Source organism: Rhodococcus sp. I2R (assembly GCF_020889545.1).
GTDB lineage: Bacteria > Actinomycetota > Actinomycetes > Mycobacteriales > Mycobacteriaceae > Rhodococcoides.
Genome location: NZ_JAHUTG010000001.1, coordinates 114,170 through 171,349, shown reverse-complemented (window position 1 = coordinate 171,349; position 57,180 = coordinate 114,170). Strand labels below are relative to the sequence as shown.

The window sequence follows — 57,180 nt, the reverse complement described above, 5'->3', positions numbered from 1 at the left end:
GCGGGCACCGCAACGCCGCCGGGTTCACCGCGCACGGAACGATGTCCGACGTCGTCGCCACCCTGATCGATGCCCTCTCCTGACTCCAGCGCCCTCGCCGAAGCCTCCCCGCGCCGCATCCTCGGATTGGCGATTCCAGCCCTGGGAGTTCTTGCAGCAGAGCCGCTGTACTTACTCTTGGACGCCGCTGTGGTGGGCCGGCTCGGGGCGTTGCCGCTCGCTGGTCTCGCCGTGGGGGGATTGGTCCTGGCCCAGGTCAGCACTCAGCTGACATTCCTGTCCTACGGTACGACGGCCCGCGCGGCTCGCCTGCACGGTGCCGGACGCGACGACGACGCCGTGGGGGAGGGCGTATCGGCGACATGGCTGGCGTTCGGGCTCGGCGCGCTGATCATCGCAGTGATGCAGCTGCTATGCGTTCCGATTCTCGCGTTGATCGGCGGTGGTGGCGATATCACTGCCGAAGCTGTGCGCTGGTTCCGGGTTGCGGTACTCGGCGTGCCGTTCATTTTGGTGTCGATGGCAGGCAACGGATGGATGCGAGGCCTACAGGACACGGTTCGCCCGCTCCGCTACGTCGTGTTCGGGTTGGGGCTCTCGGCGGTGCTGTGCCCACTCCTGGTGCACGGACTCCTCGGATTCCCCTACCTGGGATTGGTCGGGTCGGCGGTCGCCAACGTCATCGGCCAGACCGTTGCGGGAGCTCTCTTCGTCGTTGCACTCGTGCGATCAGGCGTGCCGCTGCGCCCATCATGGCCGGTGATGCGCGCGCAGTTGTCGCTGGGCAGAGATCTGGTGCTACGCAGCCTGGCGTTCCAAGCCTGCTTCCTCTCCGCGGCGGCGGTGGCGTCGCGATTCGGCGCGGCGTCGGTCGCGGCCAATCAGGTTGTACTGCACTTGTGGAACTTGGTGTCGCTGACTCTCGATTCGTTGGCCATCGCTGCCCAGACCTTGGTCGGTGCCGCCCTCGGTCGCGCCGATGTGCCCGGCGCCACGCGCTTGGGCTGGCGACTGACGGCGTGGTCGACGGTGTTCGCGCTGGTGCTGGCGTTGCTTCTCGCGGCCGGCGGGCCCATTCTGCCGGGCCTGTTCACGACCGACTCGTCCGTGGTGGAACAGATGCAGTCGATTTGGTGGATCTTCGTGGCGATCATTCCACTGGCTGGGGTCGTGTTCGCACTCGATGGTGTGCTGCTCGGTGCCGGGGATGCGGCGTTCCTACGAACGGCCACGCTCGCATGTGCGCTCGTCGGTTTCCTGCCGTCGATCTGGCTCGCATTGGCCTTCGACTGGGGACTTCGCGGAATCTGGTTCGGCCTCGGGATTTTCGTCGCACTGCGCATGGCGGCGGTGATCGGTCGTTTCGTCTCGGGTCGGTGGGCTATCGCCGGCGCCGACATTCAACGCACAGCCGGATGAATCGCCATTTCCTGACTCTTGACGACGAAGTAGACGGCGCGGCCCGGCTCGAGATCGAGCTCGGCGACCGCTGCGGGAGTGACGTCGGCGGCTGTCCCGGGGCTGCCGTCCGGATAGTCGGCTCCCCGTAGCCGCACGTACGCGCCCTGGGCGTCCATCGTGGTGATGGTGACGGGAAAGATGTTGCGCGGGCTGGCGCGCGGAGGTTCGAGGTGGACGGCGACGGCGGACGGGGCGAACACCGCCACCGCATCTCCCGTCATTGCCTCCGCCTGTGCACCGTCCATGTGGCCGAACACGCGAAGTCCCCACGCTGTGGTCAGCGAACCCGGAGCGTCGACTCGACCGGTCAGCAGGTTCACCCCTGCGATCTGCGCGGCGAAGGCACTGCGCGGTGAGGTGAGCACATCGGCCGTCGGTCCGCGCTCGACAATACGTCCCGACTCGACCACTACGACGGTGTCGGCCATGGCCAGCGCGTCGAGCAGGTCGTGTGTGACCACCACCGCTGTTCGTCGCTGCTCGCGCAGCACGGTGCGAAGCAGGCGCCGTAGCCCTGGGGCGGTCTCGACGTCGAGTGCCGCCATCGGCTCGTCGAGGAGCAAGACCCTGGGTTCGGCGGCGAGTGCACGTGCAATTGCGACGCGCTGTGCCTGCCCACCCGACAGTTGCGCGGGTCTGCGGCCGGCGAGGTCGAGTGCACCGACCGCACTGAGCCAGGACTGGGCCAGTGCTCGCGCATCGCGCCTGCGGACGCCACGGCTGCGGGGAGCGAACGCCACGTTCTCTGCGACGCTGAGATGCGGAAACAGCAGAGCGCTCTGAGACAGGCTCGCGACACCGCGAGCATGGGGAGGCACGTGTATTCCCCGAGCGGTATCGGTGACGACGTCCGCCCCGAGGGTGATTTTTCCGGTGTCGGGCGTTGCGAGCCCTGCGATGAGGTCGAGCAACGTGGATTTACCGGCACCGTTGGGGCCGAGTAGGGCAACGACCTCCCCTTCGGCGACGTCGAACTCGATTTCGACATCCCGCTGCGCGATCCGGGCAGTCACGGACACGGAGCTCACAGGAGACCTTTCATCACAAGACACTGTCCGTCCGGCGTCCACGTGCGGCGAGAACGACGAGGGCGGCCACGACGATCAGCAGTAGGGACAGCGCCACTGCAGCATCGGCATCGGCTTCCCGTTGAAGATAGATCTCGAGTGGCAAGGTCCGTGTGACGCCTTGGAGCGATCCGGCGAAGGTGAGGGTGGCACCGAATTCGCCGAGTGCACGCGCGAATGCGAGTACAGCGCCGGAGACCAGGCCGGGCAGCACGAGGGGCAGGGTCACGCGCCGCAGGACTGTCGTCGGTCGAGCGCCGAGCGTCGCCGCCACCCTTTCGTAGGCGTGACCCGAACTTCGCAGTGCACCTTCGAGGCTGAGGACGAGGAAGGGCAGCGAAACGAAGGTTTGAGCCAACACCACCGCGGTCGTCGAGAATGCGATGGACAGGCCCCAACCCTCCAGATACTCGCCGACGAGGCCCAGGCGCCCGAACGTGTACAGCAACGCGATCCCCCCGACGACGGGCGGCAGAACCAGCGGCAGCAGCACGAGCGCCCGGAGGATCGAGAGCCCCGGGAAATCGGTGCGAGCGAGCACGAGCGCCATGGGGATACCGATGACGACACACAGCGCGGTGCTGGCGGCGGCTGTTCGCAAGCTCAGGGCGAGCGCGGTTCTCGATGCGTCCGAGGTGACGAGTGGAACGAAGTTGGGCCAGTCGATTCGAAGCAGAATGGCAAGCAGCGGTGTCAGGATGAACAGAGCACCGATTGCGGCCGGAAGAAAGACCCACCCCGGGAGCCCGAGCCGAACCGTGGTCGAGCGGGTGGCGGTCACGGCGCCGCGAACCCGGCCTCGGCGAGAATCCGCTGCCCCGCGGCGCCGGTGACGGATGCGACGAACGCAACTGCCGCATCGGCATTCTTGTTGCTGCCGAGGACTGCGATCGGGTACGTGTTGATTGCTCGAGCCGATTCGGGGAAGGTCACCGAAGTCACTCGGTCTCCGGCCGCTGCGGCGTCGGTGACGTACACCAGGCCGGCGTCCGCCTGCCCCGACATCACTTTCCCGAGTACGTCGGTCACCGCCGATTCCTCGCTCACTGCGGGAATGGTGATGCCGGTGACCTGCTCGACCTTGTCGGTGGCAGCGCCGCACGGGACCCGAGGGGCACACACGACAGTCAGAATGTCCGGGTTCGCCAGATCGGCGAACGACGTCACGTTCGCGGGATTGCCCGGCGCTGTGACGATCGTGAGCACGTTCGTGGCAAAGGGCGTCGGTTCCCCGTCCACGAGCTGCGCATCGACCGCCCTCTCCATGGTGTTCATGTCTGCGGTTGCGAACACGTCGGCCGGTGCACCCTGGTCGAGCTGGGTGAACAGGTCCGAGGAACCGGCGAAGTTGAGGGCGACGTTCGTGCCCGGGTACTGGGCTTCGAAGGACTCGGCGAGTTCGGTGAACGTCGCGGTCAGCGATGCCGCCGCGAAGACCGTGATGTCGCCGGTATTCGGGGAGCCGGGTGCGCAACCCGTGAGCAGTGCGGCACACGCCGTGGCGGCGGCCAGCGGCCCTATCGACCGGTTCGTGCGAGGGTTTCCTGTGCTTCGACGATGACCATGGATGAGGCGATGACCATGGATAAGGCGATGACCATGGATAAGGCGATGACCATGGATAGCCGGCCTCACCTGTTCCGTCTCGCCACTACTACACGGGCCAGGAACTGCGCGGCGAGCAGCGCGACCGCGCACACCACAGCCGTGATCGCGAATCCGGCTACGAAATTGTCCGATGCAATCCCGGCAAGGAATGCGGCCATCACCGTGATGACCATCCCTGCCCGTAGGCCGCTCTTCTCGGACCCCGAAAGTTTTTCCATAGCTCGATTCTCGCACTGTGGCGTGTTCGAACACCCATGCCCGCCACCCGTGACGTGCACAGGGCGGAATCACAGAGGAGAATGGGGCGTTGGTTCACCATCGAACCGCGAGAACGTCATCGAACTGAAAGGATCGCCCCCTGTGGCAGCCACGCTCTGGGCAGTCAGTGACATCCACGTCGGCCACCGAGGCAACCGGCCGATCACCGAGGATATTCACCCCGAATCGCCCGAGGACTGGCTGATCGTCGCTGGGGATGTCTCGGAGAAGACCGACGACATCAAGTGGGCGCTCGAACTCCTGCGCAGCCGGTTCGCGAAGGTCATCTGGGTGCCGGGAAACCACGAGCTGTGGACGACGGCGAAAGACCCCGTGCAGATCCACGGCGTCGCACGCTACGAGTACCTGGTGAACTTGTGTCGAGAGATCGACGTGGTGACACCCGAGGACCCCTACCTGGTGTGGGAGGGCGAGGGCGGGCCCGCGACGATCGTGCCGCTGTTCCTGCTGTACGACTACTCCTTTCTGCCGCGCGGGGCGATCGACAAAGACCATGGCCTCGCGATCGCCCGAGAGAAGAACGTCGTGGCCACCGACGAGTTCCTGCTGTCGCCGCAGCCCTACGCCACGCGCGACGCGTGGTGCCGCGCACGTATCGAGAGCACCCGCGCGCGTCTCGACGCCCTCGATACCTCCGTTCCCACAGTGCTGATCAATCACTTCCCGATGGTTCGTCAGCCGACCGACGTGCTGTTCTATCCGGAGTTCGCGCTGTGGTGCGGATCGACCCTCACTGCCGACTGGCACGTGAAGTACAACGCACTGTGCTCGGTGTACGGCCACCTGCACATTCCGCGAACCACCTACTACGACGGAGTGCGGTTCGAGGAAGTCTCCGTCGGCTACCCGCGTGAGTGGCAACGGCGAGGTTTGCCGGACAACGTGCTGCGTCGGATTCTCCCGGTGCCCGCGTACCCGGAGGGAACGCTGAACAAGTGGGGCGGTCACTTCACCGTCACGCCCGAAATGGAAGCCGAAGTCGAGAAGATGAGGTCCAAGCAGTGATCGAGTCGATCCTCCCGAACGGAGTCGTCGCCGCGGAGTTGTTCGAGGATCCGCCCGGGTTGACCCCGCATCCGCTCGAGGCGCCCCTGGTGGCCAAGGCAGTCGACAAGCGCAAGCGCGAGTTCACCTCCGCGCGACACTGCGCTCGTCTCGCGATGGGCAAGTTGGGCGTCGACCCCGCGCCGATCATGCGCGGCAAGTCCGGTGCTCCGCAGTGGCCGAAGGGCGTTGTCGGGTCGCTGACACACTGCGACGGGTACCGCGGGGCCGTTCTCGGCTACTCCATGCAGGTGCGTTCGGTCGGGATCGATGCCGAGCCGCATGGACCGTTGCCCGAGGGTGTGCTGGACGCGGTGAGCATCGAAGCGGAACGGAAATGGCTCGCCACTGCCGACAGCGCCGACATGCACTGGGATCGGCTGCTGTTCTGTGCCAAGGAGGCGACCTACAAAGCCTGGGAACCACTCACCGGACGGTGGCTGGGTTTCGAGGATGCGCATATCACTTTCGAGCGCACCGGGGTGAAGGGCGAGCTTTCCGGCACCTTCACCTCGACGCTTCTCGTCCCCGGCGACACCCTCTCCGGACCGCCGTTGACCTCCTTCGACGGTCGATGGTTGGTCGACGGAGGCCTGATCGTGACGGCGATAGCGGTGTCCTGACCGCGGTACTGGCACAATGATCTCTCGTGTCTGCGCGCGGTAAGTTGTCCTCCGGTCTCGTCGGAGCCGGGTTGTTGATAGTCGACAAGGATGCGGGAGTGACCAGCCACGACGTGGTGGCGTCGTGCCGCAAGCTGCTGAACACACGCAAGGTGGGGCATGCGGGGACGCTCGATCCGATGGCCACGGGCGTGCTCGTCCTCGGCATCGAACGCGCTACCAAGATGCTCGGACTGCTCGCCCTGACCACCAAGGCGTACTCGGCGACCATCCGTCTCGGCAGAAGCACCACCACCGACGACGCCGAGGGCGAGACGATCGCTGACGCGTCCGCGTCCTCGATTACCGACGCAGACATCTCCGCGCAGGTCATCTCGCTCACCGGTGACATCGAGCAGATCCCGTCGAGCGTCAGCGCGATCAAGGTCGACGGACAGCGGGCGCACAAGCTGGTTCGCGCCGGCGAGGAGTTCACCATTCCGGCGAGGCGGGTCCACGTCTCCCGCTTCGAGGTTCTCGCCAGACGGGACGTGCTGGGGGAGGACGGGACGGCCTTCGTCGATCTGGACGTCGAGGTCGAATGCTCCTCGGGGACCTATGTTCGAGCCTTGGCGCGTGACCTCGGCGCCGCACTCGGGGTCGGTGGCCATCTGACGAAACTGCGCCGCACCCGCGTTGGCCCCTTCACCCTCGAGCATGCCCGGACTCTCCGCGAGCTCGCGGACGAGCCCGCGGTCAGTCTCGACATCGACGAGGCCGCACGCACTGCGTTCGAGCACAGGCAGGTCGATGCGGACGAGGCGGAGGCGATAAGCCAGGGGCGTTGGCTCGACCCGATCGGAATCTCCGGCGTGTACGCGGCGATCGATCCGAGCGGTCACGCGATCGCGCTGCTGCAGGAGAAGGGTAAGCGGGCGAGTTCGGTGATGGTAGTGCGTCCAGCCACGTTGCGAGGTCTCAGCAGCTAGCAGAATCAATCGGTCCGGGCTACTGCAAGGTCAGGCCGGAACCATCCAGATCGCTTCGGCCGCGCGCTGACCGAGATCGATGGTGTTCGACTCCTCGTGCCCCAGTTCGATCGCGACGGTGCCGGCGTAGTCGCGGCGTTCGACAACGGTGATCACCAGGTCGAGCGTGATCCCGACGGTGTCGAAGTAGCGCAGGATGGCCGGGTCGGAGTCCGAGATGCGTGCGACGCGCCCGTTTTGGCCGTTCGCGTAGTCGCTCAGTCTCGTGGCTTCGGGCGAGGAGATGTCACCGTCCACAGACGGAATCGGGTCGCCATGGGGGTCGCGCTGCGGGAAACCCAACTTGGCGTCGATTCGCGACATCATCAGGTCGGAGACAGCATGCTCGAGGATTTCGGCCTCGTCGTGAACTTCGTCCCATCCGTATCCGAGTTCGCGAACGAGATATGTCTCGATCAGTCGGTGACGGCGAACCATGGCGACGGCGGCGTGACGACCACGCTCGGTGAGCGAGATCGCTCCATAGCGGGCGTGATCGACCATCCCCTGGTCGGCCAGCTTTCTGATGGCCTCGGACACCGTGGAGGCGGAAACACCGATGCGCTCGGAGAGCATTTTCGTGCTCACTGTGTCCTCGCTCCATTCGCTGGCGGTCCAGATGACTTTCAGATAGTCCTGGGCCACAGCCGACAGCTGTACCTCCCCGTTTTGTTCCACCACGGAGTCGAGCTTAGGCAATCCAATCGGAAATGACATCTCGCCCGGCCGTCGGTCATGCAACGATGTCGGCGGGTCGTCGCAGCCGGCGCGTCACTATTCCCTGGCTCGGACTGAACAGGTACGCGAGGGTGAATACTGTTCCCTGGGCGAGAACGACGGTTCCGCCGGACGAGACGTCCAGGTAGAAACTCACGTAGATCCCGACAATTGCGCAGCCTATGCCGATGGCGGGAGCCAGCAGCAGCATCTGACCGAAGCGTTGCGTGAGCAAGTATGCCGTCGCGCCCGGTGTGATCAGCATGGCGACGACGAGGATCACGCCCACTGCCTGCAGGGCCACGACAGTCGTGAGCGCGAGCAGGGTCAGCATCAGACCGGACAGCACGCTCGGCGAGATCCCGACCGCACGCGCCTGCGTTCGATCGAACGCGAACAGCGTGAAATCGCGTCGCTTGACGATCATCACCGCCAATGCCAGCCCGCCGAGAACGATGACCTGCCACATGTCTCCTTCGGATACACCGAGAAGATTGCCGAAGAGGATGTGGTTCAGGTCGATCTGGCTCGGGAATTTCGAGATCAAGACGACGCCGAACGCGAACAGCGTCGTGAAGACGACCCCGATTGCGGCGTCCTCTTTGACCGCGGTCGTGTTGCGCACGATGCCGATCGCTCCGACGGCGATGAGCGCAAAGATCAACGCCCCGATTGCGAACGGCGCGCCGAGTAGGTAGGACAGCGCGACGCCTGGCAGAACTGCATGCGAGACGGCATCACCCATGAGAGACCAACCGATCAGAACGAGCCAGCAGCTCAGAACCGCACACACCACGGATGCGACCACGGTGACGAGCAGCGCTCTTCTGATGAAGGTGTATTGAAGCGGATCGAGCAGCAGGTCGAGCGGGTACATCTCAGTGTCCCTCCGAGTCGATCGATTGCAGCGGGTCGATGCCGAAGGCCAGTGCCAAATTCTCGGGCCGCAGCACCTCCCTCGGGGTTCCGTGCATCAGCACCCGCTGGTGCAGCAGGATCGCCTCGTCGCACAGATCCGGCAGAGCGCGAAGGTCGTGTGTGGAGATCAACACCGAAGCTCCCGCTGAGGTCAGTTCGCGCAAGAGTCGGGTGATCGTGGCCTCAGTACGTTTGTCGACGCCCGCGAACGGTTCGTCGAGCAGCAGCAGCGATGCCTCCTGGGCGATGGCCCGAGCAACGAACGCGCGTTTGCGTTGGCCCCCCGACAGTTGGCCGATCTGCCGGTCGGCCAACTCGGTCAACTCGACGCGCGCCAATGCTGCTGCAACGGCATCCCTGTCGCGGGCGCGCGGGGTGCGCATCCAGTTCTGCGTACCGTAGCGACCCATCATCACCACCTCACGAACGCTGATGGGGAACGTCCAGTCCACGGTTTCGCTCTGGGGCACATAGCTCACCGCTGCATCCTTGCGCGCCTTCTCCGGCGGTCCGCCGAAAATGCGGATGGATCCGGTGTCGGGCCGGACGACGCCCATGATCGACTTGAACAGTGTCGACTTGCCGGATCCGTTCATGCCGACCAGCCCGCACACTCGCCCCGGTTCGAGCGTCAGGGAAGTATCGACCAGTGCGGTGACCTCGCGGTAGCGAACACCCAAGTGCTCCACCTGGAGTGCCGGTGCGATGCGGTTCATTCTGACTCCCCGAGTAGTGCGTCGGTGATGGTTCGGGCGTCGTAGGTGAGCAGGTCCAGGTAGGTCGGAACCGGACCGCCGTCGTCGCTGAGGGAATCGACGAAGAGGGTTCCGCCGAATTGGGCGCCGGTGTCCTCGGCGACCTGAAGCTGAGCCTTGTTCGACACTGTCGACTCGCAGAAAATGGCGGGTACGTCGTTCTCTCGGACGAAATCGATTGTGGCGACCACCTGCTTCGGCGTACCTTCCTGCTCCGCGTTGACCGGCCAGAGGTAGGCCTCCTGCAGATCGAAGTCTCGGGCGAGATAACTGAACGCTCCCTCGCAGGTGACCAGGGCTCGCTGGTTGGCGGGGAGCACGGCCAGATCGGCGCGAAGTTCGTCGGCGACAGCGCTGAGCGCGCCGTTGTAGGCGGCGGCGTTCGCGCGGTAGTCGGACGCGTTGGCGGGGTCGAGGCGGACGAATGCGTCCGCGATGTTGTCTACGTACGTTTGCGCTACTTTCGGCGACATCCAGGCGTGCGGGTTTGCTTTGCCCGCGTATGCGTCGCCGCGGATGTAGACCGGATCGACTCCGTCGCTGAGGACGGCGTGTGGTGCTGGCACGCGCTCGACGAATTTTTCGAACCAGGCTTCGAGACCGAGTCCGTTGTCCAGGATCAGGTCGGCTCGGTCTGCGGTGCGAAGATCGCCGGGGGTTGGTTCGTACCCGTGGATTTCCGCACCCGCCTTGGTGATGGACTCGACGCGTAAGTGTTCCCCCGCCACGTTGCGTGCCATGTCCGCAAGAACCGTGAAGGTGGTCAGCACCAGCGGTCGCGGGTCATCCTCGCCCTCCGCCTCGAGGCCTACCGCTTCGCCATCACCGACTGCGCGAGCACAGGCGCTCAGTGCGAGTGCGCACAACAGCACTGCTGCGACGCTACGAAAATAAAAGTTAGGCACCCCGAAATCTTGGCAGACTGTTCGCCGGTTTGTCCACAGGTGTTTGCCGTGACACATCGATCCGGAAGTGACCTCGTCGGCGGTGGGCCGTAGGCTTTGCCTCGTGCAGAGATGGCGAGGTCTCGACGACGTACCTGCCGACTGGGGCCGTTGTGTTCTCACGATCGGCGTTTTCGACGGCGTGCACCGCGGGCACGCCCGACTCATAAGTCGGGCGGTGAACTCGGCGGCCGAGCGGGGCGTTGCGAGCGTGCTGATGACGTTCGATCCGCATCCGATGGAGGTCGTCCGGCCAGGTTCGCACCCGGCACAGTTGACCACCCTCACGCGGCGAGCCGAGCTTGCCGAGGAACTGGGTATCGACGTCTTCTGCGTGATGCCCTTCACCCCGGAACTCATGAGGCTGACGCCCGAACGCTATGTCCACGAGATCTTGATAGAGCGCCTGCACGTCGCGGAAGTCGTCGTGGGGGAGAACTTCACGTTCGGCAAGAAGGCGCAAGGCAACGTCGATCTGCTGCGCAAGATCGGCCACCGATCCGGTTTCGCGGTCGACGGGTTCAATCTGCTCGCCGAGCATGCAGTGACCTTCTCCTCGACCTACATCCGCTCGTGCGTCGATGCGGGCGACGTCTCGGCGGCCTGTGCCGCACTCGGCCGACCGCATCGTGTCGAGGGCGTCGTGGTTCACGGGGACGGCAGAGGTCGACAACTCGGCTACCCGACTGCGAACGTGGCGCCGCCGATGTACTCGGCCATACCTGCGGACGGCGTGTACGCAGCATGGTTCACCGTGCTCGGCCCCGGGCCTGTGATGGGCACTGTGACGCCGGGCGAGCGACATCGCGCGGCGGTATCGGTAGGGACGAATCCAACGTTCTCGGGTCGCACGCGCACGGTGGAGGCATTCGTGCTCGACGGCGACGGCGACCTCTACGGCCAGCATGTAGCGGTCGATTTCGTCGAACGCCTTCGTGGCATGGAGAAGTTCGACTCCATCGAGACCCTGGTCGAACAGATGGGCCGAGATGCCGATGAGGTACGCGCAACACTGACCTGAGCCCATAGCTGATAGGCTGGCTCCTCGGTGCACGCTGCGGTCCGTGGTGGCTGCACCCGGTCCTGCCGCCCTGTCGTGTATCACGATCGACTTGGGTGGAGGATTTCCTTTCGCGCGGACGTCAGTGATCAGGAGTAGTACCAGTGGCATTGACCACCGAAGAGAAGAAGGTCGTACTCGGCGAGTACGGCTTGCACCCGACCGACACCGGCTCGCCCGAGGCTCAGGTCGCGATGCTCAGCAAGCGCATCTCCGATCTCACCGAGCACCTGAAGAAGCACAAGCACGACCACCACTCCCGCCGCGGCCTTCTGCTGCTGGTCGGACGTCGTCGTCGCCTTCTCAAGTACGTAGCGAAGTCCGATGTCACCCGGTACCGTTCGCTCATCGAGCGTCTGGGACTGCGTCGCTAGATCCGGTGCCGACGCGCCCATGTCATGGGCGGTCATCGAAATAGTGCAGTAGCCAACGAGGCAGTGCTTACACTGTTCCTCGTTGGCTATCTGTGTTGGAAAAACAGGCAAGTCAGCAGTACATGTGGACACATGGGTGTTCACACATCGCCGTACACGCCGACTGAAGTGGAGTCGGCCTTCGGTAGTGGCCCTTCGGACACAGCAGGACCTGCTCGATCGCATACAGCAGGACTGCTCGTCGGTCCGTCGGGCTTCGATCGATGGCCGCCCCTGCTCGAGCAGCTGCAGCCCGAGGTTCACCGCATCGGTGATCCGGGGCCGGCGGCTCGTCGGCACGAACGCGGCAAAGACGAGAGGACGAGAAGAAGAGAATGACGGAAACAACCACGGTAGAAGCCGAAGAGGGCGTCTACGAAGCAACCGCCGTAATCGACAACGGCACCTACGGCAAGCGCAGCATCCGTTTCGAGACCGGCCGCCTCGCGCAGCAGGCATCCGGTGCTGTCGCGGCTTACCTCGACGAAGACACCATGCTCCTCTCGGCCACCTCGGCCGGTAAAGGCCCGCGCGAAGGACTCGACTTCTTCCCGCTGACGGTCGATGTGGAAGAGCGCATGTACGCCGCCGGACGTATCCCGGGATCGTTCTTCCGCCGCGAAGGTCGACCGTCCACGGACGCGGTTCTCACCTGCCGACTGATCGACCGGCCACTGCGCCCCACGTTCGTCGACGGGCTCCGCAACGAGATCCAGGTCGTCATCACGGTTCTGAGCCTCAACCCGGCAGATCTCTACGACGTCGTGGCCATCAACGCAGCGTCGGCGTCCACACAGATCGCCGGCCTGCCGTTCTCCGGCCCGATCGGTGGCGTGCGTGTGGCGCTCATCGACAAGCAGTGGGTTGCCTTCCCGACCAACGAGCAGCTCGAGAAGGCCGTGTTCAACATGGTCGTCGCCGGCCGCATCGTGTCGGGCTCCGGCGCAGACGCCGATGTCGCGATCATGATGGTCGAGGCCGAGGCCACCGAGAACGTCATCGAACTGATCGAGGGCGGTGCCCAGGCTCCCAACGAAGCGATCGTCGCGGAGGGCCTCGAGGCGTCGAAGCCGTTCATCGCTGCGCTGTGCACCGCGCAGCAGGAACTCGCCACCAAGGCTGCCAAGCCCACCGGCAACTTCCAGCTCTTCCCGCCGTACCAGTCGGACGTGTTCGACGCCGTCTCCGGCGCAGCACAGATCCCGCTCAACGAGGCGCTGACCATCGCAAGCAAGGCCGAGCGTGAGGCCAAGCTGGACGAGGTCAAGGCTCAGGTTCTCGAACAGGTCGCCGACCAGTTCGTCGGACGTGAGAAAGAGATCGGTGCGGCATTCCGCGCGCTGACGAAGAAGTCCGTGCGCCAGCGCATTCTGACCGACCACTTCCGGATCGACGGCCGCGGTGTCACCGACATCCGTTCGCTGTCGGCAGAGGTCGCGATCATTCCCCGTACCCACGGGAGCGCACTGTTCGAGCGCGGTGAGACCCAGATTCTCGGTGTCACCACGCTGGACATGGTCAAGATGGCTCAGCAGATCGATTCGCTCGGACCCGAGACCTCAAAGCGCTACATGCACCACTACAACTTCCCTCCCTACTCGACCGGTGAGACCGGCCGAGTCGGAACTCCGAAGCGACGCGAAATCGGCCACGGTGCGCTCGCCGAGCGTGCGCTGCTGCCGGTGCTCCCGAGCCAGGCAGAATTCCCCTACGCAATTCGCCAGGTCTCCGAAGCGCTGAGCTCCAACGGCTCGACCTCCATGGGTTCGGTGTGCGCATCGACACTGTCCATGCTCAACGCCGGTGTGCCGCTTCGCGCTCCAGTTGCCGGCATTGCGATGGGCCTCGTCTCCGACGAGGTCGACGGGGAAACCCGATACGTCGCGCTGACCGACATTCTCGGTGCAGAGGACGCGTTCGGTGACATGGACTTCAAGGTTGCCGGAACGAAAGACTTCGTGACGGCACTGCAGCTCGACACCAAGCTCGACGGCATCCCGTCCAAGGTGTTGGCAGGTGCCCTGTCGCAGGCGAAGGACGCGCGTACCACCATCCTCGAGGTCATGGCCGAAGCCATCGACACACCCGACGAGATGAGCCCCTTCGCGCCGCGCGTCACGGCAATCAAGGTTCCGATAGACAAGATCGGCGAGGTCATCGGGCCCAAGGGCAAGATGATCAACTCCATCACCGAGCAGACCGGCGCCAACATCTCGATCGAGGATGACGGCACCGTCTACGTCGGTGCTGCGGACGGCCCGTCCGCGCAGGCTGCGATCGACATGATCAACGCCATCGCCAACCCGCAGTTGCCGAAGGTCGGCGAGCGTTTCCTCGGAACCGTCGTCAAGACAACGGCTTTCGGTGCGTTCGTCTCGCTTCTGCCCGGTCGTGACGGTTTGGTGCACATCTCCAAGCTCGGTGGAGGTAAGCGCATCAACAAGGTCGAGGACGTCGTGAGCGTCGGATCCAAACTCCGCGTCGAGATCGCCGACATCGACAACCGCGGCAAGATCAGTCTCGTCCCTGTCGAGGACGACAACGCGGCACCCGCATCCGGTGCCGCCGACGTGACCGCCGAGGCACCCGCCGAGGTCAGCGCTGAGTAAGAAGACCGCAGGCAGAACGGTACGTCCCTACGGGGCGTACCGTTCTGCCGTTTCGGATCCCACCGGGGTGATGGGCGTTCAGCGCACCACTCTGCCCGGTGGTCTACGTGTGGTGACCGAATTCGTTCCCGGTGTTCGTTCGGCCTCGGTCGGAGTGTGGGTGGGCGTCGGGTCTCGCGACGAGGGGCCGAGCGTTGCCGGCGCAGCACACTTTCTCGAGCATCTGCTGTTCAAATCGACACCGACGCGGACCGCCCTGGAAATCGCACAGGTCATGGACGGCGTCGGGGGTGAACTCAATGCCTTCACCTCGAAGGAGAACACCTGCTTCTACGCCCACGTGTTGGACGAGGACCTGGCGATGGCAGTCGATCTCGTGAGCGATGTCGTACTTCGGGGCCGTTGCCGCGTCGCCGATGTGGACATCGAGCGCCAGGTGGTGCTCGAGGAGATTTCGATGCGTGACGACGATCCGGAAGATCTGCTCGGTGATCTGTTCATCGAGGCGATGTTCCCGGAGCATCCCTTGGGCCGGCCGATCATCGGGACGGTCGACTCGGTCGAATCGATGACGCGCAGTCAGCTGCGCTCGTTTCACGGCCGCCGCTACACGCCCGACCGCATGGTGGTCGCAGTGGCGGGAAACATCGACCACCGGCAGACCGTTGCACTGGTCGAGCGTGCCTTCGGAGGCCACCTCGGCAGAGATGTCGAACCGGTCCCACGTCGGGGAGGGTCGGCACGGGTTCGCGCTCGCCCGGAACTGAAATTCGTCAAGCGTGACAGTGAGCAGGCGCACCTCTCGCTCGGAGTACGTGCGTTCGGTCGGCACGAAGGCCACCGGTGGGCGCTGTCGATTCTCAACGCGGCTGTCGGAGGCGGGTTGTCTTCCCGGCTCTTTCAAGAGATCCGCGAAGAGCGCGGGCTCGCGTACTCGGTGTACTCCTCGGTCGACACCTTTGCCGACTCCGGCGCATTCTCCGTCTACGCGGGATGCCAGCCGGAGAATCTTGCGGAGGTGACGACGGTGGTCCGTGAGGTGCTGGCGCAGGTCGCATCCGAGGGCATCACCGATGACGAGTGTGCACGGGCCAAAGGGTCGCTTCGAGGCGGACTTGTTCTGGGGCTGGAGGATTCCGGTTCCCGGATGAATCGGATCGGTCGCAGTGAGCTCAACTACGGCAACCACCGCGACATCGCCGACACCCTCGCTCGTATCGACGAGGTGACGAACGACGAGGTCAGAGACGTCGCACAGGTGTTGTTGGCGCGACCGTTCGGCGCTGCAGTGGTGGGGCCATACAAGAGTGCACGTCAGCTCCCGTCGTCGGTGAAGTCCATCATCGGCTGATCGGCTCCGGGCATGCGGCGCCCGCTCGGTGTACGAAGGCGGGGGTCTGCGGCTACCGTGGTGTGGAGAAAGTCCATGATCGGGAAGCAGGCGGCTCATGTGGTATTGGATTTTCAAATATGTGCTGATCGGGCCGATTCTCTGGCTCATGGGTAGACCGCGAATCGAGGGCGCAGAGAACGTCCCGTCGTCGGGGCCGATCATTGTCGCGGGCAACCACCTGACCGTCGTAGACTCTTTCTTCCTGGTGCTCGTGATGCGGCGTCGGGTCAAATTCGTTGCCAAGAGCGAGTATTTCTCCGGCCACGGACTCAAGGGACGCCTGATCAGCTGGTTCTACACGAGCGCCGGTCAGGTGCCCGTCGATCGTTCGGGCTCTGGTGCCGGCGAGCCTGCGCTGAATGCGGCCCGAAAGATACTCGCCGAGGGCGGCATCTGGGCCATCTACCCGGAAGGCACCCGCTCGCCCGACGGGCGCCTGTACAAGGGCAAGACCGGCATGGCGCGCGTTGCGCTGGAATCGGGGGCGCCGGTGGTTCCGGTCGTCATGTTCGGAACCAAGAAATTCAATCCGGTCGGCAGCAAGATGTGGCGCCCAACGAAGATCGTCGTCAAGTTCGGTACACCGATGGACTTCTCGCGCTACCGAGAGTTCTCGGGGCACCGTGCCGTCGTTCGTTCGGTCACCGACGAGGTCATGTACTCGCTCATGTCCATGTCCGGGCAGGAGTACGTCGACGTCTACGCAGCATCGATGAAGGCAGGACCGATGAAAGCAGGACCAGTGAAGCAGGGTCGGTGAAAGCAGCCTGACGAGAGCGTCAGCGCTTGCGGCTCAGCAGGAGCTTCCACGGCACAGCTGCCGACTCCAGTTGGACGGACAAGCTCATCTTCGACTCGCCGTCGTTGCGCTCCTCGAAGCGGATCGGCACCTCGGCGAGCAACAGACCGCGACGGACCGTTCGGTGATTCATCTCGACCTGAAACGCGTAGCCGTTGCTTTGCACGGACGCAACGTCGATTGCGCGCAGCGTGCTGGCGTGCCATGCCTTGAAACCAGCGGTGGCGTCTTTGACGCCGAGCCGCAGGATGGCGTTGACGTAGAAGTTCGCCCATGCGGACAGTGCCTTGCGATGCCAGGGCCAATCGCTCGCTACCGCTCCACCCGGAACGTAGCGCGATCCGAGCACGACCGCTGCGTCGGTCGTGGTGAGGGTGTCGATCATGGTCGGGATGACGTCGGTGGGGTGTGAGAGGTCGGCATCCATCTGGATGACGATGTCGGCACCGTCGTCGAGCGCGCGGGTCATGCCGGCGACATAGGCTCGACCGAGGCCGTTCTTTTCCGTTCGGTGCAGAACCGTGACCGGCAGCGGACCGTTTTCGGTCATCTCGTCGGCGATCTTCCCGGTGCCATCGGGGGAGTTGTCGTCGACGACGAGAACGTGAAGGTTCTCGATTCGCAGGTCGGCCAGTAGCCCGATCAGTTTGGGAAGGTTCTCGCGCTCGTTGTACGTGGGAACGACAACGGTCGTCTTCGGAGCGCCGCTGGGATAAGTCACGCTCGTATGATCCGTGATGAGCTGGCGAGAACCAAATATCGGACATCGTCGGCGGTGCGAGATCCTGCGCTCTCGGTGCTTTCATAGGGGGACGGGCCCTCCGGTGGGCCGAGTGCGTGCCGGACAAGCAAGGTGGCCAACGCGGCCATCACTGCAACGACGACGATCACGGCAATTACGACGAGCAGTCGTTTGGGGCCTCCGAAGAGGTCGCTCGAACTCATCGCACCATCATGGGCCATGAGCCGGTGTCGAACGCAGGGGGCCCGGCTCATACCGCCGATCGGGACTCGTCGTCCTCGACGTCCGTGACGACGGCATCTCCGCCGCGCCGCTTCGCCTCGTACATCGCGGCATCCGCACTGGCGAGCAGCTCGTCCAGCACGGCATCGATAGGTCCGATGGGAGTGCACCGGTAGTGGATGCCGATACTGGTCGTGGTGTGGCCCTTGTAATCGCATTGTGGAACTGTTCGTCGTAGGCGCTCGGCGGCCGTGGACGCAACGCTCAACGGCCCGGCAGCTACCACCACGAACTCCTCGCCTCCGGTACGGGCAGTCACCGCGGGTACAGGAAAAGTGTTTGTCAGCAACTCGGCTGTGCGGCGTAGAACGTCGTCACCATAAGCGTGGCCGTGGCTGTCGTTTACCGACTTGAAGTTGTCGAGGTCGGCGACGATCACTGCGATGCCGTCCGAATCCTCGGTCATCGCCCCGATGGCGGATTCCAGCCCGCGGCGGTTGCGGAGGCCGGTGAGCGGGTCGAAGTGCGCAACAGCCGCGTCCCGGCGCAGCAGAATGATGAAGGCTTGGGTCAGAATCGGCGAGGACACCAGAACCAGGACGACCACGATGAGGTACCCCGTCACCACCGTCGGGGATATGCCGGGTTCGGCGAGTGCGAGTACGTAGAGAACGGCGCACGTGGCAAGTGACCACACCTGGTGCGCGAGGAATACCTTCGCGTCGTGAAAGGCGGCCACGTAGGTGCCGATCACGCTCAGAAGTGCCGTACACAGGAGCGCGACCGAGGGCGCGTCGAGGGCGAACAGAGTGCTGGTCACGCCGATCTCGGCGTATGTCACGAACACCAGTGACCAAGCGAAACCGGGCCACGGCCCGCGTATCCACGCGAACCCGACAACTGCGGTGCTGAGAGCGAACCCCGTGACAATCACACGGCCAGCTGCGTTGTCCACCATCAGTGGTGAGATGAGCGCCAGCACGCAGACCAGTCCGTACGTCCAGCAGTACAGACCTATGGCAACCCTGGTGACCCGCAGCAGGGGGTGCGTTTGAATGTAGTGCACTGCCCACGCAAAGTCGGCCGGCTGTGACCACCATTGGCGTAGCGACTTCATCGAAAAAAACCTCGGAATCCCTCTTGCAGGGCCGGTTCTGCTGTGGTCGAGGCCCCAACAAGTAGACCACGAGACCGCACGGGCGGGAGTGATTTTCGTGCCTCTGCCACGGTGGCCGTGAACGGCGGAACCCCGATCGGGCGCGTCACCTCAGGAAGACCGCGGCACTGTCAGCGAGATCCAGCAGTGGCTGCGGGAAGAATCCGAACACGATGGTCACCGCGACGCCGAGACCTATCGCCACCTTCGTGGACAGGCCAGCCGAGACGACCACGTCGGAGACACGGTCGGCCTCGCCGGAACTCTCGGACGGGGCGTCCGCAAAGAACATGAGCACGATGACGCGCACGTAGAAGATCGCTGCGATTGCGCTGGCGAGTACACCAACGATGACGAGCGGCGTCGCACCGTCCCCGGCGGCTGCGGTGAAGACGACAAACTTGCCCATGAAACCGCTGGTCAACGGGATTCCTGCAAACGAGAGCAACAGCAGCGCCATCGACACACCGACGATCGGTGAAGTGCGTCCGATGCCGGCCCACCGCGATATCCGGGCCACCTCGCCGTTGTCGTCGCGCACAACGGTGACCAGAGCGAACGCGGACACCGTGGCCAAGCCGTAGACGAACAGGTAGAACAGGCTGGCAGAGAGTCCGTCGCCGTCGATCGCGATCAGACCCGTGAGCAAGAATCCCGCGTGCGTGATCGACGAGTACGCGAGCATGCGCTTCATATCGGTCTGCGTCACAGCCAGCACAGCACCGACGAGCATCGTGGCGATGGCGACCGCCCACAGTGCGGGAAGCCAGTCCTCGCGTAGATCGGGAAGCGCGACGTAGAACAATCGCAGCATCGCACCGAATGCCGCAATCTTGGTCGCGGCAGCCATGAAAGCCGTGATCGGTGTCGGTGCCCCCTGATAGACGTCGGGAATCCACGAATGGAAGGGGACTGCGCCGACCTTGAACAGCAGTCCGACACCCACCAGCGCGGTTCCGAGAACTGCAATGGCAGCGTTTCCTGCCCCGATCGACACAGCGTCGCCGATGGCTCCGAACTCGAGGGTGCCCGCATAGCCGTACAGCAGAGCTGCGCCGAACAAGAAGAACGCCGACGAGAACGCGCCCAGAAGAAAGTACTTCATCGCCGCTTCCTGAGAGAGGAGGCGGCGCCGTCGCGCCAAACCGCACAACAGGTACAGCGGGAGCGAGAAGACTTCGAGGGCAACGAACATTGTCAACAGGTCGTTCGATGCCGGAAACAGCAGCAAGCCGCCCAGCGCGAACATCGTCAGCGGGAACACCTCGGTCTGCGTCGCGCCAGATTCTGTGGCCTGCCTTTCCGAGAGGCTTCCGGGCACCGTCGAGGCTTGCGCGGCAAAAGAATCTGCGTGGACGCGGGAATCGGCGTGTATGCGCCCGAATGTGCGTTCTCCGACGAGCAGCAAGGAGGGTAGTGCGACGAGCAGCAACGTCCCCTGAAGAAACAGAGTGGGCCGGTCCACGGCGACTGCGCCCATGACTGCGCGGGTGCCGACCGAATCGGACTCCGCCAATATCGATGCCAGTACGACGACGGAGGCGAGTGCGGCTGCCGTGCCGCCGAGGGCAAGCGTCATCTGAATGCGGTAGCGCATCGCCCTGGGTGCGAAAGCCTCGGCGATCACGCCGAGTACACCCACTGCAAAGACGATCAGCATCGGAGACAGCTGTCCGTACTCGATGCTCGGTGCGTCCAAGATGGGTTGGTTCATCACTGCCCTCCGGTGTCGGTGTCGACGGCGGTGATCGTGGTCTGCACCGCGGGTGTGACGATGTCCAGCAGCGGGGCAGGGTAGACGCCGAGGATGATCAGAAGCGCTACCAGGGGCGCCATGACCACCAGTTCACGGGGAGCCAGATCCTTCATTCCCTCGTTCTCGACGCGGTGCGGCCCGGTCATGACCCGTTGATAGAGCCACAGTATGTAGATCGCGGAAAGAACGAGTGCGGTCGCGGCCACCAGCGCTGCCACGTGGTACTGAGCGAACGTTCCTATCAAGACCAGAAATTCGCTGACGAACGGAGCCAGGCCGGGCAGGGAAAGCGTCGCGAGCCCGGCGATCAGGAAGACCCCGGCCATGACGGGCGCAACCTTTTGCACACCCCCGTAGTGCGAGATCACCCGCGTTCCTCGCCGCGAGACCAGGAAGCCCGCGACCAGGAATAGGGCGGCCGTCGATATGCCGTGATTGACCATGTAGAGCGTCGCTCCGGCCTGCCCCTGGCTGTTCATGACGAAGATCCCGAGGATAATGAAGCCGAAGTGCGAGATGGAAGTGTAGGCGATCAAGCGCATCACATCGGTCTGCGCGATCGCTAGCACCGCGCCGTAGACGATCCCGATCACGGCGAGAGTGATGATCACGGGCGCAAAGTACCGCGAGGATTCCGGGAACAGTTGCAGACAGTATCGGAGCATGGCGAAGGTTCCGACCTTGTCCACGACAGCCATCATCAGAACGGCTGTCGCGGGGGTCGATTCGACGGCGGCGTCGGGCAGCCAGGTGTGAAACGGCCACAGCGGCGCCTTGACCGCGAAAGCGAACATGAACCCGAGGAACAATGCGTTCAGTACGCCCTGGCCGACCCCGAGTTCTCCGGCCTCAGCGGCTGCGGCGATCGCGCGAAAGCCGAATGTGCCGCTGTCGAAGGCGTCCGACTGGGCGGTGACGACGTAGAGCCCGATCACCGCGGCCAGCATCACGAGACCACCGACGAGGTTGTACAACAAGAACTTCACGGCCGCGGCGGCGCGCCCCGGCCCGCCGAAGCCGCCGATGAGGAAGTACATCGGAATCAACATCGCTTCGAACAACACGTAGAACAGCAGAATGTCCAGCGTGCAGAACGACATCAACACCATCGCCTCGACCAACAGCATCGACGCAACGTAGACGCGGGCGGACTTGTCTCGGCCCGCATCGTTCCAACCGGCGACCATGAGCAGCGGCAGAAGCGCAGTGGTAAGCAGCACCAGTACCAGGGCAATGCCGTCGACACCCAACTCGTATCGCGCCCCGAAAGACTCTATCCACGAATGCGATTCCACGAACTGGAATTCCTCGCCCGCTGGATCGAACGAGACGGTGAGGACAACGGCGATGCCCAGCGTCGCCGCGGACACGACCACAGCGAGCACCTTTGCCACCTGCGGCTGTGCTCGCGGTATGGCGAGAACGGCCACCGCACCGACAGCGGGGAGCAGCCACAGCAGAGTCAACCAGGGAAATGTCGTCACCGAGGAAGAGTTCACCAGAGCATCACCGCCACCATCGTCGCGATCAGAAGCGCAGAACCGGCAAGCATCGTGAGCGCGTACGAGCGCACGTACCCCGTCTGACTGTGTCGTACTTGCGTGGACGCCTTCGCCACGGCCGAGGCCACTGCCCGAGTCGAGCCGGACACCACCGAATCGTCGAAACGTCGCAACAGTTCGGCCGTTCGTATGCCCGGTCGCATCAAGATGGCTTCGTTCACCGCGTCCCCGTAGAGATCATGGCGCGCAGCGACGGTCAACGCGGAGACCGTCTCGGGCGCGGTAGCCGGCACCGAATGGCGGGCGTATCTGTCGTATGCGAGAGCGACGCCTGCCGCGACGACAGCGATGGCCAGCGCCGTGACGACCCACGCGGGAAGCGCGTGTGCCTCCTCTGCCTCACCGAACACCGGCTCGAGCCAGTTCTTCAATGACCCACCGATGGTGAACAATGCTCCGGCTCCGACCGATCCGATGGCGAGCACAACCATGGGGGCGGTCATGATCGACGGTGACTCATGCGGGTGAGCTTCGGAATCCCAACGGGGAGAACCGAAGAAAGTCATGATCATCACACGAGTCATGTAGAAGGCCGTCAGGCCCGCACCGAACAGGGTGAGAACGCCGAGCACAATCCCCACGCCACCTCCCGCTCCGAATGCGACCTCGATGATTTTGTCCTTGGCGAAAAAGCCCGAGAAGGGTGGCACGCCGATGATGGCCAGATACCCGAGCCCGAAAGTCGCGAACGTGACGGGCATTGCGGTGCGCAGTGCACCGAACTTGCGCATGTCGACCTCGTCGTTCATCCCATGCATCACCGAGCCTGCGCCCAGGAACATGCCGGCCTTGAAGAACCCGTGCGCGAGCAAGAGCATGATCGCGTAGGTGTAACCGGCTGGGCCGAGACCCGCTGCCAGCACCATGTATCCGATCTGACTCATCGTCGACGCTGCGAGCGCCTTCTTGATGTCGTCCTTGGCGCAACCGATCACGGCGCCGAACAGGAGAGTGACGGCGCCGACAATCACCACTGCGGTCTGGGCAGCGGGGGCGGACTCGAACACGGGCCCGGCTCGGACGATCAAGTAAACGCCCGCGGTGACCATCGTCGCGGCGTGGATGAGAGCCGAGACCGGGGTGGGTCCCTCCATGGCGTCACCGAGCCAGGACTGCAGGGGCACCTGGGCGGACTTGCCGCAGGCCGCCAGGAGCAAGGCCAGGCCGAGTGCGGTGACCGTCCCGCTGCTCGCGGTCTCGGCACCGGCGAACACGTCGTCGAACGACACGCTGCCGAACGTCGCGAACATGATCATCAGTGCAATCATCAACCCGATATCGCCGACGCGGTTGACCACGAATGCCTTCTTCGCGGCCGTTGCTGCCGCCGGCCTGTGCTGCCAGAACCCGATCAGCAGATACGACGCAAGTCCGACGCCTTCCCAACCCACGTACAGTCCGAGAAAGTTGTCCGCAGTCACCAGCAGCAACATTGCGGCGAGGAACAGGTTGAGGTAGGCGAAGAACTTTCTGCGTTCGGGGTCTTCGGACATGTATCCGATGGCATAGATGTGGATGAGGGTGCCGACGCCGGTGATCAGGAGCACGAAGCAGATCGACAGCTGGTCGAGGCGGAATCCGAAGTCCACCTGCAATTCCGCTACCGGTATCCAGGTGAAGAGTGTCTCGGAGATGGCGCGTTGCTCGGCCTCGCGGCCCAGCATGTCGACGAACAGTACGAGCGCGAATACACACGACAGTGCCGACATCGCGGTGCCGAACAGATGTCCCCAGCCATTGCTGCGTCGTCCGGCCAGGAGCAGGACGAGCGCGCCCAACAGCGGCAGTGCCGGTAGAACCCAGATCGCTGTCATATCAGTACTTCAGCAGGTTCACGTCGTCGACCGAGGCAGATCTACGGGTGCGGAAGATGGTCATGATGATCGCGAGTCCGACGACCACCTCGGCGGCCGCAACGACCATGGTGAAGAAGGCGAAGACCTGTCCCTCCAGATTCCCGTGCATGCGGGCAAACGTCACGAAAGCCAGATTCGCCGCGTTGAGCATCAACTCGATGCACATGAACACCACGATTGCATTGCGGCGCAGTAGAACTCCAGCGGCACCGATCGAGAAAAGCAGTACCGACAGGTAGATGTAGTTCTCCGGATTCACTGTTTCCCCCCGTCACGGTCGTTCCGCAGGCTCCACTCCTGGCCCCCGTCACGGTCGTTCCGGTGTCCACGGTGCATCGGATTGATCGACAGTTCCGACGGCGACCCGTCGGGGAGTCGCGCGGGCCAGTCGACTGCGTTGTGACGCGCGTACACCCCGGGACTCGGCAGTGGTGTCACCTGCGTACCGTCTCGGAATCGCTGTTGCGACAACTCCTGCTGGCCCTTTCGCTCCTCGAAACGCTCTCGATGCGCAAGGACCATGGCCCCGATCGTGGCGATGATGAGTAGGACTCCGGTGAGTTCGAAGGCCCATAGGTACCGGACGAAGATGAGCTCGGCGAGACCTTCCACGTTGCCGCCCGCGTTCGCTTCCTCCAGACCGATGAACTCGGGCCGACCTGACTCGACGGATGCGTTGCCGATGGCCCCGATCACGACGAGTCCGAACCCGACGCCTGCGGCCACGGCGGCGGGGCGTTGGCCTTTGATCGTCTCGGTGAGCGAGTCCGCCGAGTCCACACCCACGAGCATGAGAACGAACAGGAACAGCATCATTACTGCGCCGGTGTAGACGACGACTTGCACGACGCCGAGGAAGACAGCTCCCTGGGCGATGTAGAAGACGGCGAGGATGATCATGGTGACGGCCAGGAAGAGTGCCGAGTACACGGCCTTTCTGGCGGCAACCATCGCGATCGAGCCCACCACTGCGAGACCACCGAGCAACCAGAACTGCACCGCTTCTGCCGTGGAGGTGTTCACGTGATCGACCCCCGGTAGTAGTCGGCCGCCGTGGCGCCATCGGGCATGGCGTGCGGGGCCGGTTGCGCCCCGGGTGGGGTGGGGGCGAGCAGCTGGTCCTTTTCGTAGATCAGGTCGGCCCGATTGTCGTCGGCGATCTCGTACTCGTTGGTCATCGTGAGCGCTCGGGTAGGACAGGCTTCGATGCACAGCCCGCAACCGATGCAGCGCAGATAGTTGATCTGGTAGACCTGCCCGTATCGCTCACCGGGGGAGTAGCGCTCCTCCTCGGTGTTGTCAGCGCCCTCGACGTAGATCGCATCTGCCGGGCACGCCCACGCGCACAGTTCGCAGCCGATGCACTTTTCCAGACCGTCGGCGTAGCGGTTGAGTTGATGTCGCCCGTGGTAGCGCGTCGCGGTCGGCGCCTTCTCCTCGGGATACAGCTCGGTGAGCGGCTTCTTGAACATGGTGCCGAACGTGACACCGAAGCCTGCTATGGGTCCCAAGAATTCAGGCATCGCTGCGCTCCTTCGCGTCATCTGTCGGGGGCGTTTGTTCGGGCCCGGTCTGTCCAGGCAGCGGTGGTACCGGGAAACCGCCCGCCATGGCATCGAACGGCGTGGCATCGAACGGCGTGGCATCGAACGGCGTGGCATCGAACGGCGTGGCATCGAATGGCATCTGACCGGCTGGTATCTGCGCTACGGACCTGCTGCGGAGGCGGCGTCGAACGAACCACGCCGCGAGAAGCGCAACGATGGCCCCTGCCACCACCAGTGCAACGGCGATCGAGGGGTATCCCTCGATCTGGAACGCTCGCACGGTGGCGACCAGCATGATCCACACCAGTGAGATCGGGATGAGAACTTTCCAGCCCAGATTCATGAATTGGTCGTAGCGCAGGCGAGGAAGCGTCGCGCGCAGCCAGATGAAGACGAACAGGAACACCCAGACCTTGAGGGTGAACCACAGCACCGGCCACCACCCCGAATTCGCGCCCTCCCACATGCTGATCGGGAACGGTGCGCGCCATCCGCCCAGAAACAACGTTGTGGCCAGAGCCGAGACAGTCACCATGTTGACGTACTCGGCGAGCATGAACATTGCGAAGTTCAGCGACGAGTACTCGGTGTGGAAGCCTCCGACCAGTTCACCCTCGGCTTCGGGCAGATCGAAGGGGGCCCGATTCGTTTCCCCCACCATCGAGGTCAGATAGATGGCAAACGAGGGGAAGAGCAAGAAGATGTACCAGGTGTTGGCCTGCGCCGCAACGATTCCTGAGGTGGACATTGTCCCCGCGTACAGGAACACCGCTGTGAACGACAGGCCCATGGCGATCTCGTACGAGATGACCTGTGCGGTGGACCGTAGGCCTCCGAGTAGAGGATAAGTGGACCCGGAGGCCCATCCAGCGAGAACTATCCCGTACACACCGACCGAGGTCACCGCGAGGATGTACAGAACACCCACTGGAAAGTCGGTGAGCTGCAGCGGCGTTCGCACTCCGAGGATCGACACTTCGGGACCGAAGGGGATCACCGCAAACGCCATGAACGCGGGCACCGCAGCAATCACCGGCGCCAACAGATAGATCGGCTTGTCGACCCCCTTGGGGACGATGCCCTCCTTCAGCGCGAGTTTGACTCCATCGGCGAGGCTCTGCAGGATTCCGCCGGGTCCGACCCGGTTCGGTCCGACACGCATCTGCATACGGGCCATCACCCTGCGCTCGGCGATGATGGCGACCAGCGGAGTCAGAATGAGGAAGACGAAGATTGCCACTGCCTTGCCGACCACCAGCCACCATGGATCCTGGCCGAACCCGGGAGTCACTGTGTCACCGCCGCGATGGTGACGGTCGCACCGCTGCCGACACCGAGCTGAGCGTTGACCTCAGAGCCGTGCGACCGCATCGGCAGCCAGACGACACGATCGGGCATCTCGGTCACCGTGAGCGGCAGCGTCACGGTCCCTCGGCGGGAACCGACACTGACGTGGTCGCCTTCGCGCGCACCGATCTCATCGGCTGTGGTGGCGGAAAGGCGTACGACGGGTACGCGCGCCGTTCCCGCGAGATGAGGCTCTCCATCCTGCATCCGACCGGCGTCCAGGAGCATCCGCCACGTCGAGAGCACGGCCTCACCGGGGCCTGGGCTCGGCGCCGGCCGAGATCGTCGATCGGGCGCGCTGCCGCGGGTACCTGTCCAGGGCCGCAGCGACGCGATCTCTCGGCGCGCGGAATCGACGTCCGACAGCCCGAGTGCCGACCCCATCTCGGCTGCGAGTGCGTGCAGAACACGACCGTCGTTCAACGATCGTGTGCCCGTTATCGCGGGTTCGAACGGTCTGCGTCGGCCCTCCCAGTCGATGAAGGTTCCGGCCTTCTCGGTGACCGGCGCGACGGGGAACACCACATCGGCTCGATCGGTGACGGCGCTGCGGCGCAGTTCCAGGCTGACGACGAAGGCCGAGCCGTCCAGTGCGCCAGCCGCCGCAGCCGGATCGGGTAGGTCGGCGAGCTCCACGCCACCGACGACGAGAGCAGCCCCGTCCTGCGCTGCGTGCAGGATTGCCGCCGTGTCGAGCCCCTCGGTGACTGGTAGCTCGGTTCCCCACAGTTGCGCCAGTTCTGTTCGCGCGGCCTCATCGGATACCGGTCTTCCCCCGGGCAGCAGAGTGGGCAGAGCGCCCATCTCGAGTGCGCTGCGGTCGCCCGCGCGACGCGGAATCCACGCGATTTTCGCAGCTGTCCGCTCGGCGAAACGGACGAGAGCGGACAGCCCGCCGGGAGTTTCGGCGAGCCGTTCACCGGCGAGAACGATCGTGCCCGGCGCGACATCCGTCATCGCGTCCAACTCTGCGGATTCGGCGGTGGGTAGGCAGGTGATCAGCCGAGCCCCGAGCTTGGTCACTCCCGCGGACTTCAATGGTGCGATGGCAGTGATTTCTTGACCGTTGGTCCGCACGGCTTTGCGCAGACGCAGAAATACGATCGGTGACTCCTCTTCCGGCTCGAAGCCGACGAGCAGAACCGCGGGCGCCTGCTCGAGGCTTCGGTATGTGACGTCACACTCACGCCCGGCGACCTGGAAGGTCAGGAACTCCGCCTCTTCGCTGCTGTGCGCTCGGGCGCGAAAGTCGATGTTGTTGGTGCCGAGTACTGTTCGAGCGAACTTCGCGTAGGCGTACGCGTCCTCGGCGGTAGATCTACCACCGACGAGGACGCCCACGTTCGCTTTCGCTGCAGCCAGTCCACGTGCCGCCGCCGCAATCGCCTCGGACCACGATGCGGGAGCAAGGTGACCGTCCGCGCCGCGGACGAGTGGTCCGGTGATCCGGTCCGGCTCGGTGGCGTAGGTGAATGCCCACCGGCCCTTGTCGCAGTTCCATTCCTCGTTGACCTCCGGGTCGTCGCCGGCGAGACGCCGCAACACCTTTCCGCGCCGATGGTCGGTGCGTCCCGCGCAACCGCTCGCGCAGTGTTCGCATACGCTCGGGGTCGACACCAGATCGTAGGGCCGTGCGCGGAACCTGTATGCGGCGCCGGTGAGCGCGCCGACGGGACACACCTGGACGGTGTTGCCGGAGAAGTAGGATTCGAACGGTTCACTGGGCGAGATCCCTACCTGTTGCAGTGCCCCGCGCTCGGTGAGCTCGATGAACGGATCACCGGCGATCTGCTGCGAGAAACGAGTACACCTCGCGCACAGCACGCACCGCTCGCGATCGAGAAGTACCTCCGAAGACAGCGCGATAGGTTTGGGGAAGGTGCGCTTGACGCCCTCGAATCGTGACTCGGCCCGGCCCGCCGACATCGCCTGATTCTGCAGCGGACATTCACCGCCCTTGTCGCACACCGGGCAGTCCAGCGGGTGATTGATCAGCAGCAATTCCATGACGCCCTCTTGGGCCTTCGCGGCCGCCTGGGAGCTGAGCTGAGTGCGCACGACCATGCCCTCGGTAACCGTTGTGGTGCAGGATGCGAGCGGCTTGCGCTGTCCTTCCACATCGACGAGACATTGGCGGCACGCGCCGACCGGGTCCAGCAGCGGGTGATCGCAGAACCGCGGTATCTGGATGCCGAGGCTCTCGGCCGCTCTGATGACCAGGGTGCCGACGGGCACCGAGATTTCGGTTCCGTCGATACTCGCGGTCACCATCTTCACCTCGACGCTCATGCGCTCAGCTCCTTCGCCATGGTCGTGCAGCGATGTGGATCGAACGGGCAGGGCGCACCGAGGTGTGCGAGGTATTCGGCCCGGAAATACCGAAGCGATGACGTGATCGGACTGACGGCTCCATCACCGAGCGCGCAGAACGACTTTCCGAGGATGCTATCGGCGATGTCGACGAGCTTGTCGAGGTCCGATTCGGTGCCACGACCGGTCTCGAGTCGCTCGTAGATCTGAACCAGCCAGTAGGTTCCCTCGCGGCAGGGAGTGCACTTGCCGCACGATTCGTGCGCGTAGAACTCGGTCCATCGGCGAACTGCTCGCACGACGCAGGTGGTGTCGTCGAAGAGCTGCAGAGCCTTGGTTCCGAGCATCGAACCGGCGGCTGCGACACCCTCGTAGTCCAACGGCACGTCGAGGTGCTCGTCGGTGAAAATAGGAGTCGACGAGCCACCGGGTGTCCAGAACTTCAGGGTATGGCCCTCCCTGATGCCTCCCGCGTAGCCGAGTAGTTCACGAAGGGTGATGCCGAGCGGCGCCTCGTACTGACCGGGCCGGACAACATGGCCCGACAGTGAATACAGTGTGAAACCAGGCGATTTCTCGCTACCCATGGAGCGGAACCAGTCGACGCCGTTGTCGATGATGGCCGGGACGCTTGCGATCGACTCGACGTTGTTGACGACGGTAGGGCAGGCGTACAGCCCGGCGACCGCTGGAAACGGAGGTCGTAGGCGGGGTTGCCCGCGCCGCCCCTCGAGCGAGTCCAATAGCGCCGTCTCCTCGCCGCAGATGTACGCGCCCGCCCCGGCGTGCACCACGACGTCCAGATCGAAGCCGCTACCCAGGATGTTCTTGCCCAGGTATCCGGCCGCATAGGCTTCGGCGACTGCGGCCTGCACGCGTCGCAGCACCGGAACTACTTCGCCCCGGAGGTAGATGTAGGCGCGGTGCGCGCGGATCGCATAGGCGGCGATCACGATTCCCTCCAGCAGGACCTGCGGGGTGGCCAGCAGGAGCGGCATGTCCTTGCACGTCCCGGGCTCGGATTCGTCGGCGTTGACCACCAGATAGTGAGGTTTGCCGTCCCCCTGCGGGATGAAGCTCCACTTCATGCCCGTCGGGAAGCCGGCGCCGCCCCGGCCGCGGAGACCAGCATCCTTGACCAGCGCGATGACGTCATCTTGCGGCATGTCGAGTGCCCGGCGCAGGCCCCGGTAGCCGTCATGTCGTTCATAGGTCTCGAGTGTCCAGGACTCGGGGTCGTCCCAGTATCGGCTCAGCACAGGCGTCAGCGGCACGTCATTCTCCCTTCTCGGGCGGAACGGATTCCGTCGGGGCAGGCGCCGGCTTGTCCTTGGTGGTCGCAGCCGCGGTGGCCTCCTCGGAATCGAGAGGTGCTGCGCCGCTGTCGGTCGGGTGCGACACCGTCGGCGCGGTCATTCCGGCGTCTTGCGCGATATGTAGGCCGGCCAGCGTCGGCTCGCCCACCCGGCCGCCGGCGTGGGCCGCACCGGGCCGCTCGTCCGGGAAGCCGGCGAGAATTCTCTGCGTCTCCTTGAAGGTGCACAGTGAGGCGCCGCGGGTGGGGACGACCTCCTCGCCGATGCGCAGTGAATCTACAAGTGCACGAGCCGATTCGGGGGTTTGATCGTCGAAGAACTCCCAGTTCACCATCACGACGGGCGCGTAGTCACACGCGGCGTTGCACTCGACACGCGTCAGGGTCAGACGGTCGTCGCCGGAATCGAGGTGGTCTTGGAGCGCCTCGAAGATGGCGTCACCGCCCATCACGGCACACAGCGTGTTGGTACACACCCCGACCAGATAGTCGCCGGTGGGTTCGCGGCGATACATCGAGTAGAACGTGGAGACCGCCGTGACCTCTGCGCCCGTCAACCCCAACCGGTCCGCGCAGAACTCGATTCCAGTGGGCGAGACGAAACCGTCCTCGGCCTGCACCAGGTGCAGTAGGGGCAGCAACGCAGATCGGGCCATCTGCGGATCCGGTGCCTCGGGCCGCGAATACCTCGCGATGATCGTATCGGCGTCGCGGTCGAGCCGGGCACGCACGTCTTCGGGATACGGCACGGGGCGTGTACCGAGCTGCAGAAACACTCTCTCGGTCATCGGTCCACACCACCCATCACGGGATCGATACTGGCCACTGCAGCAATGACGTCGGCGACCATGCCGCCCTCACACGTCGCCGCGACGGCCTGAAGGTTGGTGAAAGAGGGGTCTCGATAGTGCACTCGGAACGGCCTCGTTCCCCCGTCGCTGACCATGTGCACACCCAGCTCGCCGCGAGGAGACTCGACGGCTACGTACACCTGCCCGGGCGGCACGCGGAATCCCTCGGTCACCAACTTGAAATGGTGGATGAGCGCTTCCATCGACGTGTCCATGATGTCCCGAACATGTTCGTCCGAGTTGCCCATTCCGTCGGGCCCCACCGTCAGGTCCGCTGGCCACGCAATCTTCTTGTCCTCGACCATCACTGGGCCGGGCCGCAATCTGTCCAGGCACTGCTCGACGATCTTGAGGGACTCTTTCATCTCTGCGACTCGAATGACGTAGCGCCCGAAGGCATCGCATCCGGTGTCGGTGCATACGTCGAACTCGTAGGTTTCGTAGCCGCAGTAGGGTTGTGAAACCCGCAGATCGTGCGGGAGACCAGTCGAGCGGAGCATCGGCCCGGTGATGCCCAGTGCCATGCACCCAGTGAGGTCCAGGTAACCGATGCCCTGGGTGCGTGCCTTCCATATCTTGTTGTCGTCGAGCAGCTTCGACATGTCTCGCAGCCTGTCCGGCAGTGTCTTCAACAGCTGGCGAATCTTGCCGATGGCATCGTCGGGCAAATCCTGGGCGAGGCCCCCAGGCCGGATGTAGGCGTGGTTCATGCGCAATCCGGTGACCAGTTCGAACACGTCGAGAATGAGTTCGCGCTCGCGAAACCCGAAGAGCATCGCCGTCACCGCACCCAGTTCCATCCCGCCGGTGGCGAGCGCGACGAGGTGCGAGGAGATGCGGTTCAGTTCCATCAGCAGGACGCGCACCACGGTCGCGCGTTCCGGTATGTCGTCGGTGATGTCGAGCAACTTCTCGACGCCGAGGCAGTAGGCGGTTTCGTTGAAGAACGGTGACAGGTAGTCCATCCGAGTGACGAAGGTGACGCCCTGGGTCCAGTTCCGAAACTCGAGGTTCTTCTCGATGCCGGTATGCAGATATCCGATACCGCAACGAGCCTCGGTGACAGTCTCGGCCTCGATCTCGAGAATGAGCCGCAACACACCGTGTGTGGAGGGGTGTTGCGGTCCCATGTTCACCACGATGCGCTCGTCGGCGGTGCTCTCGGCGGCAGCGGCGACGACATCGTCCCAATCCTGGCCCGACACCGTGAAAGCCTTTTCGCGATCGGAGATACCGGTCATCAGTTGTACTCCCGCCGTTGGTCGGGTGGAGGAATGCTCGCGCCCTTGTATTCGACTGGGATTCCGCCGAGTGGGTAGTCCTTGCGCTGCGGGTGTCCGATCCAGTCGTCCGGCATCTGGATCCGAGTGAGGGAGGGGTGCCCGTCGAATCGAATGCCGAAGAAGTCCCAGGTCTCCCGCTCGTGCCAGTCGTTTGTCGGGTAGATCCCGACCAGGGTCGGGATGTGAGGATCGGAGTCCGGTACCGAGACTTCGAGACGAACCCGACGATTGTGCGTGATGGAGAGTAGCGGATAGACCGCGTGCAGTTCGCGGCCCTCGTTGCGTGGATAGTGAACTCCGTTGACGCCCAGGCACATTTCGAATCGAAGCTGGGGATCATTGCGCAGCGCTCGGGCGGTACTCGGGAGGTGCTCGCGGCGAACATGGAGGGTTAGCTCGCCTCGGAAGACCACCACACTTTCCACGGCCTCGTCGAACGGCAGATTTTCGGCGAGGAGGGCGCGCTCAAGATGGTCTGCGATGGAGTCGAAGTAGCTGCCGAACGGTCTCTCTGTGGTGCCTTGGACGTAGGTTTGTGAGGCCAGTTTTCCGTAGCCGGAGGTATCGCCTGTTCCACGAACCCCGAACATGCCTCGACGGTCGGACGTCACCGCAGCAACCCCTTCGCCTCGATCGTCGGCCGAATGTCCATCGCCGCTGCCTCGGCGGCACGAGCGACCTTCTCGCGGTCCGCGCCAAGGGGCATTTCTTGAATCTTTTCGTGCAACATCATGATTGCGTTGAGCAGCATCTCGGGCCGAGGCGGGCAGCCAGGAAGGTAGATGTCTACCGGCACGACGTGATCGACGCCCTGGACGATGGCGTAATTGTTGAACATCCCGCCCGACGAGGCGCAGACACCCATCGCCAGCACCCATTTCGGTTCGGCCATCTGGTCGTAGATCTGACGCAGAACCGGAGCCATCTTCTGGCTCACGCGCCCCGCCACGATCATCAGATCTGCCTGTCGCGGTGAGGCTCGGAAAGCCTCCATTCCGAAACGCGCGATGTCGAACCGTCCGGAGGTCGTCGCCATCATCTCGATTGCGCAGCACGCGAGTCCGAACGTCGCCGGCCACAGCGAACCCTTTCGAACGTAGCCCGCGAGACCCTCGACCGTGGTCAGCAGAAACCCACTCGGCAGCTTCTCCTCGAGTCCCATGCAAAATCCTTCCCAACGGCGATGATGACGGTGTCGCGCGCTAATCCCAGCTGAGTCCGCCTCGTCGCCACTCGTAGGCGTAGGCAACGGAGGCGCTGACGATGAACATGCCCATGGCCAGAAGGCCGAATACTCCCAGCGCATCGAAATGCACTGCCCACGGGTACAGAAAGACGATCTCGATGTCGAAGATGATGAAGAGCATCGCGGTGAGATAGAACTTCACCGGATAACGCCCCGCGCCCATCGGTTGCGCGGTCGGTTCGATACCGCACTCGTATGCGTCCATTTTGGCTCGGTTGTATCGCTTGGGACCGACGACGGACGCGATGAGCACCGATACGAGGGCGAAGGCAACGGCGACAGCACCCAGGACGAAGACGGGTATGTATTCGTTCATCCTTTACACCTCTCCGCGCCTGCCTTGTGGGCATCTGAAGGAGCTCCGTCGGCCAAGGGATCTTTAGCCGATAGAAAAATGTGAGCCGAAACACAGCCTACCGGGGTGATGCCCCGACTTGTCTCGGTTTCGAACTCCGAGATGAGCGTGTCGGCGAGAAAGTCGATCTTGGACGTGAATGTAGCGGCCGAGCCGGAATGGCTTGTGATGAAGGGGTTTCGCGTCAGCTCTGAAGCAACGCGGTGACGGCGGAGGTGAGCACGAATGGATCGATCGGGTGCGAGACCGCGGCCTCCGCTCCCGACCAGTCGGCCAACCATCTGTCGTCTGGACGGCCCGTGAGCACGACGAGTGGCGGGCAATTGTCCAACTCGTCCCTCAGCTGCTTGGCGACACCCATACCGCCCGCCGGTGCGGCTTCGCCGTCGAGGATTGCCAGGTCTACGCCGCCGGCATCGAGATGGTGGATGACCATGGGTTCGCTCGCCACTTCGATGTACTCGAATGCGGGCAGTTCGGGATCGGGGTGTTTGCCGATCGCGGTGGTGACGTCGGCGCGCGTGTTCGCGTTGCTGCTGTACACCAGTATGCGCAGCGGATCGTTCACGACAGCGATGCTACGTCCACTTGTGCGGGCGCATCGCGTATTCGAGGTAACCCACCCGCTACCCGGTCGGCCTGCAACGCGGTTTGTGCTGCTCACAGAGCATTCGGACGCACGCGGACGTTCCATTTGATATCAATGTGTAACGAAGATTGAACCTCGCCGATAGAAACCTCGACCGCGGCGTGCGAAGCCGTTACCCCCGACTCGGCACCGCACGCCGCGGTCCCCACCCAACAGCAGTCGAAGGATGGCCATGCGCGAGAAAGTGACCGATCGGTTCCCACGCGGCGACGGACCAGGCGACGACGTGCTCGGCGATTTCGGAGTCAGCCGTCAAGGGTTCGTCAGCCGTTTGCAGGAGATATTGCTGCAGAACCCACCGCCCAAGGGGCTGGATCATCTCGACGTCGCACGTCTGATCGCCGCCTGCTCCTGATCCCGCAACACCAGCCGGCGTGCAGCCGTGGTAGCGGGAGCGCAGACTGTGACGCGTGACCGACGCCCCTGACGCACGCAGAACGCCGTCCACCACCGAGCATTCTCGGCTTGCCGAGTCGCCCGGGGTGAGCGGGCCATGGCGTCAGTGGGGCCCATACCTCGCTGGTAGGCAATGGGGAACGGTGCGCGAGGACTACTCGGAGGACGGAGACGCGTGGCAGTCGTTTCCGTTCGACCAGGCGCATGCTCGGGCTTACCGCTGGGGCGAGGACGGCCTCGGGGGCATCTGTGATCGTTTCGGCTTCCTCAACTTCGCATTCGCAGTGTGGAATCGCAAGGACCCGATCCTCAAGGAGCGGCTGTTCGGACTCACCAACGGTGAGGGCAACCACGGTGAGGACGCCAAAGAGTATTGGTGGGTGATCGATGGGACGCCGTCCCACAGCTGGATGCAGTGGCTGTATCGGTATCCCCACGCGGAGTATCCCTACCAACAGCTCCGGGACGAGAACGCCAGCCGCGGCCGAGACGACCGCGAGTACGAACTGTCCGACACCGGAATACTCGACGAGAACCGATTCTGCGACGTCCAGGTCAGCTATGCCAAGGCCTCACCCGACGACATCTGCATCGTCATCTCCGTCACCAATCACGGCCCGGAGACGGCATCGCTCGATCTGTTGCCGCACCTGTGGCTACGAAACACCTGGGCTTGGGGGCGCGACGACCGCGGTGGCACCCTCACCGACGTCGATCCCAACGAACTGGAGTCCGGACGCCTGCGTGCCATCGAGGCGGATCACAGTTTCCTCGGCAGGTACTACCTCAGCGCGGAGGGGCATCCGGACGTGTTGTTCTGCGACAACGAGACCAATGCCGCCGATCTATGGGGACAGGAGAACCGTTCCCAGTACAGCAAAGACGGCATCGGGCGCCGAGTGGTCGGCGGGGATGTCGACGCCGTCAATCCGGAGCGGACCGGCACGAAGGCCGCGTTCTGGTTCCAGCTGGACGAGATCGCGCCCGGTGGCACCGTCGAAGTCAAGCTGCGCCTGTCCATGAACCCGCCCGACGAACAGACCTTCGGTCGCGGATTCGATGCCGTGGTCGCGGACCGGCAGGCCGAGGCCGACGAGTTCTACGATGCTGTCATCGGAGCCGATCTCGACGACGCCGATCGTCATGTCGCCCGTCGCGCCTACGCCGGACTGCTGTGGACGAAGCAGCTCTACCGCTACGACGTCGAGCAGTGGGTCGAAGGCGACAGGGTGGGAGAGCCGGCACCGGCGTCGCGGCAGAGCTCGACCGCTCGCAACGCCCACTGGCGTCACCTCGCGTTGGCTGATGTCATCTCGATGCCCGACGAGTGGGAGTATCCGTGGTTCGCGGCCTGGGATCTGGCCTTTCATGCCATTCCGCTTGCGCACGTCGACCCCGACTTCGCCAAGGAACAGCTCGTGTTGATGTGCCGCGAGTGGGCGATGCACCCCAACGGTCAGCTTCCGGCTTACGAGTGGGAGTTCGGCGACGTCAACCCGCCGGTGCATGCATGGGCGGCTTGGCACGTCTACCGCATCGACGGTTTCCGAGACCGAGAGTTCCTCGTTCGAGTCTTCACGAAACTTCTCCTGAATTTCGCTTGGTGGGTGAACCGCAAGGACTCCGAGGGCTCGAACATCTTCGAGGGCGGATTTCTCGGGATGGACAACATCGGACTGTTCAACAGGTCCGCTCCGCTGCCGCCGGGGTTTCGTCTGGAGCAGTCGGACGCGACCAGCTGGATGGCCTTCTACTGCCAGCAGATGTTCAAGATTGCTCTCGAACTCGCCAGGTACGACAGCGCGTGGGACGACGTGGCAACCAAGTTCTTCACCCACTTCCTTTCCATTGCGAGAGCCGTCAAATCGTTCGGCTCGCAGCATATTTCACTGTGGCACGAGGAAGACGGGTTCTTCTACGACGTCCTCGTCCCGCCCGAGGGAGATGCGATTCCCATGCGGGTTCGGTCGATGGTCGGACTGCTTCCGATCCTCGGGGCCACGGAGATACCGTCGTGGGTCGAGGAGGAGTGCCCCGATCTGACCGCGCGGCTGCGCTGGGTGCAAAGGCGTCGACCGGAGATGGTCAGCCCCCTGCTCGCGCGGAAAGACGGTGGCGAAGTCCGCGTGCTGCTCTCACTCGTCGAACCCGAACGGCTCAAGCGTGTGCTCTCTCGTATGTTCGATTCCGAGGAGTTCCTCTCGGCGTTCGGTATTCGATCACTCTCTGCGTCCTATCGCGACGGAATCACCTACGAGATAGATGGCCGATCGCTGTACATCGAATACGAACCGGGCGAATCCCGCACCGGAATGTTCGGTGGCAACTCGAATTGGCGTGGCCCCATCTGGTTCCCGGTCAATGTGCTGCTTGCCGACAAACTGCGCGCGTACGGCCGGCACTACGGCGACTCGTTCACCATCGAAATCCCCACGGGATCTGGAAACCACTGCACGTTGACCGACGCGGCTGACCTCATCGACAACGGCCTGGCGTCGTTGTTCCGTCCGGTCAACGGCAAGCGGCCTGCGGACGGCGACCGAATCGAGTCCAGTGACGACCCGCTCTGGAGCGTGCATCCCACCTTCAACGAGTACTTCGACGGTGACACCGGCGAGGGTTTGGGGGCCTCGCACCAGACCGGATGGACCGGGCTCGTCGCGCATCTACTGCGTCCGCGGCTACCTCTCTGAGAGCGGCCCCGGGTCGGACTCGTGCTCACCTAGAGTGGTGCCATGAAAATCCGCGGCGCAGTACTGGAGAACATCGGATCTTCCCGGCCTTTCGCGCAATCGCGTCCACTCACCATCTCGGAGCTGGACCTGGCCCCTCCCGGTGACGGTGAGCTGCTGATCAGAATCGAGGCAGCGGGACTGTGTCACTCGGATCTGTCGGTGGTCGACGGCAACCGTGTCCGACCGGTACCGATGCTGCTGGGTCACGAAGCCGCCGGCCGGGTCGAGTCCGTCGGCGCTGGTGTCGACGACATCGCCGTCGGTACCCGCGTGGTGATGACGTTCCTGCCGCGATGTGAGGACTGCGCGGGATGCCGGACCGACGGCCGCATGCCCTGTGTCACAGGGAGCGCGTCGAACAACGCGGGGACACTGCTCGGCGGTGGAGCGCGGTTGACGCGCGAGGGCGTCGAGATCAAGCACCACCTGGGTGTGTCCGGATTTGCCACGCACGCCGTGGTCGACCGCAAGTCCGTTGTCCCGGTCGACGACGACATCCCTGCCGACATCGCCGCCGTCCTGGGATGCGCGGTGCTCACCGGTGGCGGCGCCGTCCTCAACGCAGGACAACCGAGGCCAGGGCAATCCGTCATGGTGATCGGGCTCGGAGGCGTCGGAATGGCGGCGATCCTGACGGCAGTATCTGTCGGCGCGGGCGAAGTCATCGGCGTCGACGGCGTCCCCGACAAGCTGGCCGCGGCCCGCGAACTCGGTGCCAGCCAGACGTTCTCGCCCGCAGAGAGGCAGGAGCGCGGCGTCAAGGCCGATGTCGTCATCGAGGCCGCCGGAAACGCCCGAGCTTTCGAAGCCGCGGTGGCGGCGACTGCACCCGGCGGCGTCACCGTCACCGTCGGTCTCCCCGCGCCCGACGCCCGATCATCGATCTCCCCGCTCGGACTCGTCGCCGAAGCGCGCACGATCATCGGCAGCTACCTGGGATCAGCGGTGCCGGCGCGCGACATTCCCAAATATGCGCAGATGTGGCGTGAGGGCAGATTGCCGGTGGAGAAGTTGATCAGCTCTCGAATCGGACTGGACGAGATCAACCGCGGAATGGACGAACTCGCCGACGGAAATGCCATCCGTCAGGTCATCATCTTCGACTGACACGGCGTGACCAGCCGGCCTCGACTCCATCGACCGGCGTACTGCGGACGTGGCTGTGGTCAGTAGGCTTGCATGCGCTGAAGTGTTCGAGTCGAGGAGCGGAGCAGTCGTGAGTGCAGAAGTACCCGTCCGAGTTGGTGTCCTCGGAGCTCGCGGCAAGGTGGGGCAGGCGATCTGCGCGGCTGTGGAGGCCGCCGAGGACCTGGAACTCGTCGCCGCAGTGGACCAGGGCGATCCCCTCACCAACCTCGTCGACGCGGCCGCCGAGGTGGTCGTCGACTTCACCCACCCCGATGTGGTGATGGACAACCTGAAATTCCTTGTCGAGAACGGTATCCACGCTGTCGTCGGCACCACCGGCTTCGATGACGCCCGACTGGACTCCGTTCGCTCCTGGTTGGCGTACGCGCCCGCGACCGGAGTGCTGATCGCACCCAACTTCGCCATCGGCGCAGTCTTGACGATGCGTTTCGCCGAGCAAGCCGCGCGGTTCTTCGACTCCGTCGAGGTCATCGAGCTGCACCACCCGAACAAGGCCGACGCGCCGTCGGGCACCGCCTACCGCACAGCCCAATTGATCGCCGACGCACGCGCGAAGGCCGGAATCCCGAAGAGCCCGGATGCGACGACAGCGGAGTTCGACGGGGCGCGAGGCGCCGAAGTCGACGGTGTGCGCGTGCACTCCATCCGGCTGGCAGGATTGGTGGCGCACCAGGAAGTCCTGCTCGGCACCACAGGCGAGACACTCACGATCCGGCACGATTCGCTCGACCGCACCTCGTTCGCGCCGGGGGTGCTCCTCGGAGTCAGAGAGATCGCCGGTCGACCAGGGTTGACCGTCGGGCTCGATTCGTTCCTCGACCTGTGATCGCAATGAACAAGTCGACGAAGGTGCTGTCCATCATCGTCGTACTCGTGGCGATTCTGGGCTTCTACTTCTACGTTCTCGGTAGTCGGGGCGTGTCGCTGCTTCGCAACGGCGACGCGGTCAGCGTCGGTCTCGGTGTCGGGGTTCTGCTTCTTCCCATCATCGGTGTCTGGATTGTCTTCGCCACGCTCAAGGCAGGTCTGGATCATCAGCGTCTTGCGTCCCGGGTTCATGACGAAGGCCTGGAACTCGATGTCTCGGAGCTGCCCCGGATGCCGTCGGGACGGATCGAACGCGACGCTGCCGACGAACTGTTCGCGCAGGTCAAGTCCGAATGGGAAAAGGACCCGGACAACTGGCGCAACTCCTATCGGCTGGCCAGAGCCTACGACTACGCCGGCGATCGTTCTCGCGCACGCGAGACGATGAAGCGAGCGGTGGAGCTCGAACGCGACGAGTCCTGATGCCTACGCTGCTCATCGTTCACCACACTCCCTCGCCGGTCACCCGCGAGTTGCTCGAGTCGGTGATGGCAGGCGCGATGGATCCCGACATCGAGGGGGTGACGGTCCGCAGCGTCCCCGCACTCGGGGCGACGGTGCCGGACGTCCTCGGCGCCGACGGCTACCTGTTCGGAACTCCCGCCAACTTCGGCTACATGAGCGGTGCTCTGAAGCACTTCTTCGACACCACCTACTACCCATGCCTCGACGCCGTCGCCGCGCGCCCGTTCGGTTTGTGGGTGCACGGCAACAACGACACAGCGGGGGCTGTCGCGGCCGTTCGTAAGATCACCACCGGATGGGGTCTCGAACAGGCCGCTGCGGCGTTGGAGGTGACGAACGTCGACAAGGCGAGCCGGGAGGCGTGCTACGAGCTCGGCGGTACTCTCGCCGCTACTCTCATGACCTGACGGGCTCGGCGCCTATTGTTTTCGTCATGACATCCGCCCAATATGCGAGCTTTTTGCCCGCGAAATACCGCGATGTCGTTCCTCCCGTGTCCACGACGTGGCGATGGCGCGACCTCGATGTCCATATCGCTCGAAGCCGCACCAGCGATGCACCTGTGAAGATGATGGCGTTGCACGGTGCCGGTGGCCATTCGGGCGCGCTGTGGCCATTCGCGTCGCTGGCTGCGTCGCGGGGAGCAGATGTGCTTTTCCCCGACATGCCTCTGTATGGGCGGACGGTGGTTCCCGATGCCGGGAAGGTCACCTACCTCGATTGGGTCGAGATGTTGTGCGATCTGGTGGTCGCCGAGCAGGACCGCGACCCAAGGCCCTTGGTGCTGTTCGGCGCCAGTATGGGTGGAATGCTGGCCTACGAGGTTGCGGCGCGGACCGGTGCGGTAGCCGATGTCGTGGCGACCTGTCTGCTGGATCCTTCCGATCCCGACGCCCGCTCCGCGGCTGCACGTTTCGGCTTTCTGGGTCGGTATGCACCGAAGCCGCTCGCCTTCACTGCCGCGCTACTCGGACGCGTGCGTGTTCCGATCCGGTGGCTGATGGACATCGACAGCATGAGCGCCGACCCTGAATTGTCGGCACTGTGCGCATCCGATCCGTTGGGAGGAGGGGTGTCGGTTCCGGTCGGCTTTCTCAGCAGCTACATGTCCTTTCGGCACTTCCCACCGGAACACTTCTACGGACCCGAGGTGACGCTGGTGCATCCGGGTGCGGACGAATGGACCACACCCGAGCTGAGTGTGAAGTTCTTGGACAGGATCGCCGGGCCGACGAAATCGGTGATGCTCGAGGGTTGTGGCCACTTCCCGATCGAGGAACCAGGCCTATCGCAGTTGATCGAGACCATGGAAGACATTGCGCGCAAGCACGGGTGGAGGCCCTCGTAGTACTCCGATGCATGGCATGGTGAACAGATGCGTGAAATGAGTGCGGCGATGGCTCGGCGTACGGCGTTGGCCGCACAGGGTCTGGCCTCGCCGCATCCGGCGGGGGAACGGGGTGCGTCCACACGCGCCGTGCACAAGGTCCTCGATCGAACGCATCTGTTGCAGATCGACTCGGTATCGGTGCTGGTGCGCGCGCATTACGCTCCCGTGTTCAGCCGTGTGGGCCGATACGACCGCGGTGTGGTGGACCGGGCCGCGTGGACCGATACGGCGCGCAGTCCGCGTCGGCTGGTCGAGTACTGGGCGCACGAAGCTGCGCTGATTCCGGTGGAGGACTGGCCGTTGATGCGCTGGCGGACCGAACTCTACGAGCATGGACGGTGGGGCGGTGCGAAGTCCGTTCTGGAGCGGAACCCGACGCTCGCGAAAGAAGTGCAGGGTGTGATCGCCGATCTGGGGCCGTCCAGTGCGGGCGAGATCGAGCGCGCGCTCGACGTCGAGCGGCCTGGCAGAAAAGGCCCGTGGTGGGATCACAGCGACGTCAAGGTCGTGTGTGAGCAGCTGTTCGCGGCGGGGGTGGTGTCGGTGGCTACGCGGGCAGGCTTCGTTCGTCACTACGATCTGACCGAGCGAGTCATACCGGCCGACATCGCTGCACGGCACGTGGCCGAGGCCGATGCGGTGCGCGCGCTGGTGACCCTGTCGGCGGATGCTCTGGGCGTCGCCACCGAGGCTGATCTGCGTGACTACTACCGTCTTTCGAAGAAGCAGACCACCGCAGCGATAGCCGATCTCGTAGAGGACGGCGTGCTCGAACAAGTGCAGGTTCGAGGCTGGGACGCCCTGGCGTACCTGCATGCTGATGCACGGATTCCGCGGTCGGTTCGCGGCGCTGCCCTCCTGTGCCCGTTCGACCCGATGATCTTCTTCCGTCCGCGTGTGCAGCGCATCTTCGACTTCCACTACCGAATCGAGATCTACACCCCGCAGCACAAGCGGATTCACGGCTACTACGTGTTCCCGTTTCTGCTCGATGGCGAACTCGTTGCTCGAATTGACCTCAAAGGTGACCGAGCGCGATCGGAACTGCGGGTACTGGGCGCGTTCGTCGACGGTGACCGCGACGCGGCGGTCATTGCGGCGGCATTGCACCCGGTGCTGCGCGAAATGGCCGACTGGCTCGAGCTGGCGGATGTCGTCCTCGGTGGGCGCGGGGATCTCATGCCGGCTCTGACCGAATTGCCGACGACCGGATGACCGCCGGAGGTTCGGACAGCGGGCGAGAAAGAATGGTGCGACCATGCCCGACATGACCTCTTCCGTATCTGCGCAATCGAACGAGCTGTCGCCCCAGGTCGTGGTGCTCTTCGGAGCCACCGGCGATCTCGCGAAGCGCAAACTCCTGTCGGGGATGATGCACCTCGCGTTGTCCGAACTCGCTCCGCGAATCCGAGTTGTCGGAACGTCGTTGGAAGAGATGACCAGTGACGAGTTTCGTCAGATGGCACTCGAAGCGATCGACGAGCACTCGAGCCGAAAGGTCTCCGACGAACAGTGGCGCCAATTCGCGGGGAAATTGAGCTACGTTTCGCAGAAGTCCGGTCCGGCGGCGTTGGGGGAGGCCGTTGCCACCGCAGAAGTCGAACTCGGTGTCGGCGTCAAGCGGTTGCACTATTTGTCTGTCCCTCCGAAAGCTGCGCTGGCAGTCGTCGACATGCTCGCCGCCGCCGATCTGGTGAAGAATTCTCGGATCATCATGGAGAAGCCTTTCGGAACGGACCGCGAGAGCGCGATTGCTCTCAATGCCAGGTTGCACGAGACTTTCGACGAGGAGCAGATCTTTCGTATCGACCATTTTCTCGGAAAGGAACCTGCGCAGAACATTCTGGCGTTTCGCTTCGCGAACGGTTTGTTCGAGCCGATCTGGAACCGGAATTTCATCGACCACGTGCAGATCGACATTCCGGAAGCCCTTGCGCTCGACGGCCGGGCGAACTTCTACGAAAATACCGGCGCCTTCAAGGACATGGTGGTCACCCACTTGTTCCAGGTTCTCGCCTTCATGGCGATGGAACCGCCGACGGCTCTCGAGCCCAGAGCGATCAGCGAGGAAAAGAACAAGGTCTTCAGGTCGATGCTTCCGCTCGACCCTCGCAAGGTGGTACGCGGTCAGTACTCGGGTTACCGGTCCGAGCCGGGCGTGGCACCGGACTCGGAAACGGACACCTTCGTCGCATTGGAGTGCGAAATCGACAACTGGCGATGGGCGGGTGTGCCGTTCTACCTCAGGACGGGCAAGCGCCTTGCCGAGGGGCAACGAATAATCTCCATCGCATTCCGTGAGCCGCCGAAGAGCATGTTTCCGGCGGGGTCCGGCGTTGGTGCGCACGGGCCGGACCACCTCACGTTCGACTTGGCGGATGCGTCGAAGGTGTCGTTGTCCTTCTACGGCAAGAGGCCCGGGCCGGGGATGAGGTTGGACAAACTGAGCATGCAATTCGCACTACAGGAAACCGAACGTGTGTCGGATGTGCTCGAGGCGTACGAACGGCTCATTCTCGACGCCATGCACGGCGACCACACGCTGTTCACCACAGCCGAGGGGATCGAGCGGTTATGGGAGGTGTCGCAGCCGCTACTCGCCGATCTGCCACCTGTGCGGCAGTACACGCCGGGGTCCTGGGGGCCGAATGCAATTCACCAGCTGATCGCCCCGCATGCATGGCGGCTGCCATTCGAACGGGAGTGGCGTGAAAAGCGCTGACGGCGCTGCTTGCGTCGGTTCGTAGACTCAGTATCGCGTGCGGTTGTTGCGAACCTGTTCACGTAGTGCATCCTGAACTGCTTGCGAGAGCCAGGAATTGAGCGAAACGCCGTTCATGGACGCTGCTTGTTCGGCCCGTTCCTTCACATGTTCGACCATGCGTAGGGTGACGCGACGCACCTCGCCTGTGACATCGTCCATTGTTGGGTATTCGTCACCATCGGACGGTATCGCTCCGGCCGACCTTTCGGCAGCCTCGTCGACGGCCTCACGGATGACGTCGGCCGACGCCTCGTTCCCGGACAGTTTGAGATGAACGGAATACCCGTCGATTCGGTCGGAGATCTCGTCGGCGAACTCGGACATCGCTTCGAGGAGCATGAGCCGTGCAGACGCCTGTGCCGCGTTGGCGAGTGCTTCGGCGGTCTTTCTGGTGTGGTCGTCGCCGAGCGATGCGGCTGCCAGAAGATCTGCGCGTAGCGAGGCGGTATACCTGTCTAGTTCCATGGTGTCAGTGTGACGTCTAAAGTGGCGTCGCGCAAGCGTCGAATTATCGTCATCGTGACGCCGATTTGGCGTCGGCCGGGTGCTCGCGAGGTTCGTGGATAGGGTTTGTGTGAGTTGTCAGCTGTACTAGCGAAGGAATGCGCAGTGTCGAAGACGGTGTCACTGAAGGTTGAATTGGTCGCCAAGACCGAGTTCGTCGAGCCTTTGGACATCCCGTGGGAGACCGATGCCGACGGGGGACAAGCGCTCGTGGAGTTCGCCGGCCGCGCGTGCTACCAGAGTTGGTCCAAACCGAACCCGCGAACTGCGACGAACGCGTCCTATCTGCGGCACCTACTCGACGTCGGGCACCTGTCCGTCCTCGAACATGCATCGGTGAGCTTTTACATCACGGGGATCTCGCGGTCGTGCACGCATGAGCTGATCCGGCATCGCCACTTTTCGTACTCGCAGCTCTCCCAGCGCTTCGTGCCCGAGCGCGACGCCAACGTCATCGCCCCGCCCGCTGTTGCAGGGGACGCCGAGCTGGAAGCGTTGTTCGAGCAAGCGACGGACGCAAGCAGAGCTGCCTACGTCGAACTGCTCAATGCACTCGAGCACAAGCTCGAGGGCGTCACCAATTCCGCGCTCCGGGGCAAGCAGGCGCGCCAGGCGGCGCGGTCGGTTCTCCCCAACGCGACCGAGACGAAGCTCGTCGTCACGGGCAACTACCGGGCCTGGCGGCATTTCGTGTCGATGCGCGCCTCCGAGCACGCGGACGTCGAAATCAGACGTCTGGCGGTCGAATGCCTGAGGCAACTGGCCTCGATCGCGCCGGACATCTTCGGCGATTTCGAAATTTCCGCACTGCCGGATGGTTCCGAGGTAGCGCACAGCCCGTTCGTCACCGAAAACTGACCGCCCGCTCTCGGGCGAAGTTCCGTCCCGCCGCGAGATAGCGTGCATTGCACCGGGTAACCTTTCTGACCATGACATACGGTGATCCCGCTCCTGCGATCCACTCCCCGTTCGGCACGGTGCTGACCGCCATGGTGACCCCGTTCACCCCCGACGGAAAGTTGGATATCGACGCCGGAGTACGGCTGGCTCATTTCCTGGTCGAGCAGGGTAACGACGGGCTGGTCCTCGCCGGTACCACCGGTGAATCACCTACCACCACCGAGAACGAGAAGCTCGAGCTCATGCGCGCGGTCATCGCGGCCGTCGGGGACCGCGCGTGCATTATTGCCGGAGCAGGAAGCAACGACACTGCGCACAGCGTCGAGTTGGCCCGCGACGCGGCCCGCGCAGGCGCCCACGGCCTCCTGGTGGTCACGCCGTACTACTCTCGGCCGCCGCAGGCTGGGCTCTTCGCGCACTTCACCGCAGTCGCCGACGCGACGGACCTGCCGGTGATGTTGTACGACATTCCGCCGCGCTCGGTCGTTCCCATCGAGACCGAGACGCTGCGTCGGCTCGCCGAGCACCCTCGGATCCTTGCCGTCAAGGACGCCAAGGGGGACCTCAACGCCGGCGCTGAATTGATCGCAACGACAGGGCTGCAATTCTTCTCGGGCGACGATCCGCTCAACCTGCCGTGGCTGTCCGTGGGCGCTACCGGATTCGTGAGCGTCATCGGCCACCTCGTGCCGGCCCGACTGCGCGAAATGCACAGCGCCTTCATGGCGGGTGACAACGCAAGGGCGCGGGCCATCAATGCAAGCCTCATTCCGGTGACCAGAAGCGTGGCCCGACTCGGCGGCGTCAGCGCCGCCAAGGCAGGTCTGCGGCTCATCGGACTGGACGTGGGCGAGCCCAGGCTTCCCCAGGTGCCGCCCACCAGTGACCAGATCGACATGCTTGCAGCGGATCTGAGAGCAGCAGGAGTGCTTGTATGAGCCGACCAGCACGATCGCGTGGCCGCGCAACCCGAAGTGCAGGTCCGCCTGCCGACAGGCAGGCGCAGTCCGCGAAACCGATCGTGCAAAGTTCGGCCCGCACGGTTCGCCCCGACGCTCGAACGCAATTCGACCCGACCGACCGACTCGGTACGCCGCCCGCAGCACCGTTCAAGGGCCTGCGCGTAGTCGCGCTGGGCGGCATCGGCGAAATCGGCCGCAACATGACGGTGTTCGAGCATCAGGGAAAATTGCTCATCGTCGACTGTGGTGTCCTGTTCCCCGAGGACCAGCAACCCGGCGTCGACCTGATCCTGCCGGACTTCCGGCACATCGAGAACCGGATGGCCGACGTCGAGGCCGTCGTTCTCACACACGGTCACGAGGACCATATCGGCGCGGTGCCGTTCCTGCTTCGTCTGCGTCCGGACGTACCGGTCGTGGGATCGAAGTTCACGCTCGCGCTGGTGGCGGCCAAGTGCCGTGAACACCGGTTGCGCCCCAACCTCGTCGAGGTCATCGAGGGCCAGAAGACCAACCATGGGCCGTTCGAGTGCGAGTACTTCGCGGTCAACCACTCGATTCCGGACGCTCTGGCCATCGCGATCCGCACAGACGCGGGCCTGACGCTGCACACCGGCGACATCAAACTCGACCAACTGCCGCTCGACGGACGGCTCACCGACCTCGCAGGCTTCTCACGTCTCGGCGACGAAGGTGTCGATCTCTTCCTGGTGGACTCGACCAACGCCGAAGTCCCCGGCTTCGTCACCCCTGAGCGCGAGATCGGCGGAGTCCTCGACACCGTCATCGGCAAGGCCAAGCAGCGCGTGATCGTGGCGTCGTTCGCGAGCCACGTGCACCGAATTCAGCAGGTCATCGACGTGGCCGAGCGATACAACCGTCGGGTCGCATTCGTCGGTCGGTCGATGGTGCGCAACATGCAGATAGCCCAGGATCTCGGGTACCTGCGGGTGCCCGACGGTCTCGAAGTCACCGTCGACACGGCGGCGACGTTGCCCGACGACCGGCTCGTGCTCATCTCGACCGGGTCTCAGGGCGAGCCGCTCTCGGCACTCTCGCGAATGGCGCGCGGAGAACACCGTCAGATCAACGTCAAGGCCAACGATCTCGTCGTCCTGGCGTCGTCCTTGATCCCCGGCAACGAGAATTCGGTTTTCGCCGTCGTCAACGGTCTTGCGAAGCGCGGCGCCACGGTGGTGACCCAGCAGACTGCGAAGGTGCATGTCTCCGGCCACGCATCCGCAGGCGAGCTGCTGTACTTGTACAACGCGGTGCGTCCCACCAATGCGATGCCCGTGCACGGGGAGTGGCGCCACCTGCGTGCCAACGCGGCACTGGCGAAGGCGACCGGTGTGGCCGAGGATCGAATCATCCTCGCCGAGGATGGGGTGGTGGTCGACATGGTCGACGGACTCGCCCGCATCGTCGGGCAGGTGCCCGTCGGTCACGTCTATGTCGACGGTCTGTCCGTCGGTGACGTCGGTGATTCCACCCTGTCGGATCGCCTGGTTCTCGGTGAGGGTGGATTCATTGCCATCACGGTCGCCGTCGACTCGAGTACTGGCCGTGCGGTCACCGCCCCGGAGGTGTCGGGTCGCGGATTCTCCGATGATCCCACGGCACTCAAGGAAGCCGGCCAGTTGGTCGAGGCCGAGCTCATTCGTCTTGCTTCCGAAGGAGTCACCGACACTCACCGGATCGCGCAGGCGGTTCGCAGGGTGGTGGGACGTTGGGTCGCCGACAAGTATCGCCGCAAGCCGATGATCGTTCCGACGGTCATGGCGGTGGGGAACAAGTAGTTTCCTGCGTGCTCAGGCTGCCAACAGGCGCCACAGGCCGATGAGCCCGACGACCACGATGACGGCGCGCAAAGTCCACGGCGACAGCTTTCGGCCGTAGCGTGCGCCTATCGACCCGCCGAACAGTGAGCCGGCAGCGATCAAACCCGCTGCTGCCCAGCTGATATCGCTGAACGCGACGATCGTGTATGTCGCGGCGGCGACCACGTTCACGATCAGTGAGAGAAGATTCTTGGCAGCGTTCATCCGCTGCATCGAGTCGGGCAGCAGAACTCCCATCACTCCGATCAGCATGATGCCCTGGGCTGCAGTGAAATACCCGCCGTAGATCCCCACGGCGAAGGTGCCGATAGTCAGCAGCACGAGCTTGCTGCGGCTGACGTGATCGGTTGCCACGCCCGCAGCCTCGGAGCGGCGGCGGGCCCAGGTCTGAATTCGGGGCTGCACCACGACCAGGACCAGCGCGCCGATCAGCAGGATCGGTACGACGGCGGCGAAAACGGACGGCGGCAGGTGGAGTAGTAGCCAGGCCCCGATCAGTGCTCCGACGAACGAGGCCGGCATCTGCCACCGCAGCCGTCCCCACTGTCCGCGCAATTCGCGGCGATATCCCCATGTTCCGGAGATACTTCCGGCCACCAACCCGATGGCATTCGACATGGTGGCCACTACGGGGGGATAGCCGAACGCAACCAACGTGGGAAACGTGATCAGAGTCCCGGACCCGACGACCGCATTGATCGCGCCCGCGCCCAACCCAGCGACGAATATGACGACAATTTCCGATACCGGCACCGATGTGAGATTACGGTTCACCCACCGCCGCACCGCTGACGGGGCACGTACTGTGAGTGAGTGTGAGCCTTGCACAGGACGAACGCGCCGAACTCGTACGAACAATGACCGCAGTGGGGGAGGACGCCCCGACGTTGTGTGGTGACTGGACAGCTCGCGATCTCGCGGCACACCTGGTGGTCCGAGAGCGGCGTCTGGATGCCGCACCCGGGATCGTGCTTCCATTTCTGTCCGGATACACCGAGAAGGTGCAGGCGGGGGCGGCGGCGAAGCCATTCGACGACCTGGTGGCGGCCATTCGGACGGGCCCACCCCTTTGGTCACCGTTCAAGCTTCTCGACCCGGTGATCAACGTGGGGGAGATGTTCGTTCACCATGAGGATCTCCGCCGGGCGGGGCCGGACTGGACTCAACGCACGTTGTCGGCTTCGCTGCAGAACAGGCTGTGGACGATTGCCGGCCTGATCGGAAGACGTGCATATTCCGCGTCGCCGGTCGGTGTGGTGTTCCGATCGAAGGACGGTCGAACGAAAACGGTCAAGAAGGCGAGTGGTCGACACGTGGTGCTGACGGGTGAGCCGTCCGAACTGCTGCTGCACGCCTTCGGGCGTAGCGCCGTGGTCATCGAGTTCGAGGGCACCGAGGCCGACATCGCAGCAGTTCAGGGGCTTGACCGAAGCTTCTGAGGTCGATGGCACAACGCATCGGGACAAGTCGGGCAAGCTGTTACTGGTGTTGCGGATGGTTTCCGAGGGGTCATTGCGACTAACCTGAGCGCATGGCAGGAAAGACCAGCACCCGAAGTTCGAAAGCCGGCGCCGGCAATTCGCTGTCATCGCGTGCGTCGGGGGGAACAGCCAAGACCGCGAAAGGGCGTACTGCTCGCACGGTCACCACGCCGCGTAAGCCGACCGCCCCGCGAAAGTCCCCGCCCCGCGGCGGTGCGTCCACCCGCTCGGCAGCGCCCCGTCGGCCTGCACGCAAGAACAATGGTGGCGTCATGTCCGCCATCGGCCGCGGCGTGACGTCGACCTGGGCTGTTGCTGCCAAAGGTGTCGGCGCCACCACCCGGACGGTCAGCAAGGCCAAGGACATCGAGCACGGTCACCGTCGCGACGGCATCGCGCTCGGACTGATCGCCGTCAGCGTCATCGTTGCTGCAGCCGTCTGGTTCAGCGCGGGTGGCCCCATCGGTGAGTGGATCGAAATTGCCGTGCGCGCAGTGGTCGGCGACGCCGGCTACATCGTGCCCGCGCTCGGTGTTGCCATCGCTGTAGTTCTGATGCGATCGGAACCGAACCCCGAGATCCGGCCGCGGCTGGTGTTGGGCTCGATACTGCTCAGCCTTCCCATCCTCGGGCTGTGGCACATGGCTGCGGGCTTCCCGACGGATGCGGAGGGGCGCGCGACGGGTGGCGGATTTGTCGGCTACGTCGCCGGTGGGCCGATCGTCGACGGTCTGACGGTCTGGCTGGCGGTACCGCTGCTGTTTCTCGCCGGTCTGTTCGGAGTGCTGCTGCTGACCGGCACCACCGTTCGAGACGTCCCGGCTAAACTGCGCACGCTGTTCGGTACCGACAGCCGCGGTGACGAGTACGGAGAGTACGACCCCGCCGATTTCGGAACGGATTTCGGCGACGAGGGATACAGCCACGACGCCGACTTCGACGGCTACCCCGTCGACAAGGCAGGCGAGAGCGACCCGTACGACAATTACCCGACCGAGGAGTACGTACCGGTCGCGAAGCCGCGCACGCGCAGGAGGACAGCGCGGCCCGAGGCTCCGACCGAGGTCATCGATCCTGCGGCGGCGGAGGCGGCCGCCGAGGCCCCCGCGCCGGCATCTCGACCAGCGGCAGCTGCTCGGGCTGTGGCGAAGCCTGTAGTCAAGGCCGCCGAACCGAAGAGTGCCACCGAGGACGACAAGATCGTCGTCGATCGCGTCGTCGACGGGGACTACACCCTGCCATCGCTTTCGCTGCTGATCGACGGCGATCCGCCCAAGACTCGCAGCCAGGCCAACGACGCGATGATCGAGGCGATCTCCGATGTTCTCGATCAGTTCAAGATCGACGCGGCGGTCACCGGATTCACGCGCGGCCCGACAGTCACCCGATACGAGGTGGAACTGGGCCCGGGCGTCAAAGTCGAGAAGATCACCGCACTGGCCCGCAATATCGCCTATGCAGTGGCTACCGACAACGTGCGGCTGTTGGCCCCGATCCCGGGCAAGTCTGCAGTCGGCATCGAGGTGCCCAACTCGGACCGCGAAATGGTTCGTCTCGCAGACGTGCTCACTGCGCCGTCCACGCGCAAGGATCATCACCCGCTGGTGATCGGCCTCGGCAAGAACATCGAGGGCGAGTTCATCAGCGCGAACCTGGCCAAGATGCCGCACCTGCTGGTGGCGGGTTCCACCGGTTCCGGTAAGTCGAGCTTCGTGAACTCGATGCTCGTCTCACTGCTCGCCCGCGCGACACCGGACGAGGTACGGATGATCCTGATCGATCCGAAGATGGTCGAGCTGACACCGTACGAGGGGATCCCCCACCTCATCACCCCGATCATCACGCAGCCCAAGAAGGCTGCCGCGGCCCTGGCGTGGCTGGTCGAGGAGATGGAACAGCGCTATCAGGACATGCAGGTCAACAAGGTTCGGCACATCGACGACTTCAACAAGAAGGTGCGCTCCGGTGATATCAGCGCACCACTGGGCAGTGAACGCGTCTACAGGCCGTATCCGTACATCCTTGCCATCGTCGACGAGCTCGCCGATCTGATGATGACCGCACCGCGGGACGTCGAGGACGCCATCGTGCGAATCACGCAGAAGGCTCGCGCTGCCGGCATTCACCTGGTGCTGGCAACGCAGCGACCGTCGGTGGACGTCGTGACCGGTCTGATCAAGACCAACGTCCCGTCCAGGCTCGCGTTCGCGACATCCTCGCTCACCGATTCACGGGTCATCCTCGATCAGCCCGGTGCAGAGAAGCTCATCGGTATGGGCGATGCGCTGTTCCTGCCGATGGGAGCCGGCAAGCCCACTCGCCTGCAGGGCGCCTTCATCACCGACGAGGAAATCACGGCGGTCGTCGACTTCGCCAAGAATCAGGCGGAACCGGAATACAACGAGACCGTCACCGCGAGCAAGGCGTCGGAGAAGAAGGATGTCGACCCGGATATCGGCGACGATCTCGGTGTGTTGCTCCAGGCGGTGGAGCTGGTTGTCTCCAGCCAGTTCGGTTCGACCTCGATGCTTCAGCGCAAGCTGCGGGTGGGCTTCGCGAAGGCTGGCCGGTTGATGGACCTGATGGAGAACCGCGGAGTCGTCGGGCCGAGTGAAGGCTCCAAGGCGCGTGAGGTGCTGATCAAGCCTGATGAACTGGACGGGCTGCTGTGGTCGATCCAAGGCGGCGACCCGGACGAGGCTCCGGCGGAAGACTGAACACTGCTCCGCAGAGTGTCACAGGCTCCGCCGCGGGCCGCGAAGCACCGTCAGGCGAAGGCGCCCATCACCGGCTTCCACTCGGTGATCGAGGACTCCTCGATGAGATTCTCGACCGCGAACGGATCCTGCGCGAAGAGTTCTCGAACCGATGCGACGTCGGAACCTTCCACGAGGATGAGCGCGCCGCTGCCGTCGGTGTAGGGGCCGCTCGAGACGAGGACACCGCGTTCGAGAAGTTCGCCGAGCCAAGCGCGGTGGGTTGCGCGATGCGTGTCACGACCGTCCGTCGTGGCGGGGGAGTACGTGTATGCGACGGCGAAGAGGGCCATGTGTGTCCATTTCCTATCGGTTGTCATTATTCAGGTGCGATCGACATCAGAGCGAGAGCAACATCCGGGTGTTGCCCAGCGTGTTCGGTTTCACGTAACTCAGATCGAGGAACTCGGCGACACCGGTGTCGTACGACCTGCACATCTCCGCGTACACCTCGGCGGTGACGGGCGTCCCTTCGATCTCGGCGAATCCATGTCGGGAGAAGAAGTCCACCTCGAACGTGAGCACGAACAGCTTCTGCAGGGCCAGTTCGCGTGCAACGTCGACCAATTTGTCGACGATCAAGTGCCCGGCCCCGTGACCCTTGGCGGACGGATCCACCGCCACCGTGCGCACCTCGCCCAGATCAGCCCACAACACGTGCAGGGCGCCGCACCCGATCACCGATCCGGCTCGCTCCGCCACCCAGAATTCCTGCACCGCCTCGTACAACGTCACGAGGTTCTTCTCGAGCAGAATCTTCCCGGCGTAAATGTCGATCAGGCGTTTGATCTCGGGAATGTCGGATGTTCGCGCACGTCGAACCACTACATCGTCGCCGCCGTGGGCGAGGATCCGTGAGTTCGAACTCGGGTCGGACGCGTCGTCGACGGGAGGTCGACCGGCCCGATTCGGCGCAGAAGTCATGTGGTGAACAGTAGCCAACGCTCCAACCGATATTCTTCTCGTGTGTCCGTAATCGAACTCGCCACCCACGAACCTGGACACCGTCGTCGACCTTTCGCTATCAATGTCCTCCGGGACGCCGAAGAATCTGGCGGGGCGGCATGACCGGGGAGGTTCCGCCGACTCCGCGGCCTCCGCACGGCAACTCTTCGACAGGGTCCGAAGCGGTTCCGATACTCAACATTGCGAACGTTCTGACCGTGCTTCGGATCGCCCTGGTTCCCGTTTTCCTCGTCGTACTGTTCGTCGACGACGGTCAGGACCCCGCATGGCGGATCGGCGCGACGGTCGTGTTCGCGGTAGCCGCGATCACCGACCGTGTCGACGGCCAACTTGCACGCAAATACGGACTGGTCACCGATTTCGGCAAGATGGCCGACCCCATCGCGGACAAGGCGCTGATCGGCGCCGCGCTGGTCGGGTTGTCGATTCTGGGCGACCTCCCGTGGTGGGTCACCCTCGTGATCGCGGCCCGCGAGATTGCCATCACGGGCGTGCGGTTCGCAGTGATCCGGCACGGTGTCATCCCGGCCGGCCGCGGCGGAAAGGTGAAGACGCTCTTGCAGAGCGTTGCTATCGGGTTCTACCTGTTCCCGCTACCCGACGAAGTCCGGTTCGTATCGGTGACGTTGATGGGTTTGGCTGTCGTGCTCACGGTGTACACGGGAGTGGATTACATCGTCCAGGCCGTGCGCCTGAGAAGAGGTGCGACCCGTTGACCGAAGTGAAACTCTCGGGTGACCGTTGGGCTGTTCGACGCGATACAGTCCGACTAGCCGTGTCGTTGCTGCAGCAGCGTCTCGAAGGTGCATCGGCCGTATAGGGTCGGGAACCAATCGAGCCTCGTCCTACGTTGTACCTGAAGATGCTGGACTTGGACGTACAGAAGACGAAGCACAGTTTCGAACGACATGGCTCGAACGAGGAGGAGCGAGATGGCGCTGCTATTGCGTGAAGCACTCGGCGACAGTTTGCGGCGCACTCGTGTTGCGCAGAGTCGCACACTGCGCGAGGTATCGAACACGGCACGGGTCAGTCTGGGGTATCTCTCGGAAGTCGAACGTGGACGGAAAGAAGCCTCGAGCGAGTTGCTCGCCGCGATCTGCGACGCTCTCGCCGTGCCCTTGGCCGATGTCATGAGCGATGTGAGCGAATGCCTGTCGGAATCCTCGGCCGCAGCGCGTGCTGCCGAGACGCCCGCCTCGGTGGGTGCCGAGGACACCTCGCCCCGCATCGCGGGCGAGACGAGGGTGGTTATTCCGGCGCCTGCGCGAGCCCTCGCCGCTGCGTGAGCAGCGGGCATGCACCAGCCCGCGCAACTGCATTGGTGACACAGTTCCACGGCAATTCGACCAGACCAGTATTCTCGTGACACGGGCAACTCATCGTAGGTCGCTGCACACGTCAGCCGACCCCCTACGCGCGACAACGTCGCTCTGGATGGAGGCAGGATCAACCCATGGCTAATCCTTTCGTCAAGGCCTGGAAGTACATGATGGCGCTCTTCAATTCCAAGATCGACGAGAAGGCCGACCCCAAGGTTCAGATTCAGCAGGCCATCGAGGATGCGCAACGACAGCACCAGGCGCTGTCTCAGCAGGCGGCCTCGGTGATCGGCAATCAGCGTCAGCTGGAGATGAAACTGAGCCGTCAACTGGACGAGGTCGAAAAGCTCAACGCCAATGCTCGCCAGGCGGTCACACTGGCTGACCAGGCCAATGCCGCCGGTGACGTGGAGAAGGCAACGCAGTACACCAACGCCGCCGAGGCGTTCGCGGCGCAGCTGGTCACCGCTGAGCAGAGCGTCGAGGATCTGAAGGTGCTGCACGATCAGTCGCTGCAGGCGGCGTCGCAGGCGAAGAAGGCCGTCGAACAGAACGCGATGGCCCTGCAAGCCAAGGTTGCCGAGCGGACCAAGCTGCTCAGCCAACTCGAGCAGGCAAAGATGCAGGAGAAGGTCAGCGAGTCACTGCGGTCGATGGACTCGACGCTGTCCGCTCCGGGCAACACCCCGAGCCTCGACGCGGTTCGCGACAAGATCGAGCGTCGGTATGCAGACGCACTCGGCTCTGCGGAGCTGGCGCAGAACACGGTGTCCGGCCGCATGATGGAGGTGCAGCAGGCTTCGGTCCAGATGGCAGGCCACAGCAGGCTCGAACAGATCAGAGCCTCCATGGCCGGTGAGTCGCTTCCGTCCGGAAACACCGCGTCCAAGCCGTCGATTGCCAAGTCGCCGAACACCAACTCGGCAAACACGACGCCTGAACCTCCCGCGCAGAACTGAACGCCCCAGCGAACCGAATCGTGAACAAGTACAGGCATGGCCGACCACACAAGTGGTCGGCCATGCCTGTTCCCGGGTCCGTCACGGCGGTTCGCGGCGTGGCTGACAGCGCACGCAGGATGAGCGAAACGGCAATCGAGGCGGTCGGTCGGTGGAACGATCCGCGTCGGAAACAAATCAGACGAGTGCGGCGCGCGCGTCGACGCGGATCGTGGTTCGGCGGCGCCTCGGGCATCTCGGCGGTGTCCGCCGCGGGCCTCGCCGTCGGGTCGGCCCCGGAATGGACGATGATCGTTGCCGGGGGTGGCGCAGCTGTCTTCGCTGTGCCCGCAGTCTTGGCAGTCGGTACCTACCGGCGATTGAGATCGCAACCGCTTCCTGCCGCTCGGCCGAACAAGACGGTGCTACCCGCGCGCTCGTCCGCAACCTACGAGCCCATGAGCCGGCTCATCGGTGCGCAGCGGAGTCTCTACGAGCTTTCCGGCATTCTGAGCCGATCCGAGTTCGTCGATCCGGTGGAGATGGCCGACACCACCGATGTCGCCTCGGCAGCCGCGCAGGCGCTCATGGAGATGGCCGCGGACATCGTGGCGATGGAGCGTGCCGCGGACGCCAACGCGCGGGCGCGCGAACACCTCTCCGCCACAATCACCGGCGCCGCGACCGAACTCGACTCCGGTGTCGATCAGTTCGAGGAACTCGTCGCCGCTGCGGCCCGGTTGACCGCCCCCAATGCCCTTCCGTCGAGCTCCGTTGCCGGACGCAAGGCGGAGTTGACCTCGGCCACCGATCGGTTGGAGGGTTGGGCGACTGCGCTCGCCGAGCTCAA

Annotated in this window: 58 protein-coding genes (2 of these 58 only partly in view); 28 read left to right on the top strand and 30 right to left on the bottom strand. The window is 64.1% G+C overall.

Features of this window, described 5'->3' with window-relative positions:
• A protein-coding gene (locus KVY23_RS00770) for a bifunctional oligoribonuclease/PAP phosphatase NrnA (RefSeq protein ID WP_206511099.1) crosses the window boundary here: on the top strand, positions 1-83 show its 3' end. It extends 868 nt beyond the left edge of the window; only the last 83 of its 951 coding nucleotides appear in the window; its start codon lies off the left edge, out of view; its stop codon occupies positions 81-83.
• Complete coding sequence (locus KVY23_RS00765) at positions 70-1,419, top strand: MATE family efflux transporter (protein WP_230554911.1); 1,350 nt, start codon at positions 70-72, stop codon at positions 1,417-1,419. Before KVY23_RS00770 ends, KVY23_RS00765 begins: the two co-directional genes overlap by 14 nt.
• On the opposite strand, the gene KVY23_RS00760 is transcribed toward KVY23_RS00765, so the two are convergent.
• From KVY23_RS00760 to KVY23_RS00745, 4 genes are all read right to left on the bottom strand, one after another.
• Positions 1,401-2,489, bottom strand: a complete 1,089-nt coding sequence (locus KVY23_RS00760; RefSeq protein ID WP_230554909.1) for a sulfate/molybdate ABC transporter ATP-binding protein — start codon at positions 2,487-2,489, stop codon at positions 1,401-1,403. The two genes, KVY23_RS00765 and KVY23_RS00760, sit on opposite strands and share 19 nt — an antisense overlap.
• 13 nt (positions 2,490-2,502) lie before the next feature.
• Positions 2,503-3,309 (bottom strand): ABC transporter permease, encoded by an 807-nt coding sequence (locus KVY23_RS00755; protein ID WP_206510812.1) that lies wholly within the window; start codon positions 3,307-3,309, stop codon positions 2,503-2,505.
• Positions 3,306-4,049, bottom strand: a complete 744-nt coding sequence (gene modA / locus KVY23_RS00750; RefSeq protein WP_374108681.1) for a molybdate ABC transporter substrate-binding protein — start codon at positions 4,047-4,049, stop codon at positions 3,306-3,308. Before modA ends, KVY23_RS00755 begins: the two co-directional genes overlap by 4 nt.
• A gap of 110 nt (positions 4,050-4,159) precedes the next feature.
• Complete coding sequence (locus KVY23_RS00745; protein ID WP_075840094.1) at positions 4,160-4,354, bottom strand: hypothetical protein; 195 nt, start codon at positions 4,352-4,354, stop codon at positions 4,160-4,162.
• 142 nt (positions 4,355-4,496) lie between these two features.
• On the opposite strand from KVY23_RS00745, the gene KVY23_RS00740 reads away from it, so the two are divergent.
• From KVY23_RS00740 to truB, 3 genes are read left to right on the top strand one after another with little or no spacing between them, the layout of a single operon-like run.
• Positions 4,497-5,420, top strand: a complete 924-nt coding sequence (locus KVY23_RS00740; RefSeq protein ID WP_075840093.1) for a metallophosphoesterase — start codon at positions 4,497-4,499, stop codon at positions 5,418-5,420.
• Positions 5,417-6,082, top strand: a complete 666-nt coding sequence (gene npt / locus KVY23_RS00735; RefSeq protein ID WP_230554907.1) for a 4'-phosphopantetheinyl transferase Npt — start codon at positions 5,417-5,419, stop codon at positions 6,080-6,082. Before KVY23_RS00740 ends, npt begins: the two co-directional genes overlap by 4 nt.
• 26 nt (positions 6,083-6,108) lie before the next feature.
• Positions 6,109-7,050, top strand: coding sequence for a tRNA pseudouridine(55) synthase TruB (gene truB, locus KVY23_RS00730; RefSeq protein WP_230554905.1), 942 nt, complete (start codon positions 6,109-6,111; stop codon positions 7,048-7,050).
• A gap of 30 nt (positions 7,051-7,080) precedes the next feature.
• Here truB and KVY23_RS00725 read toward each other — a convergent pair whose 3' ends face one another.
• The 4 genes from KVY23_RS00725 to KVY23_RS00710 are packed head-to-tail and all read right to left on the bottom strand — an operon-like array spanning position 7,081 to position 10,348.
• Positions 7,081-7,806 (bottom strand): metal-dependent transcriptional regulator, encoded by a 726-nt coding sequence (locus tag KVY23_RS00725; protein ID WP_075840090.1) that lies wholly within the window; start codon positions 7,804-7,806, stop codon positions 7,081-7,083.
• A gap of 16 nt (positions 7,807-7,822) precedes the next feature.
• Positions 7,823-8,683, bottom strand: coding sequence for a metal ABC transporter permease (locus KVY23_RS00720; RefSeq protein WP_230554904.1), 861 nt, complete (start codon positions 8,681-8,683; stop codon positions 7,823-7,825).
• 1 nt (position 8,684) lies between these two features.
• Positions 8,685-9,440 carry a metal ABC transporter ATP-binding protein gene (locus tag KVY23_RS00715; RefSeq protein WP_206510808.1) on the bottom strand — a complete coding sequence of 252 codons (756 nt, stop codon included), beginning with the start codon at positions 9,438-9,440 and terminating at the stop codon, positions 8,685-8,687.
• Positions 9,437-10,348: a metal ABC transporter substrate-binding protein gene (locus KVY23_RS00710; RefSeq protein WP_268994603.1), complete on the bottom strand. Its 912-nt coding sequence runs from the start codon at positions 10,346-10,348 to the stop codon at positions 9,437-9,439. The genes KVY23_RS00715 and KVY23_RS00710 overlap by 4 nt, the downstream gene beginning before the upstream one ends.
• A 139-nt stretch (positions 10,349-10,487) precedes the next feature.
• On the opposite strand from KVY23_RS00710, the gene KVY23_RS00705 reads away from it, so the two are divergent.
• The 5 genes from KVY23_RS00705 to KVY23_RS00685 all read left to right on the top strand — a co-directional run bounded on the left by KVY23_RS00705 (position 10,488) and on the right by KVY23_RS00685 (position 16,658).
• Positions 10,488-11,444 (top strand): bifunctional riboflavin kinase/FAD synthetase, encoded by a 957-nt coding sequence (locus KVY23_RS00705; RefSeq protein ID WP_187346793.1) that lies wholly within the window; start codon positions 10,488-10,490, stop codon positions 11,442-11,444.
• Between the two features lie 143 nt (positions 11,445-11,587).
• Entirely contained in the window at positions 11,588-11,857 is a 270-nt protein-coding gene (gene rpsO / locus KVY23_RS00700) for a 30S ribosomal protein S15 (RefSeq protein ID WP_075840087.1), read from the top strand.
• Positions 11,858-12,231: 374 nt separating this feature from the next.
• Positions 12,232-14,505 (top strand): polyribonucleotide nucleotidyltransferase, encoded by a 2,274-nt coding sequence (locus tag KVY23_RS00695; RefSeq protein WP_206510806.1) that lies wholly within the window; start codon positions 12,232-12,234, stop codon positions 14,503-14,505.
• 70 nt (positions 14,506-14,575) lie between these two features.
• Positions 14,576-15,856: a pitrilysin family protein gene (locus KVY23_RS00690; protein ID WP_230555034.1), complete on the top strand. Its 1,281-nt coding sequence runs from the start codon at positions 14,576-14,578 to the stop codon at positions 15,854-15,856.
• 97 nt (positions 15,857-15,953) lie between these two features.
• Entirely contained in the window at positions 15,954-16,658 is a 705-nt protein-coding gene (locus tag KVY23_RS00685; RefSeq protein WP_230554900.1) for a 1-acyl-sn-glycerol-3-phosphate acyltransferase, read from the top strand.
• A gap of 19 nt (positions 16,659-16,677) precedes the next feature.
• Here the strand turns inward: KVY23_RS00685 and KVY23_RS00680 are convergent, their stop codons facing one another.
• From KVY23_RS00680 to KVY23_RS00595, 18 genes are all read right to left on the bottom strand, one after another.
• Positions 16,678-17,418 carry a polyprenol monophosphomannose synthase gene (locus tag KVY23_RS00680; protein ID WP_230554898.1) on the bottom strand — a complete coding sequence of 247 codons (741 nt, stop codon included), beginning with the start codon at positions 17,416-17,418 and terminating at the stop codon, positions 16,678-16,680.
• Positions 17,415-17,642, bottom strand: a complete 228-nt coding sequence (locus tag KVY23_RS00675; RefSeq protein ID WP_230554896.1) for a hypothetical protein — start codon at positions 17,640-17,642, stop codon at positions 17,415-17,417. Before KVY23_RS00675 ends, KVY23_RS00680 begins: the two co-directional genes overlap by 4 nt.
• A 47-nt stretch (positions 17,643-17,689) precedes the next feature.
• The gene (locus KVY23_RS00670; protein WP_230554894.1) at positions 17,690-18,778 is read right to left on the bottom strand and encodes a GGDEF domain-containing protein; all 1,089 of its coding nucleotides are present in this window, start codon (positions 18,776-18,778) and stop codon (positions 17,690-17,692) included.
• 145 nt (positions 18,779-18,923) lie between these two features.
• Positions 18,924-20,531 (bottom strand): NADH-quinone oxidoreductase subunit NuoN, encoded by a 1,608-nt coding sequence (gene nuoN / locus KVY23_RS00665; protein WP_230554892.1) that lies wholly within the window; start codon positions 20,529-20,531, stop codon positions 18,924-18,926.
• The gene (locus tag KVY23_RS00660) at positions 20,531-22,057 is read right to left on the bottom strand and encodes an NADH-quinone oxidoreductase subunit M (RefSeq protein ID WP_230554890.1); all 1,527 of its coding nucleotides are present in this window, start codon (positions 22,055-22,057) and stop codon (positions 20,531-20,533) included. The genes nuoN and KVY23_RS00660 overlap by 1 nt, the downstream gene beginning before the upstream one ends.
• A gap of 11 nt (positions 22,058-22,068) precedes the next feature.
• Complete coding sequence (nuoL, locus tag KVY23_RS00655) at positions 22,069-23,949, bottom strand: NADH-quinone oxidoreductase subunit L (RefSeq protein WP_230554889.1); 1,881 nt, start codon at positions 23,947-23,949, stop codon at positions 22,069-22,071.
• 1 nt (position 23,950) lies between these two features.
• Positions 23,951-24,250: an NADH-quinone oxidoreductase subunit NuoK gene (nuoK, locus tag KVY23_RS00650; RefSeq protein WP_206510801.1), complete on the bottom strand. Its 300-nt coding sequence runs from the start codon at positions 24,248-24,250 to the stop codon at positions 23,951-23,953.
• Positions 24,247-25,014 (bottom strand): NADH-quinone oxidoreductase subunit J, encoded by a 768-nt coding sequence (locus tag KVY23_RS00645; RefSeq protein WP_206510800.1) that lies wholly within the window; start codon positions 25,012-25,014, stop codon positions 24,247-24,249. The genes nuoK and KVY23_RS00645 overlap by 4 nt, the downstream gene beginning before the upstream one ends.
• Entirely contained in the window at positions 25,011-25,514 is a 504-nt protein-coding gene (gene nuoI, locus KVY23_RS00640) for an NADH-quinone oxidoreductase subunit NuoI (protein ID WP_230554887.1), read from the bottom strand. Before nuoI ends, KVY23_RS00645 begins: the two co-directional genes overlap by 4 nt.
• Positions 25,507-26,829, bottom strand: coding sequence for an NADH-quinone oxidoreductase subunit NuoH (gene nuoH / locus KVY23_RS00635; protein WP_230554885.1), 1,323 nt, complete (start codon positions 26,827-26,829; stop codon positions 25,507-25,509). Before nuoH ends, nuoI begins: the two co-directional genes overlap by 8 nt.
• Positions 26,826-29,174, bottom strand: coding sequence for an NADH-quinone oxidoreductase subunit G (locus KVY23_RS00630; protein WP_230554883.1), 2,349 nt, complete (start codon positions 29,172-29,174; stop codon positions 26,826-26,828). Before KVY23_RS00630 ends, nuoH begins: the two co-directional genes overlap by 4 nt.
• Entirely contained in the window at positions 29,171-30,469 is a 1,299-nt protein-coding gene (nuoF, locus tag KVY23_RS00625; protein WP_206510796.1) for an NADH-quinone oxidoreductase subunit NuoF, read from the bottom strand. Before nuoF ends, KVY23_RS00630 begins: the two co-directional genes overlap by 4 nt.
• Before the next feature lies 1 nt (position 30,470).
• Positions 30,471-31,298: an NADH-quinone oxidoreductase subunit NuoE gene (gene nuoE, locus KVY23_RS00620; protein WP_230554881.1), complete on the bottom strand. Its 828-nt coding sequence runs from the start codon at positions 31,296-31,298 to the stop codon at positions 30,471-30,473.
• Entirely contained in the window at positions 31,295-32,602 is a 1,308-nt protein-coding gene (gene nuoD / locus KVY23_RS00615) for an NADH dehydrogenase (quinone) subunit D (protein WP_230554880.1), read from the bottom strand. Before nuoD ends, nuoE begins: the two co-directional genes overlap by 4 nt.
• Entirely contained in the window at positions 32,602-33,234 is a 633-nt protein-coding gene (locus KVY23_RS00610; RefSeq protein ID WP_230554878.1) for an NADH-quinone oxidoreductase subunit C, read from the bottom strand. The genes nuoD and KVY23_RS00610 overlap by 1 nt, the downstream gene beginning before the upstream one ends.
• 17 nt (positions 33,235-33,251) lie before the next feature.
• Positions 33,252-33,806: an NADH-quinone oxidoreductase subunit B family protein gene (locus KVY23_RS00605; protein ID WP_075840077.1), complete on the bottom strand. Its 555-nt coding sequence runs from the start codon at positions 33,804-33,806 to the stop codon at positions 33,252-33,254.
• Between the two features lie 40 nt (positions 33,807-33,846).
• Positions 33,847-34,206: an NADH-quinone oxidoreductase subunit A gene (locus KVY23_RS00600; RefSeq protein ID WP_075840076.1), complete on the bottom strand. Its 360-nt coding sequence runs from the start codon at positions 34,204-34,206 to the stop codon at positions 33,847-33,849.
• A 223-nt stretch (positions 34,207-34,429) separates the two neighbouring features.
• Positions 34,430-34,813 (bottom strand): hypothetical protein, encoded by a 384-nt coding sequence (locus KVY23_RS00595; protein ID WP_230554877.1) that lies wholly within the window; start codon positions 34,811-34,813, stop codon positions 34,430-34,432.
• 253 nt (positions 34,814-35,066) lie between these two features.
• On the opposite strand from KVY23_RS00595, the gene KVY23_RS00590 reads away from it, so the two are divergent.
• The 9 genes from KVY23_RS00590 to zwf all read left to right on the top strand — a co-directional run bounded on the left by KVY23_RS00590 (position 35,067) and on the right by zwf (position 44,618).
• Entirely contained in the window at positions 35,067-35,249 is a 183-nt protein-coding gene (locus KVY23_RS00590; RefSeq protein ID WP_230554875.1) for a hypothetical protein, read from the top strand.
• Between the two features lie 55 nt (positions 35,250-35,304).
• Positions 35,305-37,983: a glucosidase gene (locus KVY23_RS00585; protein ID WP_230554872.1), complete on the top strand. Its 2,679-nt coding sequence runs from the start codon at positions 35,305-35,307 to the stop codon at positions 37,981-37,983.
• A gap of 42 nt (positions 37,984-38,025) precedes the next feature.
• On the top strand, positions 38,026-39,132 hold the full coding sequence (locus KVY23_RS00580; protein ID WP_230554870.1) for an alcohol dehydrogenase catalytic domain-containing protein: 1,107 nt from the start codon (positions 38,026-38,028) through the stop codon (positions 39,130-39,132).
• Positions 39,133-39,241: 109 nt separating this feature from the next.
• Positions 39,242-40,000, top strand: coding sequence for a 4-hydroxy-tetrahydrodipicolinate reductase (gene dapB, locus KVY23_RS00575; protein ID WP_230554869.1), 759 nt, complete (start codon positions 39,242-39,244; stop codon positions 39,998-40,000).
• Positions 40,001-40,005: 5 nt separating this feature from the next.
• Positions 40,006-40,464, top strand: a complete 459-nt coding sequence (locus tag KVY23_RS00570) for a tetratricopeptide repeat protein (RefSeq protein WP_230554867.1) — start codon at positions 40,006-40,008, stop codon at positions 40,462-40,464.
• Complete coding sequence (locus KVY23_RS00565) at positions 40,464-40,913, top strand: flavodoxin family protein (protein ID WP_230554865.1); 450 nt, start codon at positions 40,464-40,466, stop codon at positions 40,911-40,913. The genes KVY23_RS00570 and KVY23_RS00565 overlap by 1 nt, the downstream gene beginning before the upstream one ends.
• 26 nt (positions 40,914-40,939) lie before the next feature.
• Positions 40,940-41,854: an alpha/beta hydrolase gene (locus KVY23_RS00560; RefSeq protein ID WP_230554864.1), complete on the top strand. Its 915-nt coding sequence runs from the start codon at positions 40,940-40,942 to the stop codon at positions 41,852-41,854.
• A gap of 27 nt (positions 41,855-41,881) precedes the next feature.
• The gene (locus KVY23_RS00555) at positions 41,882-43,111 is read left to right on the top strand and encodes a winged helix-turn-helix domain-containing protein (protein ID WP_230554862.1); all 1,230 of its coding nucleotides are present in this window, start codon (positions 41,882-41,884) and stop codon (positions 43,109-43,111) included.
• A 52-nt stretch (positions 43,112-43,163) separates the two neighbouring features.
• Positions 43,164-44,618, top strand: coding sequence for a glucose-6-phosphate dehydrogenase (gene zwf, locus KVY23_RS00550; RefSeq protein ID WP_230554861.1), 1,455 nt, complete (start codon positions 43,164-43,166; stop codon positions 44,616-44,618).
• 27 nt (positions 44,619-44,645) lie between these two features.
• Here zwf and KVY23_RS00545 read toward each other — a convergent pair whose 3' ends face one another.
• Entirely contained in the window at positions 44,646-45,125 is a 480-nt protein-coding gene (locus KVY23_RS00545; RefSeq protein WP_230554859.1) for a hypothetical protein, read from the bottom strand.
• A gap of 144 nt (positions 45,126-45,269) precedes the next feature.
• Here KVY23_RS00545 and thyX point away from each other — a divergent pair, with 144 nt between their 5' ends.
• The 3 genes from thyX to KVY23_RS00530 all read left to right on the top strand — a co-directional run bounded on the left by thyX (position 45,270) and on the right by KVY23_RS00530 (position 48,825).
• Entirely contained in the window at positions 45,270-46,022 is a 753-nt protein-coding gene (thyX, locus tag KVY23_RS00540) for an FAD-dependent thymidylate synthase (protein ID WP_230554857.1), read from the top strand.
• Between the two features lie 71 nt (positions 46,023-46,093).
• Positions 46,094-47,002 (top strand): 4-hydroxy-tetrahydrodipicolinate synthase, encoded by a 909-nt coding sequence (gene dapA / locus KVY23_RS00535; RefSeq protein WP_075840071.1) that lies wholly within the window; start codon positions 46,094-46,096, stop codon positions 47,000-47,002.
• A complete protein-coding gene (locus KVY23_RS00530; RefSeq protein ID WP_230554856.1) occupies positions 46,999-48,825 on the top strand; it encodes a ribonuclease J in 1,827 nt (608 codons plus the stop codon). The genes dapA and KVY23_RS00530 overlap by 4 nt, the downstream gene beginning before the upstream one ends.
• A gap of 12 nt (positions 48,826-48,837) precedes the next feature.
• On the opposite strand, the gene KVY23_RS00525 is transcribed toward KVY23_RS00530, so the two are convergent.
• The gene (locus KVY23_RS00525; protein WP_230554853.1) at positions 48,838-49,620 is read right to left on the bottom strand and encodes a sulfite exporter TauE/SafE family protein; all 783 of its coding nucleotides are present in this window, start codon (positions 49,618-49,620) and stop codon (positions 48,838-48,840) included.
• A 62-nt stretch (positions 49,621-49,682) separates the two neighbouring features.
• Here KVY23_RS00525 and KVY23_RS00520 point away from each other — a divergent pair, with 62 nt between their 5' ends.
• Positions 49,683-50,306 (top strand): TIGR03085 family metal-binding protein, encoded by a 624-nt coding sequence (locus KVY23_RS00520; RefSeq protein WP_230554851.1) that lies wholly within the window; start codon positions 49,683-49,685, stop codon positions 50,304-50,306.
• A gap of 92 nt (positions 50,307-50,398) precedes the next feature.
• Complete coding sequence (locus KVY23_RS00515; protein WP_230554850.1) at positions 50,399-53,065, top strand: DNA translocase FtsK; 2,667 nt, start codon at positions 50,399-50,401, stop codon at positions 53,063-53,065.
• A 50-nt stretch (positions 53,066-53,115) separates the two neighbouring features.
• Here KVY23_RS00515 and KVY23_RS00510 read toward each other — a convergent pair whose 3' ends face one another.
• Both KVY23_RS00510 and KVY23_RS00505 read right to left on the bottom strand, forming a co-directional pair.
• Positions 53,116-53,397 carry a YciI family protein gene (locus KVY23_RS00510; RefSeq protein ID WP_230554848.1) on the bottom strand — a complete coding sequence of 94 codons (282 nt, stop codon included), beginning with the start codon at positions 53,395-53,397 and terminating at the stop codon, positions 53,116-53,118.
• Between the two features lie 46 nt (positions 53,398-53,443).
• Positions 53,444-54,028, bottom strand: a complete 585-nt coding sequence (locus tag KVY23_RS00505; RefSeq protein WP_230554846.1) for an amino-acid N-acetyltransferase — start codon at positions 54,026-54,028, stop codon at positions 53,444-53,446.
• 140 nt (positions 54,029-54,168) lie between these two features.
• On the opposite strand from KVY23_RS00505, the gene pgsA reads away from it, so the two are divergent.
• The 4 genes from pgsA to KVY23_RS00485 form a co-directional block, all read left to right on the top strand.
• Positions 54,169-54,786 carry a CDP-diacylglycerol--glycerol-3-phosphate 3-phosphatidyltransferase gene (pgsA, locus tag KVY23_RS00500; protein WP_230554844.1) on the top strand — a complete coding sequence of 206 codons (618 nt, stop codon included), beginning with the start codon at positions 54,169-54,171 and terminating at the stop codon, positions 54,784-54,786.
• A gap of 216 nt (positions 54,787-55,002) precedes the next feature.
• Positions 55,003-55,359 carry a helix-turn-helix domain-containing protein gene (locus tag KVY23_RS00495; protein WP_075840068.1) on the top strand — a complete coding sequence of 119 codons (357 nt, stop codon included), beginning with the start codon at positions 55,003-55,005 and terminating at the stop codon, positions 55,357-55,359.
• Positions 55,360-55,526: 167 nt separating this feature from the next.
• The gene (locus KVY23_RS00490; protein ID WP_075840067.1) at positions 55,527-56,351 is read left to right on the top strand and encodes a PspA/IM30 family protein; all 825 of its coding nucleotides are present in this window, start codon (positions 55,527-55,529) and stop codon (positions 56,349-56,351) included.
• 119 nt (positions 56,352-56,470) lie between these two features.
• On the top strand, positions 56,471-57,180 hold the 5' portion of the coding sequence (locus tag KVY23_RS00485; protein WP_230554842.1) for a hypothetical protein. It continues 25 nt past the right edge of the window; the window shows 710 of its 735 coding nt (coding positions 1-710); its start codon is at positions 56,471-56,473; its stop codon lies beyond the right edge, outside the window.

What these genes read in the sequence shown, in the direction of transcription:
- KVY23_RS00765 (WP_230554911.1), top strand. Translation starts at nt 70, where the DNA reads ATGCCCTCTCCTGACTCCAGCGCCCTCGCCGAAGCCTCCCCGCGCCGC.
- KVY23_RS00745 (WP_075840094.1), bottom strand. Translation starts at nt 4,354, where the DNA reads ATGGAAAAACTTTCGGGGTCCGAGAAGAGCGGCCTACGGGCAGGGATG.
- KVY23_RS00725 (WP_075840090.1), bottom strand. Translation starts at nt 7,806, where the DNA reads ATGTCATTTCCGATTGGATTGCCTAAGCTCGACTCCGTGGTGGAACAA.
- KVY23_RS00720 (WP_230554904.1), bottom strand. Translation starts at nt 8,683, where the DNA reads ATGTACCCGCTCGACCTGCTGCTCGATCCGCTTCAATACACCTTCATC.
- KVY23_RS00715 (WP_206510808.1), bottom strand. Translation starts at nt 9,440, where the DNA reads ATGAACCGCATCGCACCGGCACTCCAGGTGGAGCACTTGGGTGTTCGC.
- KVY23_RS00695 (WP_206510806.1), top strand. Translation starts at nt 12,232, where the DNA reads ATGACGGAAACAACCACGGTAGAAGCCGAAGAGGGCGTCTACGAAGCA.
- KVY23_RS00690 (WP_230555034.1), top strand. Translation starts at nt 14,576, where the DNA reads ATGGGCGTTCAGCGCACCACTCTGCCCGGTGGTCTACGTGTGGTGACC.
- KVY23_RS00685 (WP_230554900.1), top strand. Translation starts at nt 15,954, where the DNA reads ATGTGGTATTGGATTTTCAAATATGTGCTGATCGGGCCGATTCTCTGG.
- KVY23_RS00675 (WP_230554896.1), bottom strand. Translation starts at nt 17,642, where the DNA reads ATGAGTTCGAGCGACCTCTTCGGAGGCCCCAAACGACTGCTCGTCGTA.
- KVY23_RS00670 (WP_230554894.1), bottom strand. Translation starts at nt 18,778, where the DNA reads ATGAAGTCGCTACGCCAATGGTGGTCACAGCCGGCCGACTTTGCGTGG.
- nuoN (WP_230554892.1), bottom strand. Translation starts at nt 20,531, where the DNA reads ATGAACCAACCCATCTTGGACGCACCGAGCATCGAGTACGGACAGCTG.
- nuoL (WP_230554889.1), bottom strand. Translation starts at nt 23,949, where the DNA reads ATGACAGCGATCTGGGTTCTACCGGCACTGCCGCTGTTGGGCGCGCTC.
- nuoI (WP_230554887.1), bottom strand. Translation starts at nt 25,514, where the DNA reads ATGCCTGAATTCTTGGGACCCATAGCAGGCTTCGGTGTCACGTTCGGC.
- KVY23_RS00630 (WP_230554883.1), bottom strand. Translation starts at nt 29,174, where the DNA reads ATGAGCGTCGAGGTGAAGATGGTGACCGCGAGTATCGACGGAACCGAA.
- nuoE (WP_230554881.1), bottom strand. Translation starts at nt 31,298, where the DNA reads ATGACCGAGAGAGTGTTTCTGCAGCTCGGTACACGCCCCGTGCCGTAT.
- nuoD (WP_230554880.1), bottom strand. Translation starts at nt 32,602, where the DNA reads ATGACCGGTATCTCCGATCGCGAAAAGGCTTTCACGGTGTCGGGCCAG.
- KVY23_RS00610 (WP_230554878.1), bottom strand. Translation starts at nt 33,234, where the DNA reads ATGTTCGGGGTTCGTGGAACAGGCGATACCTCCGGCTACGGAAAACTG.
- KVY23_RS00605 (WP_075840077.1), bottom strand. Translation starts at nt 33,806, where the DNA reads ATGGGACTCGAGGAGAAGCTGCCGAGTGGGTTTCTGCTGACCACGGTC.
- KVY23_RS00600 (WP_075840076.1), bottom strand. Translation starts at nt 34,206, where the DNA reads ATGAACGAATACATACCCGTCTTCGTCCTGGGTGCTGTCGCCGTTGCC.
- KVY23_RS00590 (WP_230554875.1), top strand. Translation starts at nt 35,067, where the DNA reads ATGCGCGAGAAAGTGACCGATCGGTTCCCACGCGGCGACGGACCAGGC.
- KVY23_RS00580 (WP_230554870.1), top strand. Translation starts at nt 38,026, where the DNA reads ATGAAAATCCGCGGCGCAGTACTGGAGAACATCGGATCTTCCCGGCCT.
- KVY23_RS00570 (WP_230554867.1), top strand. Translation starts at nt 40,006, where the DNA reads ATGAACAAGTCGACGAAGGTGCTGTCCATCATCGTCGTACTCGTGGCG.
- KVY23_RS00565 (WP_230554865.1), top strand. Translation starts at nt 40,464, where the DNA reads ATGCCTACGCTGCTCATCGTTCACCACACTCCCTCGCCGGTCACCCGC.
- KVY23_RS00560 (WP_230554864.1), top strand. Translation starts at nt 40,940, where the DNA reads ATGACATCCGCCCAATATGCGAGCTTTTTGCCCGCGAAATACCGCGAT.
- KVY23_RS00555 (WP_230554862.1), top strand. Translation starts at nt 41,882, where the DNA reads ATGCGTGAAATGAGTGCGGCGATGGCTCGGCGTACGGCGTTGGCCGCA.
- zwf (WP_230554861.1), top strand. Translation starts at nt 43,164, where the DNA reads ATGACCTCTTCCGTATCTGCGCAATCGAACGAGCTGTCGCCCCAGGTC.
- KVY23_RS00545 (WP_230554859.1), bottom strand. Translation starts at nt 45,125, where the DNA reads ATGGAACTAGACAGGTATACCGCCTCGCTACGCGCAGATCTTCTGGCA.
- dapA (WP_075840071.1), top strand. Translation starts at nt 46,094, where the DNA reads ATGACATACGGTGATCCCGCTCCTGCGATCCACTCCCCGTTCGGCACG.
- KVY23_RS00530 (WP_230554856.1), top strand. Translation starts at nt 46,999, where the DNA reads ATGAGCCGACCAGCACGATCGCGTGGCCGCGCAACCCGAAGTGCAGGT.
- KVY23_RS00515 (WP_230554850.1), top strand. Translation starts at nt 50,399, where the DNA reads ATGGCAGGAAAGACCAGCACCCGAAGTTCGAAAGCCGGCGCCGGCAAT.
- KVY23_RS00510 (WP_230554848.1), bottom strand. Translation starts at nt 53,397, where the DNA reads ATGGCCCTCTTCGCCGTCGCATACACGTACTCCCCCGCCACGACGGAC.
- KVY23_RS00505 (WP_230554846.1), bottom strand. Translation starts at nt 54,028, where the DNA reads ATGACTTCTGCGCCGAATCGGGCCGGTCGACCTCCCGTCGACGACGCG.
- pgsA (WP_230554844.1), top strand. Translation starts at nt 54,169, where the DNA reads ATGACCGGGGAGGTTCCGCCGACTCCGCGGCCTCCGCACGGCAACTCT.
- KVY23_RS00495 (WP_075840068.1), top strand. Translation starts at nt 55,003, where the DNA reads ATGGCGCTGCTATTGCGTGAAGCACTCGGCGACAGTTTGCGGCGCACT.
- KVY23_RS00490 (WP_075840067.1), top strand. Translation starts at nt 55,527, where the DNA reads ATGGCTAATCCTTTCGTCAAGGCCTGGAAGTACATGATGGCGCTCTTC.